Source organism: Limnohabitans sp., from assembly GCF_044373035.1.
Taxonomy (GTDB): domain Bacteria; phylum Pseudomonadota; class Gammaproteobacteria; order Burkholderiales; family Burkholderiaceae_C; genus Limnohabitans_A.
Map to the genome: position 1 here is coordinate 1 of NZ_JBILQU010000012.1, position 44,706 is coordinate 44,706.

A 44,706-nucleotide genomic window follows, 5' to 3' on the forward strand; every position below is an offset into this window, starting at 1 on the left:
CTATTGCGGCACCACCATGTCCAATGGGGTGGCGGGCATGACGGCCAAGCAGGCCCTGGCCTTGTCGCGCCAGCCGCCGCCCGGGCGGGCGTTCCGCATCTGGCATGTGCGGCGTGACCCTGAAATGCTGCTGGGCATTTTTGCCCGCGATGTGCTGCGCTTGCCGATCAAACTGGTCTTCACCTCGGCTGCACAGCATTTGCATGGGCGGTTTCCCCGCTGGTTGATTTCCAAAATGGATGCGGTCATCTCGACCACGCCGCTGGCGGCCTCGTTTGTGCCCAACACCACGGCCGTGGTGCCCCACGGCATTGACCTGTCGCGTTTTGCGCCGTCGCCTGACAAGCTCAAGGCCTGGGCCGATTCAGGGCTGCCCGGCAGCTACGGCATTGGTGTGTTTGGCCGCGTTCGGCCCGACAAAGGCAGCGATGTGTTTGTGGATGCCATGATCGAGGCGCTGCCGCATCTGCCGGGTGCCACAGCCGTGATCGCCGGGCTGGCCCTGCCGCAGCACCAGGCCTATCAACAAGCCCTGATCGACAAGATTGCTCAGGCGGGACTGTCTGAGCGCATCGTGTTTTTGGGCGAAGTGCCCGCTGGCGAGGTGCACCGGTGGTACCAGCGTTGCCTGCTTTGCGTGGCTTGCCCGCGTTACGAACCCTTTGGCCTGACCCCTTTTGAGGCGGCAGCCACCGGCTGTGCGCTGGTGTGTTCGCGCACCGGGGCGTTTGACCAACTGGTGCTGCCCGGCGTCACGGGCGAGCTGGTCGATACCGGCGATGCGCCCGGTCTGGCCCAAGCCGTGCAACACGTGTTGGCCGATTTGCCCACTGCCGTGCAGATGGGCCATGCCGCACGCGAGCGGGTGTCGCAGGTGTTCTCGTTGGCCAAGGAGGCCGAGGGCATTGGCCGGGTCTACCAGCAGTTGTTTGACCAGGCCCCCCGGTCTTGATGGGGATGGACTTGTCCTGGACAGAACGCCTGGCGCTGTGGGCCTACGGCGTCATGATGTGTGCCTTGCAGCCCTTGCTGCGCCGCAAACTTCGCCGCCGGGGCCTGCAAGAGCCTGGTTATCTGATGCACATGCCCGAGCGCTTTGGCTTGTACGACGGCCTGGCGCCTGAGCCCGGGCGCATCTGGCTGCATGCCGTCTCCTTGGGGGAGACGCGGGCTGCGGCCATCCTGATTGAGGCCTTGCGCACTGTTTGGCCCGACATGCGCTTGCTGTTGACCCACAGCACGGCCACCGGTTGGGCGCAGGGGCAGTCCTTGTTGCGCCCAGGCGATGCACAAGCTTGGCTGCCATGGGACACACCCGAGGCCACCCGGCGTTTTTTGCAGCACCACCGGCCCCGGCTGGGCATCCTGATGGAGACCGAGGTCTGGCCTGTGTTGGTACAAGCTTGCGCGCAGGCACGGGTGCCCTTGGCGCTGGTCAATGCCAGGCTGAACGACAAGTCACTGCGCTCGGGTTTGCGCTGGTCGCTGCTGTCGCGTCCGGCTTACCGGGGCTTGAGCGCGGTGTGGGCACAAAGCCCGGAAGACGCGGCCCGCCTTGGGCAAGTGGGTGCCACGGTGCAGGCGGTGTTGGGCAACCTCAAGTTTGACGTGCAGCCCCAGCCGGATGGGTTGGCATTGGCCCAAGTTTGGCGCCAACAGTGGCATCGCCAGGGTGTGCAGTGTCCGGTGGTCATGCTGGCCAGCACCCGCGAAGGTGAGGAGACCCTGTGGCTGCAGGCCTTGATGGCCAAGGCGGATCGCTTGGCCGCGTTCCGGGCGGCGGGCGTGGTCTGGTTGTTGGTGCCCAGGCACCCTCAGCGCTTTGATGAAGTCCACGATGTGTTGGCTGCGCAGGGTCTGAGTGTTGTTCGTCGCTCGAACTGGGACTTGGGTCAAACGCTGCCTTTTCAAGCCGACAAGGTGCCCGTTTGGCTGGGCGACAGCTTGGGCGAAATGCCGGTGTATTTTCAGAGCGCCGACATGGCCTTGCTGGGCGGCAGTTTCATGCCTTTGGGCGGACAAAATCTGATTGAGGCCTTCGCCTTTGGTTGCCCGGTCATCATGGGCCCGCACACCTTCAACTTTACCGAAGCCGCCCACAACGCAGAACAAGCGGGGGCCTCAGCCCGGGTCAGTGACATGGATGGTGCGTTGGACCAAGTGCTGGCTTGGCTGCGCCAACCCACTGATCTGGCCATCGCCCGCCAAGAAGGGCTGGATTTGGTGGCCCAAAGCCGGGGCGCTGCCAAGCGCTATGCACAGGCCATCGCCGGACTGCTCTGAAGTGCTACCGACCTAGAAAGCCAAGAACTTTGTCGCCCCCGGCGGCAGGGCGATGCCGCTTATTTTTGCAGCAAGCCGCTGACCGCCTGCAAATCGGCGTCTTGCAAAGTGCCGCTGGACTGGCGCAGACGCAACTGGCCCAGCAGCACATCGTGGCGGGCCTTGGCCAGGTCGCGTTTGGTCTGGAACAGCTGGCTTTGGCTGTTGAGCACGTCGATGTTGATGCGCACGCCCACTTGGTAGCCCAGTTTGTTGGCGTCCAGGGCGCTTTGGCTGGAGGCTTCGGCCGCTTGCAAGGCCTTGATCTGGCTCAGGCCTGATTGCACGCCATAAAAGGCGGTGCGGGTGGCTTGGGCCACGTTGCGCTGGGCAGCGTCCAGTTCGTTGCGGGCTTTGTTTTGCAGGGCCACGGTTTCCAGGATTCGGTTTTGGCTGGCTTGGCCGGTGTAAAGCGGCATGTTGAAGGCCACCCCGATCGTGGCGACATTGGTGTTGGGCTGAGTGAGCGCGCCATTGCGGTAGCGCGTCAGGCCATAGCTGGCGTTCAGGTCCACGGTGGGCTTGAGGGCGGCTTTGGCTTTGTCGATTTCCAGTTGAGCCACTTCAAGTGCAATGCGGGCCTGTGTCAGGCTGGTGTTGTTGGTTTCAGATTGGGCCACCCATGAATCGATGGTTCCGCTGTGCAGACGGGCGATGTCGGCCTCGGCTTGCAAGCCCAGGGGCTTGACCTGGGCGGTGCCCACGGTTTGGTCGAGTGCCAGCCGTTTGACCTGCAGGTCGTTGTCGGCGGCGATTTCTTGCGCTGTGACCAGGTCAAAGCGGGCCTGGGCTTCACGCGTGTCGGTGATGGTGGCGGTGCCGACTTCGAAGTTGCGCTTGGCCGCGGCCAGCTGTTCAGACACGGCTGTCTTTTGTGCCTGGACGAAGCTCAGGCTTTCTTGCGCCGTCAGCACGTCAAAGTAGGCTTGGCTGGTGCGAACCATCAGTTCCTGCTCGGCCGCTTTGAGCTGGGCCTGTGCCAAGTCAACTTGTTTCATGCCTTGTGAAAAGCTGGCCAGGTTGGCCGGGCGATAAAGTGGTTGGCTGCCACTGACCGACAGGTTCAAGGTGCCAAACGCTCCACTGCCCATGGCGTTGGATTGGTTGTCCAGATTGCTCTCGGACAGATTGCCCCCTAAACCCGCTGTGGGCCGCAGCAAGGCTCTGGCTTGGTCGGCCTTGGCCAGCGCGGCTTCATACTGCGAGCGCGCGGCCTTGAACGTGGCGTCGTGGCTTTTGGCCGCCTGGTACAGGGTGGCCAGGCTTTGGGCCTGTGCGGTGCCTGCAAAGGCGGTCATCAGGGCCAAAGTCAGGGGCAGGGTGCGCAGTTTCATGGCGTGTCTTTGTAAAAAATGGCGGTACCACAGGGGGCCAAAAGTTGGTTCAATAAACGGGGATGCTGGGGTCCACTTGCGCAGACCAGGCATGAATGCCCCCGGCCACATTGACCACCTCAAAGCCGTGCTGCATCAAGAAGCTGGCCACTTGCATGCTGCGCGAGCCGTGGTGACACAGGCAAGCAATCGGGCGGGTTTTGTCCAATTCGTGCAAGCGTGCCGGGATGGTTTGCATGGGGATGTGCAGCAGGTCCATGCCTTCAGGCTGGGCGCTGGCGGTTTGCACTTCCCAGCCCTCGCGCACATCGAGCAAGACGGGGCGCTGGTCCTGTTGGCTGGCCCAATCAGCGATTTGGGCTGGATAGATTTGCTGCATGGGGCGTCTCAGAATTTAAAGCGCGAAGGCTCGACAAAGCCGGACAGGCGTGGCGCGTTGCAGTCCCATGGCTCGGTGGTGGTCCAGCTGTTGTCGTGGGTGCGGTTGATGAGGGTGGCGCGCATCATCGGTTCGTCGCCCACGATGGCGGCGAGGCGCCCCCCCACAGAGAGTTGCTGCATCAAGGCGGCGGGCACTTCGGCCACGGATCCACTGATCAGGATCACGTCAAACGGACCGTCGGCGGCAGCGCCTTGGCTGCCATCGGCTGTGCGCACCACCACGTTGGTCACACCGGCCCTTTGCAAGTTGGTTTGGGCCTGCGCGGCCAAAGCCGGGTCGATCTCCAGGCTCAGCACGTTGACCGCCTGATGCGCCAGCAAGGCGGCCATGAAGCCCGAACCGGTGCCGATGTCCAGCACCTTGTCGGTTTTTTGCACAGCCAGGTCTTGCAGCAACCGCGCCTGCACGCGCGGGGCGAGCATGACCTGGTGGGGCAGGGTGCCCAACGGTATCTCCATGTCGACGAAAGCCAAAGCCTTGTGCGCCAGGGGCACAAAGTCTTCGCGGCGAACGGTGGACAGCAGCGCCAGCACGTGCGGGTCCAGCACTTCCCAGGGGCGGATTTGCTGCTCAATCATGTTGAAGCGGGCCTGGTTCAGATCCATTTTTTTTACTCCTGCGGGGGTCTTGGTCAAATATCTGTTGATTTTAAGGGGCACGCGTGTCCTGAGCCTGACGGGCCGGGGTCAAGCCTGCCTTGGCACGCAGCCATTGGGCCAGATCGTCCATGTAGCAGTACACAACCGGCACCACCACCAGCGTCAGCAAGGAGGAGGTGATGACCCCGCCGATGACGGCCTGGCCCATGGGCGCGCGTTGCTCGGCGCCTTCGCTCAGCGCAAAGGCCAGCGGCACCATGCCAAAGATCATGGCCAAAGTGGTCATCAAGATGGGGCGCAGCCGCACCTTGGCCGCCAGCAGCAGCGCTTCGCTGCGCTCTAGGCCGTCCTCGCGGGCGCGGATGGCAAAGTCCACCAGCAAGATGGCGTTTTTGGTCACCAGGCCCATGAGCATGATCACGCCGATGAGGGAAAACATCGACAAGGTCGAGCGAAAAGCCATCAAGGCCAGCACCACGCCAATCAAGGTCAGTGGCAAGGAGGTCATCAAAGCCAAGGGCTGCAAGAAGCTTTTGAATTGGCTGGCCAAAATCATGTAAATGAAGATCACCGCCATGGCCAGGGCTGACAAAGCGTAGCTGAAAGACTCGCCCATGTTTTTGGTCGAGCCACCAAAGCTGTAGCGGTAGCCGGGCGGCAGGTTCAGGCTGTCCATGGCTTTGCGTACATCGGCCGAGACCTCGCCTGCGGAGCGTCCGAACACGTTGGCGTTGATGGCCACTTCGCGCATCATGTCGCGGCGGTTGATCTGGTTGGAGCCGGTGGTTTCGCTGACCTTGGCCACCTGGCCCAGGCGCACGATGCGTGGGCTGCCATCGGCAGCGGGTGCCACCATGAAGGGCAATCGTTCCAGGTCTTGCGGGCTGTTGCGGGCCTCGGGTGCCAGGCGCACGTTCACGTCGTAGGTCTGATCGTCGGGGGCACGCCAGTTGCCCACGGTTTGCCCCGCCACCAAAGTGCGCAAAGGCCCCGCCAATTGCGCCGTGCCCAGGCCCAGGTCCGATGCCGCGTCGCGCAGCACCTCGACGCCGATGACGGGCTTGTTGGGTTTCACGCTGGAGTCCAGGTCCACCAAGCCGGGGATGCCCTGCACCTTGGCCAAGGCCAGCAGCGCCAGGCGCTCCAGCTCTTTTTGGTCGGGGCCTTGCAGCGAAAACTCCACTTGCTTGTTGCCGCCAATCGCGTCGAGCAAACCGGCGTGCGTGACCGCGATGCCGGGCACTTGTTTCAGGCGTTCGCGCAGAACGGCCGACATCTGGTCGGCGTTGCGGTTGCGGTTTTTGCGGTCCACCAGTCGGATGTACAGGTTGACGTTGTTCTTGCCCTGCGCATTGGCGGTGTTGATGGTGCTGACGGTGTAGCGCACTTCCGGGAAGTCACGCAGGATGGCCTCGACCTGGCGAGTTTTGGCCTCGGTGGCTTCGAGCGAAGTGCCCACCGGAGTTTCGAACTTGACCGAGGTTTCAGAAAAATCAGCTTTGGGCACGAACTCGGTGCCCAGCAGACGGACCATGAACACGCTGGCTACAAAAATACCCAGCGCCAGAAACACGGTGGACTTTCTGTGCACCAGCGCCCAGCGCAAGATGCCCTGGTAGCCATCGGCCAAGCGTTCGGTGCCTCGGTCAAACCAGCCGGTCACGCGGCCAATGCTTTTGTCGTACCAGTTGACAGGCGTTTGGTTTTTGCCATGCGCGTCGATGGCCGGGTCGTGCCAGATGCTCGAGAGCATGGGGTCGAGCGTGAAGCTCACAAACATCGAAATCATCACGGCCGCCACGATGGTGATGCCGAACTCGTGGAAGAACTTGCCGATGATGCCTTCCATGAAACCGATCGGCAAGAACACCGCCACGATGGACAAGGTGGTGGCCAGCACGGCCAGGCCAATTTCTTGGGTGCCCTCCAAAGAGGCCTTGTAGGCGTTCTTGCCCATTTGCACATGGCGCACAATGTTTTCGCGCACCACGATGGCGTCGTCGATCAGCAGGCCCACGCACAGGCTGAGCGCCATCAGCGTGATCATGTTGATGGTGAAGCCGAACATCTGCATGAACATGAAAGTGCCGATCAGCGAGATCGGCAGCGTCAGCCCCGTGATGACCGTCGAGCGCCAGGAGTTGAGGAATAAAAACACGATCAGCACCGTGAGGATGGCCCCCTCGATCAGGGTCTGGCGCACGTTGTTCACCGACACGCGGATGGGCCGCGAGTTGTCGGTGATGGGTTCAAGCCGCAGGCCCGGCGGCAGCTGGCCTTTCAACTCGGCCACGGCCTTGACCAAGCCATCGACCACCTGGATGGTGTTTTCATCTTGCGACTTTTGCACCGACATCAAGAGCGTGCGCTGGCCGTTGTAGAGCGCCAGGTTTTCCAGCTCTTGTGCGCCGTCTTTCACCGTGGCCACTTGCGACAAGCGTATGGGGGTGCCGTTTTTGCGGGCTACGATGATGCGGCCAAAGTCCTCGGGCCGCTCCATGCGCGAGCTGATCTGCACCATGCGCTCTTGCTCCAGCGAGCGGATCGCGCCCACGGGCAAGTCCTGGTTCTCGTTGCGCACAGCGGCCACCACCTGCTCGGCGGTCACGCCCAAGGCCTCCATGTTGGCCGGGTTCAAATACAGGTTGATTTCGCGTTTGCTGCCGCCCACCAAGGTGACCGAGCCCACACCACGCACGTTTTCCAGACGCTTTTTGAGCACTTGCTCGGACCAATTGGTCAACTCCACTGCGCTGAGTTTGTCACCCTCCGGTATGACGGCCAGCGACCATACGGCGCGGCTCGAGGGATCAAAACGCAGCACCCGGGGTTCTTTGACCTCGGTGCGCAGCAGGGGGCGCAGCGAGGCGACTTTTTCGCGCACATCTTCCGCCGCTTTGCGGCCGTCGATTTGCAGCTGGAACTCCATGATCACCACCGACTGGTTTTCGTAACTGCGCGAGGTCAGGGTGCTGATGCCGGCGATCGAGTTGACGCCTTCTTCGATCTTTTTGGAGACTTCGCTCTCCACAATCTCTGGCGAGGCCCCGGGGTATTCGGTGCTGATGACCACCACCGGAAAGTCGATGTTGGGGAATTGATCGACTTTGAGGCGCTGGAAGGAGAAGATGCCCATCACCACCAAGGCCAACATGACCATGGTGGCAAACACCGGGTTTTGCAAACTGACGCGGGTGAACCACATGCTGTCAACCCTGTTATTTCGCTGCGCTGGCGGCTGTGGCCTGCGCTGCAGCCGGGGTCAAATCTGGCTTGGCCGCAGCCGTGAAGCGGACTTGAACCCCCTCGCGCAAGGCCCCCACGCTGCCCGACAACACTTGCTGGCCTTCGGACACGCCGGCCACGGCCACCAGGTTTTGTCGCTCACCTTCGCTGCGCTCGCCGGTCCGTACCGTGATGTGCGCGACCTTGCCTTCCTGCACCACCTGCACATAGGGCTGCGGTTTGTCGGTGCGCACGCTGCTCACGGGCACGGCCAGCACTTGCAGGCTTTGCGTGCCCAAGCTGCCCTGTGCAAACAAGCCTTGGCGCAAGCCTTCACGGCCTTGGATGCCCAAGTAAACCACGACGCTGCGGCTGCCCGTTTGGGCGCTGGGGTTGATGCGCAAGACTTTGGCCGACACCGGCTGGGCCACGCCTTCCACCTGCAACTGCGCTGTCATGCCCACCCGCACGCGGCTGGCGTCTTCGGCTGTCAGGGCGGCTTCCATCTCCAGTTGCGAGAGGTTGATCACCTCGACCAGCCGGGCCTCGATGGCCACGCGCTCGCCAGGTTGGACCAGGCGCTGCGCCACCACACCCGTCAGGGGCGAGCGCAGCGTGGCGTCGGCCAGTGACTTGTCGGCCAAGTCCAGCGCCGCCAGTGCCGCTGCGTGCGTGGCCTTGGCCCCGTTCAGGCTGGCCTGGGAGTTGAGCAGGGCGGTTTGCGAAATGAAGCCTTGGTTCACCAGGGCCTGGTTGTTGTCAAACTGGCGCTGGGCAATGTCCACTTGGGCTTTGGCCGAATCGGCTTGCTGCTGCGCCTGGCGCACACGCGCTTGGTACTCGTTCGGTTCGATACGGGCGATCACCTGGCCAGCTTGCACCCGGTCACCTTCGCGCACGCTCAGTTCTTGCAGCTCACCGGCCACACGGGCCTTGACCACGGCGCTTTGGGTGGCCTTGAGGGCGCCTGATACGGCGATGCCCAAGCTCAGGGTTTGGGTCTGGGCTGTGAACACGTCGGAGGCGGCCAGCTCGATGCTGGGCACCGCGGCGGCTGTGGGCGCTGTCGGGGCGGTGGCGGTTTGGCGCTGGCTGGCCCAGCGGGCACCGCCTGCAACGAGTGCGGCCACAGCCACGGTCGAGAGGATCCAGCGGGTTGATTTTTTCATGGTGAGACGGGTGTGATCCGGTGAGGATCAGGGTTTTGAAAGGCCTCGGGCCAACAATTGTGCATGCTGTGAAATGAAGGCTTCCGGGTCAATTTGCTCATGGCTGGGGCAGCACGGCCCCATGGAGTGCTTCCACATGACCAAAAACAGCAAAGGGGACATGACCGAGTGCAGTGCCAGTTCTACATGGACGGCGCGGAACTCACCCCGGTCAATGCCACGCTGCAGGGCGCTGCGCACCAAAGCGTGGGCGGGCGTGATGACTTCGGTGCGAAAAAAATCAGCCAGGTCCGGAAAGTTGTTGGCCTCGCTCATCACCAGTTTAGAAATGCCCGAGGCCTTGGTCGCGCCGTAGCGCCGCCACCACTGCAGCATCATCCACTCGATCAATTCGCTGGCGCTGCCTTGAAACTGTGCCACCTCGGCCGCGCCTTGGGCCACGGGGGCGACCACGTTCTCGCGGACCACGGCCTTGAACAGTTCTTCCTTGCTGGGAAAGTACAAAAACAAAGTCCCTTTGGACACGCCAGCCCGCAAGGCGACCTCTTCGACACGGGTGGCGGCAAAGCCTTTTTCCACAAACAAGTCCAGCGCTGCTTCAAGCAATTCGCCCGGGCGGTCTTGTTTGCGTCGTTCGCGTTTGTGGGGGGCGTGGGGGTTGGCGTTGCTCACGGGTGATTTAATGACTGAGTGGTTAGTAATGTACGGTTTGTGCGCGTCTTCGTCAAGGCGCAAGCGCACTTTGGGCCCGCAACAAAAAAAAGGCTGCCCATGCGCAGCCTTTTGCTTGTTGAAAGCCAAGCCTCAGTTTGAGAAAGCAGGAATCCCGGTGATCGCGCGGCCCAAAATCAGGGCGTGCACATCGTGTGTGCCTTCATAGGTGTTGACCACTTCCAGGTTCACCAGGTGGCGGGCCACGCCGTATTCGGCGCTGATGCCGTTGCCGCCCATCATGTCGCGCGCCATGCGGGCGATGTCCAGGGCCTTGCCGCAGCTGTTGCGCTTGAGGATGGAGGTCAGGTCCACCGAGGCGGTGCCTTCGTCCTTCATGCGGCCCAGGCGCAGGCAGCCTTGCAGGCCCAAACTGATTTCGGTCAGCATGTCGGCCAGCTTCTTCTGGATCAGCTGGTTGGCGGCCAAGGGGCGGCCAAACTGTTGGCGGTCCATCACGTACTGGCGGGCGCGGGTGTAACAGTCTTCGGCAGCGCCCAGAGCGCCCCAGGCGATGCCGTAGCGGGCGCTGTTCAGGCAAGTGAACGGGCCTTTCAAGCCGCGCACTTCGGGGAAGGCGTTTTCCTCAGGGCAAAACACTTCGTCCATGACGATTTCGCCGGTGATGGAGGCGCGCAAGCCCACCTTGCCGTGCACGGCGGGGGCGGAGAGGCCTTTCCAGCCCTTTTCCAAAATGAAGCCGCGGATCTGGCCGCCGTCGTCCTTGGCCCAGACGACGAACACATCGGCGATCGGGCTGTTGGTGATCCACATCTTGGCACCGGACAGGCTGTAGCCGCCGGGCACCTTCTTGGCACGGGTGATCATGCTGCCGGGGTCGGAGCCATGGTTGGGTTCGGTCAAGCCAAAGCAGCCGATCCACTCGCCACGGGCCAGCTTGGGCAGGTATTTTTGTTTTTGCGCTTCAGAGCCAAAGTCATGGATGGGCAACATCACCAAAGACGACTGCACGCTCATCATCGAGCGGTAGCCCGAGTCCACACGCTCGACTTCGCGTGCCACCAGGCCGTAGCAGACGTAGTTCAGGCCCGCGCCGCCGTACTGCTCGGGGATGGTGGCACCCAAAAGGCCCAGCTCGCCCATCTCGCGAAAGATGGCCACGTCGGTGGTCTCATTCAAAAAGGCATCGGTCACGCGGGGCAGCAGGCGATCTTGGCAATAGGCGCGGGCGGCTTCTTGCACCTGACGCTCGTCAGCGGTGAGTTGAGCGCTGAGCTGAAAGGGGTCTTCCCAGTTGAAGGTGTTTTTGGTGGCGGCCATGGTGGGTGTCTCCGTGAAAAAAATCTTGAAACCGATTGTCAGGCTGAGATGAATAGTTGTCTAATATTGATTGCCTATTCATCAATACATTATTTTAATTCATGGAATTTCGTCACCTGCGCTATTTCCTCATGCTGGCCGAAGAGCTGCACTTTGGCCGTGCGGCCCAGCGTCTGTCTATCTCGCAGCCGCCGCTCAGCCTGAACATTCAGCAGCTCGAAGCCTCGGTGGGGGCTCAGCTGTTCACCCGCAACAGCCGGGGCGTGCAGCTCACGGCGGCGGGCCAAGCGTTTGTGCCCGCTGCCCGTGCCTTGCTGGCGCAGGCCAGCGCCGCAGCACGAGAGGCGCGCGATGTGGCCGAGGGTCAATCGGGCCAGCTGCACATCGGTTTTGCCGGGACCATGTTGTATTGCGGCCTGCCGCAAATCCTCAGCCGCTTTCAAGTCAGCCACCCGCGTTTGCGTTTGGTGCTGCGCGAGCTGAGCTCGTCCGAGCAGTTGTCAGACTTGCTGCGCGAGCGCCTGGATGTGGGCTTTGTGCACACGCCCCGCGTGCCGCAAGGTTTCGAGCAAATTTTGGTGGCCAGCCAGCCCTTGTTGGCGTGTTTGCCTGCCAGCCACCCGTTGGCGGGGGCGGCCAGCATCGGCCTGGGTGAGCTGGCCGGGCAAGACCTGGTGGTGGTGTCCCGCACGGTGTCGCCCGATTACCACGAGCGCATCCTGATGCTGTGCGAGCAGGCCGGTTGGATGCCTCAGGTGGTGCACGAGTTGCGCCATTGGCTGAGTGTGGTGTCCTTGGTCTCGCAAGGCCTGGGTGTGGCGATGGTGCCGCAGGCCCTGCAGCAGTCGGCGCTGGCAGGTGCGGTGTTTGTGCCGCTGCGTGATGTGGATGTGCGCTACGACACGCGCTGCCTGTGGCGCAGCGACCGAGACCAGACGGCGCTGGGGGATTTTGTGCAGGCGGTGCAGGGCGGGCTGCTGCCCCACGGATAATTCAAACCTCTTCAACAAGGAACCCACATGACCCAAACCCTGATCTTAGGCGGCGGCTGCTTTTGGTGCACCGAGGCGGTGTACGTCAAGGTGCGCGGCGTGACCGATGTGGAGTCGGGTTACTGCAACGGCCAGACTGTCTCGCCCACTTACGAGCAGGTGTGCACCGGGCGCACCGGGCACAACGAGGTGGTCAAGCTTGAATACGACCCCGCGCAGGTCAGCACCCGCGAGTTGCTGGAAATCTTCTTTGTCATCCACGACCCGACCACGCTGAACCGCCAGGGCAACGACGCGGGTACGCAATACCGCAGCGGCATCTACTTCACCACGCCCGAGCAGGCCGAAGAGGCGCGGGAGATGATCGCCGAGTTGACGGCTGCCCGTGCTTTTGGTCAGCCTATCGTGACCGAGGTGCTGGCGCTCGCCAACTACAGCGCGGCCGAGGAATACCACCAAGACTTTTTTGAGCGCAACCCTTACCAGGGCTACTGCATGGCGGTGGCCGCGCCCAAGGTGGCCAAATTCAAGAAAACATTCACCCGGCTGGTGCGCGATTGAGCCGCCCTCCCTCCGCTTAGCAAATACCCAGAAAACCTATGAAGCACATTTCTTTTTTCATCTTCGCCATGAGCTTGTCCTGTGTTGCCCTGGCCCAGCACAGCAAAAAAGAAGTCGAACAGGACATCGCACGCCACCGCGCCATGGCCGAGGCGCACGAAGCGGCGGCCAAATGCCTGGAGTCGGGCAAAAAACCGGAGCAGTGCACCAAAGAGCTGCAAACCGCTTGCCGAGGCTTGGCGCTGGGCAAGTACTGCGGCATGAAGCACGTCCATTGATGCCGGCACCCTGAGTGCCCCATGTGACTCCGGCGAGCCTGGCGAGTGCTGGCCCCCTTCCAGCATCGTCTTTATGAATTTTGACCACCCTGTTTTGTCTTCGCTGCTGCCTGTGGTCTTTTTGATCGGCGTGGGTTTTGTGGCCGGGCGAGTCCGGCTCATGCGGCCCGAGTCGGTGCGCGATTTGTCCAACCTGGTGTTTCTGGTGCTGACGCCAGCGCTGCTGTTTCGCACCATGAGTTCGGTGCACCTGGAGCGCTTGGACATGCGCCCGGTGTTCCAATACTTTTTGGTGGCGGCGGTGCTGTTTTTTGCCATGTTGATCGCCTATGGTCGCGATTCGCGCGCTTCGGTGTTGGCACTGGCTGGCATCTTCAGCAACACCTTGATGATCGGTGTGCCCCTGATCGGCCTGGCCTATGGTGGGGCGGGGCAGGTTTTGTTGTTCACCCTCATCTCCTTGCATGCCCTGGTGCTGCTGACCATGGCCACCGTGGTGCTGGAGTTGCAAATGGCCAGCGAGCAAGCCGCTGCTTCTGGCCAAAAAGGGCAACTGTGGCGCACCGTCGGGCAGGCCATCCGAAGCGCCGTGTTGCACCCTGTGCCGTTGCCCATCATCGTGGGCCTGCTGTATGCGCAAACTGGCTGGGGTCTGCACCCGGTGCTGGACAAACCCTTGCAATTGTTGGGCAGCGCCTTTGGCCCCATCGCGCTGGTGCTGGTGGGCATCACGTTGTCACAAACCCCCGTGGGTAAAAACCTCTCAGCAGTTGTGCGGTTGTCTTTGGTCAAGACCGTTTTGCACCCCGTTCTCATGTTGGCTATGGGTTGGGCTTTGGGCATGCGCGGGTTGGCCTTGTCGGTGATGGTGGTGGCCGCCGCTTTGCCTATTGGAGCCAACGTGTTTTTGTTCTCGCAGCGTTACCACAAGGAAGAAGACACCGTCACCGCTGCCGTGGCCATCTCGACGTTGATGGCCCTGTTGGGCATCTCTCTCGCCATGGCCTTGCTGCCCTTGTTGCCAGCCTGATCCCACCAAGACAGCCAGGCGCATTGCCGTCTGAGGCTGGTTCGTCGTATCCGCTCAGGGCGCCAGCCGCTCGCGCAGCCATTGATCGCCTGCGGGTGTGTAACGCAGCCGGTCATGCAAACGGCTTTTGCGGCCTTGCCAAAACTGCCATTGGTCGGGCACCAGGCGGTAGCCGCCCCAGTGCGGTGGGCGAGGCGGTTGCAGCATGAATTGCGCTGCGTATTTGGCGGCGTTGGTCACCAGGACGGCGCGCCCGTCGATCACCTGGCTTTGTGGTGAAGCCCATGCGCCAATGCGTGAATCGAGTGGGCGGCTGTGGAAATAGGCGTCGCTTTCTTTGTCGCTGACCTTTTCGACACGGCCTTCGATGCGCACCACGCGCTCAAGCTCAACCCAGTGGAACTGCAACGCCGCAAAGGGGTTACCCGCCAGCTCTTGACCTTTTTGGCTGTCGTAATTGGTGTACCAGACGATGCCGCGCGCGTCACAGCCCTTGATCAGCACCACCCGCGTACTGGGGCGCAGGTTGCTGGCCACGGTGGCCAGCGTCATGGCGTTGGGTTCAGGCACTTCGGATGCAATGGCCTCTTGCAGCCATTGCTCAAATTGAGCCAATGGGTTGGCGTGCGAGGCGTTTTCGTTGAGCTCGGCTTTTTCGTAGCTCTTGCGCAGGTCGGCAATGTTCATGGTGCAAGTATAGGGATATGGCCTTTTGAGGCTTTGAGTCTGCTCAATTCAGGGGCCTTTGTGCTGAAGGGATGCCATGCGCTTTGACCGTTACGGGTGGGTCGTCCGCACCACGCCCAACCTCAACGCCCAACGCTCAGTCGGCGTGGCGCAGCAAAGTCGCCAAGGCCCGGTCTTCGATGCCGTGCTCTTGCAGGCTGCGGTAGGTCTGCATCGCATAGTCCAGCGTGGTGCCAAAGCGGCCGCAAGCTTGCTGAAAAATTTGCCGATAGCGCTCGGCTGGCAAATGCCCCGTGTAGCTGGGGCTGCTGCGGGGCAATGTGAAGGCCAAAGCCCGTACCGTGCCTTGTGGGGTGGCACAGGGCAGCCAGCTGGGGGTGTAGACGTCCATGGGCATTTCCCGCTCCCACAGCCGCACCAGCACCGCATCAGCCTGGTCTCGGTCCACCCGGTAGGCCACGCCTTGGCAACTGCCGCCGGGCAACAAGGCAAACACCAGACCTGGGCACTCGGGGCTGCCCCGGTTCAGGCGGCTCCACATTTTCAGGGCGCGGTGCCAGCCCCAGACGCGGCTGAGGTGCTGCTCCTGGGCTTCGAACTCGGGGCGCCACAAGAGCGAGGCGTAGCCAAACACCCACAAATCCTGACCGGCGGTTTGCGCCCGGAAGTGGTCGAGCAAATCGCCCTTGAAGTGCGTAGGTGTCATGTCAGTGGCGGGTGCCCGGGTTGTGTCGGCGTGGGTGTCGGTCATGTGCAACGAGGCCCTATTACAATGTCTGCATTATTTTCGGAGAAAAAACCCATGTCGACCCAAGAAGATGACAACCAACCCGTGGCTTTGGCCGTTGTGGCAGCAGCAGTCTTGCTGGCTGTGGGCCTGGCGGTCGGCTTTGGCATTGCCAAAAGCAAAAAAGCAGCACCTTCAGCGCCAGCGGCAGTGACAGCGCCAGCGGCCGAAGCTTCTGCGCCAGCCGCTGACGCATCAGCGCCTGCAGCGGACGCTTCTGCCGCGCCTGCCGCAGCGCCCGCCGCCGCGAATGCATCCTCTGCCAAGTGAGACGTCACGGGACAGCCAAAAACCCGCCTCGGCGGGTTTTTTTACGGCGCTCATCTGTCGTCAGCAAGTTGTACCTTGTCTGTAACCTGCCAAACGCGCTGAAGCAGGGGAACGCGGTTACCATCGGTCATGTAATTTAGTTACTACGCCCCATCCGGCGTCAAAACATGAATCTTCACCCGATTTTGGTGGCCGTCACAGCCCGCATCACCGAGCGCAGCAGCGCCACCCGCCAAGCCTATTTGCAGCAAGTCGAGGCTGCAGCCAGCCAAGACCCCGGCGCCCAGCGCCTGGGCTGCGCCAACGTTGCCCACGCCTTTGCCGCCATGCCGGAGGGCGACAAGAGCCGCGCCACGGCGCTCGACAAGATCAAAGTCGTGGCCCCGCGTGCCCCCAACATCGGCATCGTCAACGCCTACAACGACCTGCTCTCGGCCCATGCGCCGCTGCAGCACTACCCCGATCTCATCAAGGACGAAGCGCGCAAGCTGGGTGCCACAGCCCAGGTGGCTGGGGGCGTGCCCGCCATGTGCGATGGCGTCACGCAGGGCACGCCCGGCATGGAGTTGAGCTTGTTCAGCCGCGACGTGATCGCCATGGCCACGGCGGTGTCGCTCAGCCACGATGTGTTTGACGCCGCGCTGATGCTGGGTGTGTGCGACAAGATCGTGCCGGGTCTGTTGATCGGGGCCTTGCATTTTGGCCATTTGCCCACGGTGTTTGTGCCCGCAGGCCCCATGACCAGCGGCTTGTCGAACAACGAAAAATCCAAAGTGCGCGAACAAGCCGCATTGGGCTTGGTGGGCCGCCCCGAGCTGCTCGAAGCCGAATCGAAGGCCTACCACGGCGAAGGCACTTGTACTTTTTACGGCACGGCCAACAGCAACCAGATGCTGCTCGAAGCCATGGGCCTGCAGGTGCCCGGCACGGCCTTCATCAACCCGGGTGAGGGCATGCGCGCTGAGTTGACCCGCGAAGCGGCACGGACGGTGCTGTCCCTGGTCAAGGACCAAAACTTCACCCCCATTGGCCGCTTGGTCGACGAGCGCTGCATCGTCAACGCCATGGTCGCCTTGCTGGCCACGGGCGGCTCGACCAACCACCTGATCCACTGGGTGGCGGTGGCGCGTGCGGCGGGCATCGTGATCGATTGGGACGACTTTTCTGCCCTGTCGGACGTGGTGCCGCTGCTGAGCCGCGTGTACCCCAACGGCAGCGCCGACGTGAACCAGTTCCAGGCCGCAGGCGGGCCCGGTTACGTGATTCGCGAGTTGCTCGATGCGGGCCTGATGCACGCCGATGTGCTCACGGTGCGCGCTGGCGGCCTGCGTGAATTCACCCGCATCCCGTCTGCCCAAAATGGTCAACTGGTTTGGAACGAGATCGGGGCCAGCCAAGACGAGACCGTGGTGCGCCCGGCTTCCAGACCGTTCAGCGCAACGGGTGGCCTCAAGCTGTTGCAAGGCAATCTGGGCCGCAGCGTGATCAAAATCTCGGCTGTACCGGAGGCCTTTCACACCATTGAAGCGCCGGCTCGCGTCTTCTGCTCGCAAGATGAGCTGCATGCCGCGTTCAAGACGGGTGAGCTGGACCGCGATGTCGTGTGTGTTGTCCGCTGGCAAGGCCCGCAAGCCAACGGCATGCCCGAGCTGCACAAGCTCACGCCGCCGCTGGCCGTGCTGCAAGGCAAAGGCTTCAAGGTGGCTTTGGTCACCGATGGCCGCATGAGCGGTGCCTCGGGCAAAGTGCCGGCTGCCATCCATGTGTCCCCCGAAGCGGCTGCCGGTGGTCCACTGGCCAAGGTGCAAGACGGCGATCTGATCCGTTTGGACGGCATAGCGGGCACCTTGCAAGTGCTGGTGACTGAAACCGAGTGGGCCGCCCGTCCGCTGGCCGCCATGCCCGCCGAGCTGCGCGCCGCCAACGGCGTGGGCATGGGCCGCGACTTGTTTGCCAACCTGCGCCGCAACGCGCTCAAAGCCGAAGAAGGAGCCTGCACATGGCTGTGAATCTGAAGGGTCGATTGACCGCCCTGCAAGTCATGCAGGACGCCCCCGTGATCCCGGTGATCGTGCTGACCGACGTGGCCCATGCCGTGCCCATGGCCCGCGCCCTGGTGGCGGGCGGCATCCGCATGCTCGAAGTCACGCTGCGCACCCCGCAGGCGCTGGCTTGCATGGAAGCCATTGCCAAAGAAGTGCCCGGAGCCGTGGTCGGTGCGGGCACGGTGCGCAGCGCCGCCGATGCGGCCGCAGCGGCCAAAGCGGGTGCTCGTTTTGCGGTGAGCCCCGGTTACACCAAAACGGTGGGCCAGGCCTGCCGCGACCATGGTTTGTCATTGCTGCCCGGAGTGGCCACTGGCAGCGAAATCATGATGGCGCAAGAAGACGGTTACACCGAACTCAAGTTCTTCCCCGCCATGCAAGCGGGTGGCCCCGCCATGCTCAAGGCCTGGAGCGGTCCGTTCTTTGATGTGAAGTTTTGCCCTACGGGTGGCGTGACCGCAGCCAATGCGCAAGACTTTTTGAGTCTGCCCAATGTGGCTTGTGTGGGCGGCTCATGGCTGGTGCCCGCTGACGCGCTGGCCCAAGGCGATTGGGCACGCATTGAAGCGCTGGCGCGCGCGGCCAGTCAGATTCAGCGCAAGCCCTGACCCGCTGCGTACTCGGCCCGTTGGATCAGCTCGACCTTGTAACCATCCGGGTCGGTCACAAAGGCGATCACGGTGCTGCCGCCTTTGACGGGGCCGGCTTCGCGTGTGACCTTGCCGCCAGCCGCTTTGATTTTTTCGCAAGCGGCATAGGCATCGGGCACGCCCAGGGCGATGTGGCCATAGGCCGTGCCCATCTCGTAGCTTTCTGTGCCCCAGTTGTAGGTCAATTCCAGCTCGGCATGGTCGGGGTTATTGCCGTAACCCACGAAAGCCAGCGAGTATTTGTACTCGGGGTTTTCTGAGGTGCGCAGCAGCTTCATGCCCATCACGTGGGTATAGAAGTCGATGGAGCGCTGAAGGTTGCCCACGCGCAGCATGGTGTGAAGAAGTCTCATGGTCGGAGTCCTGGAGGGTGAATAAAAAAGTTTGCACACCGCATTGTCACCAACGCTGCTGGGCAGGGCAATAAGTGCATGAAAGGGTTTGGACTCATACAGGTACGGTGTAGTTCAGTGCCATGCGCCCGCCGTCCACGGTGACGATCTCGCCCGTGATGTAGCTGGCCGCATCGCTGGCCAAAAACGCCACCACCTTGGCCACTTCGTCGGGTTCGCCCAGGCGTTTCATGGGCGTGCGCATCATGATTTTTTTCTCGGCCGCTTCGCTGGTCAGCACCGCCTGGCGGGCCAGTTCGGTGGCAATCGTGCCGGGTGCCACCGCGTTCACGCGGATGCCGAAGTCGGCCAGGGCCAAAGCCATGGCGCGCGTCAGTTGGTTGATGCCGCCTTTGCTCACGTTGTAGCTGGCGATGTTGGGGATGGCCAGCACCGCGTTGACCGAGCTCATGTTGACGATTGAGCCGCCCCCGGTGCTTTTCATGGCACGGGCTGCGGCCTGGCCCATCAGGAACGAGCCCTTGATGTTCACGTTGATCACGGCGTCGAAGTCTTCTTCGGTCACGTCCAGAAAGTCGGCGGCCCGAAAGATGCCCGCGTTGTTGACCAGCACGTCGATGCGGCCAAAGGCCTGCAGGACATGGTCCACCAGGGCGTCCACATCGGCCTTGCGCGAGACGTCGCAGGCCATGAATCCCGCGCTGTGGCCTGCGCTGCGCAATTCGGCCGCCACGGCAGTGCCGCGCTCGCTGTTCACATCGGCCAGCACCACATGGACGCCTTCGGCGGCAAAGCGCCGGGCACAGGCCTCGCCAATGCCGTTGGCCGCGCCGGTGACGATGGCCACGCGGCCTTGCAGGCCAAAGGAAAGGGCATTGGACAGGGTAGGTGGGGTGGGCATGTCTTGGTCTCCTGGCAGCTGGTTTGAATTGGGGTTCATGCTGCCACAGTCTGGTGGGGTGGTCTGTCACATTCAAGCGGGGGGAAGATATTTTGCAGTCCGTGTCACGCTCAGGCGCTGCCAGGCCCTTAGGCAGCGACAATGCAAGCATCGCCCGCTCAGGCATTGTCCAGGACATTCCCCTTCATGACCCCGTCATTCCCCAGTGCTCCCAAGCCTGCTGCCCCCGATTTGTGCGAACCCTGCGCGGGCATTCAGCGCCATTGGCGCAAAGCCCCTGGTCATGCCGAACTGGTGCAAGGCACCCACAGCCGTGAAGACCGTGGCCACGGCCAGGCCAGCTTCACCCGTTACCGCTGCGACCGCTGCGGCGCGGCCTGGGAATACGAAAACAACAAGGCCAACCAGCACGCAGGCTGGGCCTTGCTTGAACACTGAAGCCGCCCCATGAAAGCACCACCGAGGCTGCAAGCCCTGGTCGAAGAGGGCCTGATCGACACCGTGGTGCGTCAGCTCATGAGTGGCAAAGAGGCCATGGTCTTTGTGGTGCGCTGCGGCGAAGAGACCCGCTGCGCCAAGATCTACAAAGAGGCCACCCACCGCAGCTTTCGGCAAGCGGTGGATTACACCGAAAACCGCAAAGTCAAGAACTCGCGCTCGGCCCGCGCCATGGCCAAGGGCAGCAAGTTTGGCCGCCAAGAACAAGAAGCCGCCTGGCAAAGTGCCGAGGTCGATGCGCTCTACCGCTTGGCTGCAGCCGGTGTGCGCGTGCCCCGGCCGTTCAACTTTTTTGACGGCGTACTGCTCATGGAGCTGGTCACCGACGCGCACGGCGACGCTGCGCCGCGCCTGAACGATGTGGCCTTCACGCCCGCGCAAGCGCTGCAACACCACGCCACCCTGATCGGTGAAGTGGTGCGCATGCTGTGTGCGGGCGTGGTGCATGGCGACTTGTCAGAGTTCAACATCTTGCTGGCGCACGTCCCCGGCGAGGGCGATCTGCCCGGCGTGGACGAGCCGGTCATCATCGACTTGCCCCAAGCGGTGGACGCGGCCGGCAACAACCACGCGCAACGCATGCTGCTGCGCGATGTGGGCAACCTGCGCGACTTTTTCGGACAATTTTCCCCTGCACTTTTGAAGACCGACTTCGGCCCTGAAATCTGGAGCCTGTACCAAGCCGGGTTGCTCAGCAACGAGACGCCGCTCACGGGCCATTTTGAACGGTCCACCGCCGATGTGGACATGGCCGCGGTGCTGCGCGAGATCGACGATGCGCGGGACGAAGAAGCCGCCCGCCAACTGCGCATGGCCACGCCGGCGGCTTGAAGGACGCTTCGGGCATGAAAGCGCCCCACGCCGTCTCGCGCCTGCGCGCTGAACGCCTGGCCCGCAGCGCCAAACCCTTCTTGGCGCGTGGCGGTATCAAGGGCGAGCGCTGCACAGGCTGCCGCTTGGTGCCCAGCCACTGCCTGTGCGGTGTGCGACCCGAGGTGGCCACGCAATCGGGCATGTGTTTGCTCATGGCCGACATCGAACCCCTCAAGCCCAGCAACACCGGCTGGTTGATCGCCGATGTGGTGTCAGACACCTTTGCATTTGGTTGGGCCCGCACCGAGGTGGACCCGGCCTTGTTGGCGCTGTTGGTTGATCCGCAGTGGCAAGCTTTTGTGGTGTTTCCGGGCGAATTTGTAAAGCCCGACCGGGTGGTGCAAGCGGTGCAGCCTTTGCCTTGTGGTCAGCGTCCGCTGTTCATTTTGCTGGATGCCACTTGGCCCGAAGCGCGCAAGATGTTCCGCAAAAGTCCCTACCTGAACGCCTTGCCCGTGCTCAGCCTGAATCCCGAACAGGTCTCGCGCTACCAGTTGCGCCGCTCCCAGCGAGATGACCACTTTTGCACCAGCGAAGTGGCCGCCATGTGCCTGGAGCTGGCGGGCGAGGCGCACGCAGCCCACACCCTTGAGGCCTACTTGGACGTTTATACCCACCATTATTTGCAAGCCAAGCACCAGCTGCCGCCGCAGTGGGACGGGCCCGCGCACACTTGCTTGCAGGGATTGAAGCAGGCTTGAATTGGGGTTGAAAAGAGTGGCGCGCTGCCTGCTTGGGCGGCATCCGCTACCATGAGCGCTCAATAAATTTGCCCGGCAACGGGTCTACTTGGAGAAAACAATGTTCAGTCATGTGATGGTGGGTGTGAAAGACTTGGAAGTGTCTAAAAAGTTTTACGACGCCGTGTTGGGCACCTTGGGTTATGGCCCGGGCGTGGCCAACAACAACCGTTATTTCTACCGCAGCCCCACCGGCACTTTTGCCATCACCACGCCCATCAACGGCGAGCCGGCTTGCCACGGCAACGGCAGCACCATTGGCTTCACCGTGAAGTCGGCTGAGCAGGGCGACGCCTTCCACGCGGCCGGTGTGGCCAACGGCGGCACCACTTGCGAAGACCCACCCGGTTTGCGTGAAGGCCCCGCAGGCAAGCTTTACCTGGCCTACCTGCGCGATCCCGACGGCAACAAAATCTGCGCCTTGCACCGTCCCGGTTGATTGTTTGGGTTTTTGAAAAGGATCGGTTGTGTCTGAAGCTGCCCACCCACACGCCGTGCACGTCTCGCGCACCATCGAACGCCTGGTCACCGGCCAGGCCACGTCGGATGGCGCGGGCGTCAAGCTCAGCCGCATCCTCACGCAAGACCTGCAGCACCGGCTCGACCCGTTTTTGATGCTGGACGCCTTTGGCAGCGACAAGCCGGACGACTACATCGCCGGGTTTCCGGACCACCCGCATCGGGGCTTTGAAACCGTGACCTACATGATCGCCGGGCGCATGCTGCACCGCGACAGCGCGGGCAACGAAGGGCTGCTGCAAAACGGCGGCGTGCAATGGATGACCGCAGGCCAAGGAGTGATCCACTCCGAAATCCCGCAGCAAGCCGACGGCGTGATGGAGGGCTTTCAGCTCTGGCTGAACCTGCACAGCTCCGAAAAAATGCAAGCGCCCTGGTACCGCGATTTCCAAAACGCGCAGCTGCCGCAGTTTCAGACACCCGAAGGCGTGGCCGTCACGGTGATCGCAGGCAGCAGCCACGGCGTGCAGGGTGCCGTGACCCGTGAGATCACGCAACCGGTTTATCTGGACGTGCACATGCCGCAGGGCGCACGTTTTGAGCAAACACTGCCCGAAGGCCACAACGCCTTTGTGTACGTGTACCGGGGCGAGGTGCGCATCGCAGGGCAGGCCGTGCCCCTGCAGCGCATGGCCATTTTGAAAAACACACCGCAGGCCGATGGTGTGGTGATCGAAGCCAGTGCCGATACCAAACTCATCCTGGTGGCGGGCCAACCGCTCAAGCAACCCATCGTGCAGTACGGCCCGTTTGTCATGAACACCAAGGAAGAAATTTACCAAGCCTTGGCGGATTTTCGGGATGGGCGGCTGGGGGAGCGGACCTGAATATAAAAGGCATTCAATTTGGCGTCTTTTAAAATGTCATTTGGAATGTCTTTTATGAACAGGAGGCCGTTATGGACACGATTCTCAGCAAGAGCAGCATCAGCGTCACCGAACTCAAACGCCATTACGCCAGCATCTTGGCGCAAGCCGACGATGAACCGGTAGCGGTACTCAACCACAACCGGCCAGAGGCCTACTTGGTGCCTGCGGCGTATTTTGAGCGGTTGCTCAACCAACTCGAAGATTTGCAAGACGCACAGCTGGTTCGACAGCGTGCCAATGGCCCTTTCATCGAGATCAACCCCGATGACCTTTAAGCTGCGATTTCACGAGCTGGCCTGGGCCGAATGGCAAAAGTTGGATGGCAGCGTCAAAGCGCCGATCAAGAAAAAACTACTGGAACGATTGCAAGAGCCTCGGTTGCCATCGGCGGCTTTGTCCAACATGCCCGACTGCTACAAGATCAAGTTGCGACAGGCGGGTTACAGGTTGGTGTACAGGGTGGATGACGATACTGTTTTTGTCACGGACATCGCCGTGGGAAAACGCGATAAAAATTTGGTCTACGACACGGCCATGACCCGGTTGCCTTGATCTTCAAAGACCCAGACCCAGACCCTGTGCCTTTCAACGGCCTCAGGTGGCTTGCCAGGTCCGCACAAATGCCGCTGCCTTTTCGTGCACCAGCTCAGCACTGCGCCCCGGCGCGTACAAAGCCGAACCCAAACCAAAACCGCTCGCGCCTGCGGCGCGGTAAACGGCCATGTTGTCGGGCGTGATGCCGCCCACCGGCATCAAGGCCGCAGCTTTGGGCAGCACGGCGCGCAGGGCTTTGACAGTGGCCGGTGAAATCATCTCGGCCGGGAAGAGCTTGAGCCCATGGGCTCCTGCATCGAGTGCGGCAAAGGCTTCGGTGGGTGTGGCCACGCCGGGCAGCACCACCATGTTCAGGGCCAAGGCCTGCGCGACCACGGCCGGGTTGAAGTTGGGGGCCACAACCAAGCGACCACCTGCCGCGTGAACCTCCTTGACCTGCTGCGCGTTCAGCACGGTGCCTGCGCCGATCAGGGTTTGCGGAAATTGCTGAGACAGTGCGGTGATGCTTTTGAAGGGCTCGGGCGAGTTGAGGGGCACCTCGATGATGGCAAAGCCGCTGCTGACCAGCGCCTCACCCATGGCCGGAGCTTCGGCAGGAGTCAGGCCGCGCAAGATGGCGATCAGGGGCAGTTGGGCCAGGGCTTGGGACAAGATCGAGGCGGGGTTTGAGGATGGTGTCATGGTGGGGTGTTGTGGAATGTTTCAGGGCGTGTGCCACGCTCATCGCCCACGGGGTGGACTCCTACAGGGGGGTGATTTGCGAGGCTCAGCATGTTGATGCCAGTGCGAACAGGCCCGCCCAAGTGGCTTCAGCGCCGTGGCTTTGGCAGGCGATGCCCAGGTGTTGCAGGGCCAGGGTGTAGCGCAGGGTCAGGGCTTCGCTGCCGATCAGGATCACGGGCCTATCCTGCGATGGCGACAGACTTTGGGTGCGCAGCTCTTCACCAATCAACAGGCCCGACAAGTAACTGGGCAATTGGGCCGCGCTGAGGCGCTCAAACAAGCCCAGGGTGCGCACCGCAAACAGGTGGTGCAGCACGCTGCCCGTTTGCTGACTTTGGTCCACGCCTTGCAAAAATGTCGCTTCGTCGAAGGCCCCGTTCAGGTCAAGGGTCTTGCCCAAAATCGAGTGCTGACTCATCAGCGCAAACACCTCGCCGGTCATGAAGGTCTGGAACTGCGTGACGCGGCCACCCTGCACCTGCCCCCATTTGCTGTGCGTGCCGGGCAGCACCAGGGTGGCGCTGTCGCGTCCTGCCAGTTGCAATGCACCAAAAATTTGCACTTCTTCGCCGCGCATCACATCGGGGGTGTTCAGCGTGTCGGCGTTCGTGCAGCTCAGGCCCGGCACCAGGGCGATGCGATCGGGCTGCAGCCACAGCAGGTGCTGGCCCAACTCGGCAAAGCCTGCGGGACAGGGGCAGTAGGGCGCTTCTTGCCAGCCCTGGCGGCTGCCTGCCATGCCCGAGATCAGGCACAGCGCACGTGGCTCTTGCATCCAGTCGCTAAAGAGTTCGAGAAAGACCGCTTCAAACTGGCCGGGGGGCACCGTGAGGATGCCGCGTGGCCAGGCGCGTGACTCCAGCACTTGGCCCGTGGTCCCCAGCCGCGCACCACGCAGCGAAGAGGTGCCCCAGTCGATGGCGATCACGGGCCGTTGGGGAGAAGACGGGTGTGAAGCGGAGGTCTTCATGTGTGTGAGCCTTTATCGAGCAGGTTTAAAACCGCATCGCGCCCAGGCAAAGGGCTCACTGCCCCGATGCCCTGCACCGACAAGGCGGCTGCGGCGTTGGCGTAGGCCGTGGCGTCCCACAGCGTGTGGCCCGAAGACAGTTGCGCCAACAAGTTGCCCGCAAAGCAGTCCCCTGCGCCAGTGGCGTCGCGTGCCTGCACGGCATAACCCGGCACGCTGCGGCGCTGGGTGCCGTCGCTGGCCAACGCGCCATCGGCCCCCAGCTTGAGCACCACCTGCGCTGCGCCGTGGGCATGGCTCCAGTCGATGATGTCTTGCGCTTGCGTGAGGCCCGTGAGGGCGGTCATGTCTTCGAGGCTGGGCAAGAACAGATCGCACAGACTCACCGCATGGCGGATGCAGGCCTGCGCCCGGGCCAGCGGCCACAACGACAAGCGCAAGTTGGAGTCGAGCGCCACCTGTGTGCCGCTGCTTCGGGCGTGCTGCATGGCGGCAAACGCGGTGTCGCAGGCCGAGCTTGAGATCGCCAGCGAGATGCCCGACAGGTGCAGCCAATGGCTGCTGGCGATGGCGTCTTGCCAGTGCGCGAGGTCTGTCGGCTGCATGCGGCTGGCCGCCGACCCCGCACGCGCATAACTGAAGTGGTGGCCTTGAGCGTCGTGGCTCACAAAATACATGCCGGTGGGCGCTTGTGCGTCATGCAGTACCTTGGTGATGTCCACGTTTTCGCGCTGCCACAAGTCCATGAGTCGCTCGCCCCAGCGGTCGGTGCCCAAGCGGCTCAGGTAAGCCACGCGTGCGCCTGCCCGCGCTGCGGCAATGGCGGCGTTGCTGGTGTCACCGCCAAAGCCTTGCAGGTACATGGGCGGCTCGTCGGGGGCTTGGCCCGGGGTTTGGTTGAACTCGACCATGGCTTCGCCCAAGGCCACGATGTCGAGGGTTTTGGAGGGGTGTGTCATGTGAACAAAAGCAAAACAGCTTCAGTGGGCGGTGGGAGAATCGAAGTTGGATTGTCCACGCGGTGAATGGAGCACAGAACCATGGAACACGATTTTGTACTGAACGCTGCTTGCAAAGGCTTCCCCTTGGCGGCCGAGCCTTGCGCGGTGTCGCAGTTGGGCGCGCGCGGCTGGCATTTGCTGGATGACGCGCTGGCCTATCCGGTGGCCGTGTTGCGTCGCCCAGCGCTCGCGCATAACCTGGCCTGGATGCAGGACTTTGTGCAGCGCAAAGGCGTGGCCCTGGCTCCGCACGGCAAGACCACGATGTCGCCCGAGTTGTTTCGCATGCAACTGCAAGCCGGAGCCTGGGGCCTGACCTTTGCCAATGTGCACCAGCTGCGCGTGGGACTGGCAGCGGGGGCGCAGCGCGCCATCATCGCCAACCAGCTGGTGTCCGATGCCGATCTGGACGGGCTGGATTTTTTGTTGCGACAACACCCGCAAGCGCGTGTCTGGTTTTTGGTCGATTCGCTGGCGCAATTGCAGACCTTGACCGACTGGGGCGCACGGCGCGGTCAGCCGCGTTGTTGGGATGTGCTTTTGGAGCTGGGCATCGCGGGCTACCGCACGGGCTGTCGCAGCCACGAACAAGCTTTGGCATTGGCGCAGGCCATGGCCGAGTCGGGCGTGGTGCGTTTGGGCGGTGTGGAGTGCTACGAGGGCGGGCTGGGCCAGTGTGACAGCGCCCATGACATGGAGGCCGTCAGCGCCCTGGTGCGCGGAGTGCAGGCGCTGGTGCAGCAAATCGATGCGCAGCACCTGTGGGGCGATGACGAGGTCTTGTTGTCGGCAGGTGGTTCTGCCGTGTTCGATCTGGTGATCCCGATGCTCAAAACCCAGGTCCAAAGCCGTCCGGTGCAAGGCGTGTTGCGCTCGGGTTGCTATGTGACGCACGACCACTGGAACTACGCCCGTTACCTGAAACTGGTGGAGGCGCGTGAGGGCTTGAGCGAATCGCTGCAGCCCGCGCTGGAGGTGTGGGCCAAGGTGCAGTCGGTGCCCGAGCCGGGGCTGGCGATTTTGAGCGCGGGGCGGCGCGATCTGTCGTTTGACCAGTGCATGCCCATGCCGGTGCGCTGGGCGGCACGCGGTCAACGTGGCGAGGGTGCCATGCAGGCCACGCCCGAGTCCTGGAAAGTCAAGGCGCTCAGCGACCAGCACGCGCACATGGTGTTTGCTGCTGAAGGTGTCTGGCCGCAAGTGGGCGACCGTGTGGCCTTGGGCATTTCTCACCCCTGCACCACCTTCGACAAATGGCGTTGGATGGCTGTCATCGAAGACGACGGGCGCATCAGCGGGGCGATCAGCACGCATTTTTGAGGGGTGAAGCCGTGTGAAAAAGAAAAGGCCGCCACGCAGCAAACGCGTGGCGGCCTTTTTCTAAGCTCACTTCAAACCGTTCAAGGCCTCGGCCGGGTAGCCCGGGCGGGTTTTGCAGTCCTCGATGTACTGCTCGATGATGGCTTCGTAGCTGGCATCGGCCCTGAGGCCCAATGCTTGAGCACGCTCAAAGGTACAGCCTTTGGCCCAGTTGTCCACGATGGCGGCGATGCGTTCGTCTTTTTCAAAATTCACGCGGGCACGCACGGCGGGGCCGGCGACTTTTTCCAGCGCGGCCAGCATGTCGCTGACCTTCACGTTCAGGCCCGGCAGGTTCAGTGCCATGCGGCCACCAAAGGCTTCGCGGCTGGCCTCGAACACGGTGATCAGGCCATGCACGGTGGTGCCCGGCGAAGAGATGGGGTGCGACACATGCGCGTCCACAGGGCAGGTGGTGGCCGTGCCTGCCAGCGGCTCGCGGATGATGCCGCTGAAGAACGAAGACGCGGCACCATTGGGTTTGCCGGGGCGCACGGCCACCGTCATCAGGCGGGCGGCGCGGCCGTCGATGTAGCCCTTGCGGGTGTAGTCGGCCACCATGTACTCGATCATCAGCTTGTGCGTGCCATACGACGTTTGCGGCGTCGGCAAAGTGGTGTCGGCCACCAGCGCAGGCATGGGGTTGGCCGCATCGGGCCCGAACACCGCAACCGAGCTGGCAAACACCAGGCGCGAGGCTTTCCCCGAGGCGCGGATGCTGTCGAGCAGCAAGCGCGAGCTGTCCACGTTGGAGCGCAGGCCCAAGTCAAAGTCGAGTTCGCACTCGCCCGACACGGCTGATGCGAGGTGGAACACGCCATCAAACCCGCTCTTGAACAAATCGCCTTGCGCCAGCATGGGGCCTGCATGGCCTTTCACGCGTGGGTCGGCCAGCAGGTCGGCAGGCGCGGGAAAGAGGTCGGCAATCACCAATTCGCTCACGGTCTGGCCGTTGAGTTGGCCGCGTTTCAAAATCTCGCGGGCCAGACGTGCGCCCAAAAATCCGGCACCGCCGGTGATCAAAATACGCATGGTTTTTCCTTGCAAATCAGTGGTTGTCTTTGGGCACGGCCGAGCCGCGCTGGCCGACCAAAAAGTCCATGTCCGCGCCTTCGTCGGCTTGCAGCACATGGTCAATGTAGAGCTTCCAGTAGCCCGAGTTCATGGCGGGGGCAGGCTTTTCCCACAGGTTCAAGCGACGCGCCAGTTCTTCGTCGCTGATGAGCAGTTGCAGTTTGCGTTCGGGCACGTTGAGCTCGATCATGTCGCCGTTTTGCACAACAGCCAGCGGTCCACCGGCGGCGGCTTCGGGGCTGGTGTGCAGCACCACGGTGCCATACGCTGTGCCGCTCATGCGGGCATCTGAGATACGCACCATGTCGGTGATGCCTTTGCGCAGCACCTTGGGTGGCAGCGGCATGTTGCCCACCTCGGCCATGCCGGGGTAGCCCTTGGGGCCGCAGTTTTTCAAAACCAGAATGCAGCTCTCGTCCACGTCCAGGCTCTCGTCGTCGATGCGTTTATGAAAGTCGTGGCTGTCTTCAAACACCACAGCGCGCCCGGTGTGCACCATCAATGCGGGGGTGGCCGCGCTGGGCTTGATGACCGCGCCGCGTGGCGCCAGGTTGCCGCGCAAGATGGCGATGCCGGCTTTCTCTTTGAAAGGCGCATCGTATTTTTTGATCACGCGGGGGTCGTAGTTGACGGCAGCTTCGTTGTTCTCGCGAACGCTCTTGCCACTCACGGTGATGATGTTGGCATGCAGCAGGCTTTCGATTTCTTTCATGACCACCGGCAAGCCGCCTGCGTAGCAAAAGTCTTCCATCAGGTGCTCACCAGAAGGCTGCATGTTCAGGATGCAGGACATCTCACTGCCCAGTCGCTCAAAGTCGTCGAGCGTGAGTTTCAAACCCAAACGACCGGCGATGGCGATCAGGTGAATGACGGCGTTGGTCGAGCCGCCAATCGCGGCCAGCGTGCGGATGGCGTTTTCAAATGCCTCGCGGGTCAGCACTTTGGTGATGGTCTGGTCGGTGTGCACCATCTCTACAATGCGACGACCCGATTCGCGCGCCAAAACATTGCGTCGCCCATCCACGGCAGGAAAGGTGGCATTGCCCGGCAAGCCGATGCCCAGGGCCTCTACCATGCAGGCCATGGTGCTGGCGGTACCCATGGTCATGCAGTGGCCATGGCTGCGGTGCATGCAGCTTTCTGCATCGAAAAAATCGGCCAGCTTGAGGGTGCCCGCGCGCACTTGCTCGCTCATGCTCCACACGCCGGTGCCCGAACCCAATTCCTGGCCGCGCCACTTGCCGTTGAGCATGGGGCCACCTGACACACCAATGGTGGGCAAGCCCACGCTGGAGGCACCCATCAGCAAGCTGGGGGTGGTTTTGTCGCAACCCATGAGCAACACCACGCCGTCGATCGGGTTGCCGCGAATGCTTTCTTCGACGTCCATGGACGCCAGGTTGCGGTAGAGCATGGCGGTGGGTCGCAGCAGGGTTTCGCCCAGCGACATGACGGGAAATTCAAGCGGGAAGCCGCCCGCCTCGTAAACGCCAATCTTGACCTGCTCGGCCAAGGTGCGAAAGTGGGAGTTGCAGGGGGTCAGTTCGCTGAAGGTGTTGCAGATGCCAATCACCGGACGGCCATCGAACTGGTCGTGCGGCACGCCCTTGCCCTTGACCCAGCTGCGGTAGGCAAAGCCGTCGCGGTCCTGGCGGCCAAACCATTGCTGGCTGCGCAGGTCTTCGGGTTTTTTGCGGGGAGGGCTGCCGTTGTTGTCGCTCATGGGGTGCTTCCGGTGAAGGGTCAAAAAGTCAAATATGCAGAAATATTATCGTATGATGATTAAAAAGCAAGAGGATCTTGTAAAAACAGTGACACGCAGGAAAACCCTATGTGGAAAAATAAAATTACTAGGGTTTACCAGAGTGGTGAAGGGCGTCTCAATCATCATATGATAAGTCCGTTGCCAACATTGCTATGACCAAAAATTTTCACAAACACACCCTCGACTTGTTGGGTCACGCCATCCTGTCAGGCCGTTATACGGTAGGGGCCAGTTTGCCGCCCGAACCGCTGCTTTGCGAAGAGTTTGGCGTCAGCCGCACCGTGGTGCGCGAGGTCATCAAGTCCTTGGTGGCCAAAGGTTTGTTGTTCACTGGTCCCAAAGTTGGTACGCGTGTGCTGCCAGATGCCGACTGGAACTGGTTTGACCCCGATGTCGTTTCCTGGCAAGCCCAATGCGGCTTGACACCTGGTTTTTTAAGAGACTTGCAAGAGCTTCGCCGCGTGGTGGAGCCTGCCGCCGTGCGTTTGGCGGCTGAGCGGGCCACGACTGAAGACATTGCTGTGATTGAAGCTGCTTATTCAGGCATGAAAAATGCAGTGGAAGAGGGGGGTGATTACGTGACGCACGACATGCGTTTTCACCAAGGCTTGCTACAGGCTTCACACAACCGCATGCTGGTGCAAATGAGCAAGGCCCTGAACGCATTGCTGCGGACCAGTTTTGAAATTTCCACCCGCATTAAGGATGGTCCGAAAAATTCGTTGCCGTTGCACCGTGCAGTGCTCAATGCGGTGATTGCCCGCGATCCGGTTAAGGCCGAGCGGGCCATCATGGTCTTGATTGAAGGGGCCAAAGACGACATTGACTTGGTGCTGTCCTCGCGCAAAAAATTACCCACGGTGTCTGGCATGGCTACACCCATCAAGACCCAAGCAAAACGGACACCGGTCAAAACAAAAGGACTCTCCAAAGTCATGAGCAAAATCAAAAATCCAAAATCAGGGGCGGCACTTGCGAAAAATCATTGATCCCTTTTTTAAGCTCCTTGAGTTCCTGGTCGTGGCCTGCCTGGTGGCCATGGTCATCATGGTCTTTGGCAACGTGGTGCTGCGCTACGGTTTCAACTCGGGCATTTCCATCTCGGACGAGATGTCGCGCTACTGCTTCATTTGGCTGACCTACATCGGGGCCATGGTGGCCATGCGCGAGAAGGGCCATTTGGGCGTGGACACGCTGGTGCGGCGCTTGCCCTTGGGCGGCAAAAAACTGTGCTTTTTCTTGAGTGAAGCGATGATGCTCGGCTGCAACATGCTGTTCTTTTGGGGCACTTGGAAAATGCACGATCTGCAAGTGACCAATATTTCGGTGGTGGTGGGCATTTCCATGATCTGGATTTATGGCATTGGGTATGTCACGGCCGCTGTCATGGGCATCATGAACGTGCACCAGTTGTTCCAATTGTTGACTGGACAACTGGCTGAGGCGGATCTGGTGCTGGTGGTCGAGTCGGAAGACAAAGTGGTCCTTGCCGAGATCGAGCCTGAAGTGCGAGGCCGCGCATGACCATCGCTGTTTTTGTCTTCAGCTTGCTGGGGGCCATGGCCCTGGGCATGCCCATTGCCTACGCCTTGCTGGTGTGTGGCTTGAGCCTGATGGCCTACATGGCCAGCAACGGCATGATCAACGCGTTTGACAGCCAAATCTTGGCGCAGCGTTTTGTGGACGGTGCGGACAATTTCCCCTTGCTCGCGGTGCCGTTTTTCTTGTTGGCCGGAGAGTTCATGAATGCGGGCGGATTGAGCCGCCGCATCGTGAATTTGGCCATGGCCTGGGTTGGCCATTTCCGTGGGGGCTTGGGTTACGTCGCCGTCATGGCCGCCGTGATCATGGCTTCGCTCTCGGGTTCAGCCGTGGCCGACACGGCGGCATTGGCGGCCTTGCTGATCCCGATGATGAAGCGGGCGGGCTACAACGTGGGCCGCTCGGCCGGATTGATCGCCTCGGGCGGCATCATCGCGCCGGTGATTCCGCCTTCCATTGGCTTCATCATCTTCGGTGTGGCCGCCAACGTGTCCATCACCAAATTGTTCTTGGCGGGCATCGTGCCGGGCCTTTTGATGGGCGTGGCGATTGGCTTGACGTGGTGGTGGGTGGCCAAGCGCGAAAACGTGCAGCCGGGACCGCGCATGAATCTGTCTGAGAAACTGAAAGCCACGCGTGAAGGCATCCTGGCGCTGGGTTTGCCGGTGTTCATCATCGGCGGTATGAAATTTGGCGTGTTCACCCCCACCGAGGCGGCCGTGGTGGCTGCGGTCTACAGCTTTGTGGTGGGCGCTTTCATTTACCGCGAATTGCAATGGTCCAAGCTCTACAGCCTGATTTTGGCAGCTGGCAAGACCACATCGGTGATCATGTTTTTGGTGGCAGCGGCCATGGTCAGCGCCTGGCTCATCACCGTGGCCAACATCCCGGCCGAAGTGGCCCGCATGATGGAGCCGCTGATGGGCAACAAGACCTTGCTCATGGTGGTGTTGATGCTCTTGGTCATTGTGGTGGGCACGGCGCTGGACTTCACGCCCACGGTGCTGATCCTCACACCTGTTTTGATGCCATTGGTCCTCAAGGCCGGCATTGACCCGGTTTACTTTGGCGTATTGTTCATCATGAACAACGCCATTGGTTTGATCACCCCACCCGTGGGCACCGTGCTCAATGTGGTTTGCGGTGTGGCCAAGATCAACATGGATACCGCGTTCAGGGGTGTCATGCCATTCTTGCTGGCACAGTTGGGTGTGTTGGCCTTGTTGATCGCTTTCCCGGCCATCGTCATCGAGCCGATGAAGTGGATGCTGAGATGATTTCTTAACCCTGTGTGTATTTTTTTAAAAGGAGACAGTCATGTTGAAACGCAGAAATCTGGTAGCCCTGATCGCGGGCACTTTCCTGGTGGCATCGAGCGCCATGGCGCAGTTTGCCGACCGCAACATCAAGTTCACCAATGGTGTGAACGAAGACCACCCGGTGGGCGTGGGCGTCAAGAAAATGCAAGAAATTTTGGCTGCCAAGACCGGCGGCAAGATGAAGATCACCGCCTTCTGGGGCGGTGCTGCGGGCGGCGACTTGCCCGCCACACAGGCTTTGCGTGCGGGCACCCAAGAGATGGTGTGCACCTCCAGCTCGCCGCTTGTGGGCATCATCAAAGAGCTGGGCGTGTTCGATTTGCCCTTCTTGTTTGCCAATGAAAAAGAAGCCGACGCCGTGCTGGATGGCGCAGCTGGCAGGTACTTCAATGCCAAGCTGGAAGCCGCAGGCCTGGTGAATCTGGCGTATTGGGAAAACGGTTTCCGTAATCTCACCAACAGCAAGCGTCCGGTCACCAAGCTGGAAGACTTTGATGGTGTGAAAGTTCGCGTCATGCAGAACAACATCTTCCTGGACACCTTCAAGACTTTGGGCACCAACGCTGTGCCCATGGCTTTTGGTGAGGTGTTCACCGCCTTGGAAACCAAGACCATCGACGGCCAGGAAAACCCCTTTGTGACCATTGAGACCTCCAAGTTCAATGAGGTGCAAAAGTTCCTGAGCGTGACGCGCCACGCTTACACGCCTTTCCTGGTGCTCTACAGCAAGAAACTGTGGGACCAACTCAACCCTCAAGAGCAAGCCGTTTTGCGTGAAGCGGCCATGGAAGGCCAGAAAGTGCAACGCGCTGCCAACCGCGCTTTGAACGAAAAATCTTTGGCCAGCCTGAAGACCAAGGGCATGCAGGTCAACGAGGTGAGCGCAGCCGAGCAAAACCGCATCCGTGCCAAAGTCGCTTCGGTGTACGACAAGCACAAGGACTCGATCGGTGCAGACGCCATCAAGGTGGTGCAAGATGAGCTGAAAAAGTCTCGCGGCGGTTGATCCCCTGCGCTCAGCCTTTTTGCTGAACCCAAAAGCTCCACAGCCGACCGCTGTGGGGCTTTTTTAACGACTGAAATGGGTGCTGCCATGAAAATCACGCAACTCGAAACCATCCGCTTGGGTGAATTTCCCAACATCATCTGGGTGCGCCTGCACACCGACGAGGGCCTGGTGGGCCTGGGCGAAACTTTCATGGGGGCGCAAGCAGTCGAGGCCTATTTGCACGAGTGGGTGGCCCCCAAGTTGGTGGGGCAAGATCCGCTGGCCATCGAGTCGCGCCAGCGCGACATCACGGGCTACTTGGGCTGGCGCGGGTCTGGTGTGGAGACACGCGGCAACTCGGCGGTGGACATTGCGCTGTGGGACATTTTTGGCAAGGCCGCTGGCATGCCGGTCTACACCGCCTTGGGTGGCAAGAGTCGCGACGACATCCGCGTGTACAACACCTGCGCGGGTTACCAGTACATCCGCAGCAACGTCAACCAGACCAGCAGCAACTGGGGGCTGGGCAACAACGCAGGGCCTTACGAAGACCTGCAAGGTTTTTTGCACCGCGCCGACGAGGTGGCCGAGTCGCTTTTGAGCGAAGGCATCACCGGCATGAAGATTTGGCCTTTTGACGTGGCCGCAGAAAAGTCGCACGGCCAGTACATCAGCCCGCAAGACCTGAACACCGCGCTGGAGCCTTTCCGCAAAATCAGGAATGCGGTGGGCGACAAAATGGACATCATGGTCGAGTTCCACAGTCTGTGGCGTTTGCCCATGGCACAAAAGATTTCACGCGCCTTGCAAGAGTTCGACACCTTTTGGCACGAAGACGCGATCCGCATGGACAGCCTCGACTTGCTCAAGCAGTACGCGGTGGACTGCAAAGCCTTGATTTGTGCCAGTGAAACGCTGAGCTACAAATGGGGATTCAAGGACTATTTGCAAACCGGTGTGGCAGGCGTCGCCATGCTCGATTTGAGCTGGTGCGGCGGCCTGACCGAAGCACGCAAGATTGCTGCCATGGCCGATGCCTGGCAACTGCCCGTGGCCCCGCACGACTGCACCGGGCCGGTGGTGTGGGCAGCGTCCACACACTTGTCGCTGCACGCGCCCAATGCGCTCATTCAGGAAAGCGTGCGGGCCTTTTACAGCGGTTGGTACAAGGAGTTGGTGACCGAGTTACCGCAGGTGAAGAACGGCATGATCAGCTTGAACGACAAGCCGGGCTTGGGGCTGGAGTTGCTGCCTGATCTGCACAAGCGGGCTGATGCCGTGGTGCGGGTGAGCTGATGGAAAAAGGGGACCTGCGTGGCCCCCTTTTACATGGGTCTTGAAAAATCAACCGCGTCCGACAAACGGCATATTGGTCGCCATCACGGTGGTGAACAAAATATTGGCCGACAGAGGCAGGCGGGCCATGGTCAGGAAGGTCTCGACCACGGCGCTCATGTCCATGCGCGGCTCGGCTTTGATGCTCAGGTCGGCTTGGTGCACGCCCGAGGCCATTTTGAGGGTCATGTCCGAGGCCACGTTGCCAATGTCGATTTGGCCCACGGCGATGCTGTACGGGCGGCCATCCAATGAGGCCGCCCGGGTCAGGCCCGAGATGGCGTGTTTGGTGGCGGTGTAGGCAATCGAGCCGGGGCGCGGCACATGTGCCGAAATCGAGCCGTTGTTGACGATTCGGCCGCCCTGTGGGCTTTGCTCTTGCATCAGCTTGAAGGCATGCGACAAGGTGTAGAACGCACCGTTCAGGTTGATGTCCACAGCGCGGCGCCATTCGTCGCCCGACAGGTCGCCCGGCAAGGTGTAGGGCAGCGAGATGCCCGCGTTGTTGAACACCAAATCGAGGCGGCCAAAGCGGGTGCGAATTTGGTCGAACAGTACTTTGACTTCGGGTTCTTTGGAGAGGTCGGTTGGGATGGCGTGGGCGTGGCCAGCGTTGGGGCCGGCTTCGGCCACTGCAGCGGCCAGTGCGTCGGCACGGCGACCGACCAGGACCACTTGCCAGCCTTCTTTGAGCAGGGCCAGGGCGCAGGCTTTGCCGATGCCGGAGCTGGCACCGGTGACGAGGGCGATTTTGGACATGGTGAGAACTTTCTAGAGAGGACTGCAAACAGCCAGATTTTCAGGCGTTTTGAAAAGAAATCTGTACCTTGAGCGACTGGCTTTTGTCGGCGGCCAAGTCGAAGGCTTCGATGGCGCGCTCCACGGGCAAGATGCCGGTGATGACCGGTTTGCCGTTGACCAGACCTTCGTTCAAAAAGCGCACAGCGGTGGCAAATTCGGCATGGAAGCGGAAGGTGCCGCGCAGGTCCACTTCTTTGGCCACCAATTGCGTCATGGGCAGGCTGATGTCGCCGCCCATGCCCACGGTGATCAGCACGCCACGCGGCACGATGGTGTCGAGGCCTGCGCGCAGTGCGGCTTCGCTGCCCGAGGCTTCGAACACAGCGTCAAACTGGCCTTTGTCCACTTTGTATTTGTCCAAGGCTGCGGCATCGGTCTTGAGGTTGATGGTCTCGTCCGCGCCCATTTCCTTGGCGCACTTGAGCGGCAAGTCAGCGATGTCGGCGGCCACGATGCGTGCCGCACCGGCGCGGCGCAAAGCGCCAATCAGCAGCGAGCCAATGGGGCCGCAACCTGTGACCAGCACCTGCTTGCCCAGCACGCTGCCAGCGCGCTGGATGGCGTGCAGGCCCACCGACAAAGGTTCGGCCAGTGCGGCTTCGGACAGGCTCAGGTGGTCGGCAATCGGATGGGCCTGGTAGCCCTCGATGATCAGCTGCTCAGAAAACGCGCCCTGGATGTGGGGGAAGGGCATGGCGCTGCCGTAAAAACGCATGTTCAGGCAATGGTTGTGCTGGCCTGCCTGGCAAAAACGGCAATGGCCGCAGGGGCGTGAAGGCGAGATGGCGATGCGTTGGCCTTGCGGCACACCGCTCACACCCGTGCCTACCCCATCGACCACGCCCGAAATTTCGTGGCCCAGCGCAATGGGCTGCCTGATGCGCACCGTTCCAAAACCCCCGTGTTGGTAGTAATGCAAATCAGAGCCGCAAATGCCGCCATAGGCCACATTCACACGCAATTGGTGTTCGCCCAAGGCGGGTAATTCGGTGTTTTCAATGCGCAGGTCTTTGGCCGAATGGCAGACAACGGATTTCATGGTTTTTTCCTTGCAAGTGGTGTTCAAAGGGTTGCGGTCACGCCGCCGTCCACATACAAAATATGGCCGTTCACAAAACGCGAGGCATCCGAGGCCAAAAACACGGCCGCGCCGCCCAGGTCCTCGACATCGCCCCAGCGGCGGCTGGGTGTGCGGCCGACCAGCCAGCTGCTGAAGGCCGGATCATCGACCAGCTTCTGATTCAGTTCCGTCTTGAAGTAGCCCGGTCCAATGCCGTTGACGTTGATGCCAAACTGGCCCCAGTCAATCGCCATGCCTTTGGTGAGCATTTTGACCGCGCCCTTGGTGGCGGTGTAGGGCGCAATGCCGGGGCGACCCAGTTCACTTTGCACCGAGCAGATGTTGATGATCTTGCCCCGTCTACGCGGGATCATCTTTTTGGCCACCGCCTGGCCCACGTAGTACACGCTGTCCAGGTTGGTCTTCATGATGGTGTGCCAGTCGGTGTCCTGGTACTCGTGCAGTGGGCCGCGAATTTGCATGCCCGCGTTGTTGATCAGGATGTCGATCGGGCCTTCAACCTCCATCGTTTCCACGGCCGCGCGCACACTGTCGGCATCGGTCACATCGAACACCGAGGTGCTGACTGACAAGCCTTGCGCTTGCAGGGCATGCGCTGCCGCGTCCACTTTGCTGGCCGAGCGGCCATTCAGGATCACATGGGCACCGGCTTGCGCCAGTGCCTGCGCCAGAGCCAGGCCGATGCCGGCGGAGGAGCCGGTGATCAGGGCGCGACGGCCCTTGAGTTGAAAGCTGTCCAGAACGTTCATGGTGTCGGGAGTCAATGGCGCATCAATCGGTGGGCAGTGCGTATTCTTCGGCACTGAAGACGGTGTGGAACACCGTGCCATCGAACATGGCGATCATGTCTTTGGAAACTTCCTTGCTTTTCATGCGCACTTCAGAGGCCAGGGCGATCTCGATCGCCTCGCGGCTGGGGTAGCGCACGGCCAGCACCATGCCAAAGTGCGGATCGCTGGTGTCGCTTTCAATTTGGCGGAGCACGCGCACTTCTTGGGCCCCTGGAAAGCGGGTCCACAGGGGCACCAGGTTGTCGCGGATGTAGCGGTTGAATGTGTCTTCGAGCCCGGGTTTGACCTGGCCCTGAAAGAATGCGCATCGGATGAACATGGGTGTCCTTGTGTCAAAAACTCAAACAGGGGTGTGCAGCGCCAAGCTGCTGCGGTGGGCTTTCAAGGCAGCCAAAGCCTGCTCCACCAGCAGCTCAACCGGCTCGGTGATGTATAGGGTGATGACATCGGTCTCTTGTGGGCCGGGTGTTTCCAGGGTCTGGAACTGGCTGTCGAGCAACCCGGCCTGCATGTAATGGCCGACGCGTTGGCGCATGCGCTGTGCGATCAGCTCGAAATCGCCCTTGAGGAACACAAAACAGACCTGGCCTGCGCGCGCACGGATGCGGTCGCGGTAGGCGCGGCGCAGCGCCGAGCAAGCCACCACACGGCCGGGGCCTGCGTCGGGGCTGTCCGCCAAGTGGCTGCCAATGCGGTCCAGCCAGGGCCAACGGTCGACGTCTTGAAGGGCAATACCGGACCGCATCTTGGCCACGCTTTCGGGCAGGTGCAGGTCATCGCCATCGACCATGTCCAGGCCCAGGCGGTCAGCCAGGGCTTGCGACACAGTGGATTTGCCACAGCCCGAAACACCCATGACGATGAGCCGCAGTGCGGGCATGCTCAGCGGCCTTGTGAACCAGCGTCCATGCCCATGCATTCGGGCACGGGCGAGCGCAAGGGTTGGCCGTTGATGCCCGCCTGCATGTTGGCAAAGGCCAGGTCCGCCATGGCCTGACGGGTTTCGGTGGTGGCGCTGGCCATGTGCGGGGTCAGCACCACGTTGGGCAAAGACCAAAGGGCCTCGGGCACCTGTGGCTCGTTGGCAAACACGTCCAGGCCCGCACCGGCGATGGTGCCGTTTTGCAGGGCGGCGATCAGGGCCGCCTCGTCCACCACGCTGCCCCGCGCCACGTTGATCAAAAACCCCCGCGGGCCCAGTGCTTGCAGCACTTCGGCGTTGATCAGGTGCAGCGTGCCCGCGCCGCCGGGCGTGATGGCCACCAGAAAATCAACCTCGGCGGCCAGCGCGGCAGCCGTGGGGTAAAAAATGAAGCCAGAGTCCGGTTTTTCGGAGCGGGCGGTGTAGGCGATCGACATGCCAAACGCCTTGGCACGCTGGGCAATGGCTTTGCCAATGCGCCCCAGCCCCACGATGCCCATGCGGGCACCCGAGACCTTGCGGGCCAGCGCAATGGGGCCTGCAGGCCAGCGGCCTGCGCGCACAAATTGGTCGGCCTGCGGGATGGCGCGACCCACCGAAAGCACCAAACCCATGGCCAGATCCGCCACATCGTCGGTCAGCACACCGGGGGTGTGGGTGACGGGAATGCCGTGCGCGATGGCGGCTGGCACGTCCACACCGTCGTAGCCCACGCCAAAAACCGACACCACTTTGGCGTTAGGCAATTGCGCGAGCAGGCTGCTGGGCACGCTGGCCTCGCCCGTGCCCGCCACGCCCACGATGCGGGGTGCCAGGGCGGCAAAGGCGGCCGGGTCGGTCACATGGGTGCGGTCATGCACGGTGTACAGCGACTCGAGTGCGGTTTGATAAAAGGGCTGCAATTTGGCCACGGCCAGGACATCGGGTTTGGAAGACATCAAATTTCCTGATCAATAGGGTAAGTGAGCACTGAGTTAATGCAAAACCATCTGAAAGGCTTGGAAAAATCCAATCATCACACCATTGTAGCCAAAGCGGGTGGTATTTGAATCCTGACTTACCCTTGTAAACGATTGACTGGGCGACAATCACAGCTTCTGTCTTGACCAAAACACACCCATGACCGCTTTGAAAAAAGTTGTACTTTTCACCGACACCGATGGTCGGGCCCGTTTTCGCGACGATTGGCTGGACCTGCCCGAGGGCACTCCCCAGAGCCAGTTGTCACCGCTTATGCCCTCAGGGGGGGTCCAATGGCGGCAAAGCCCGGTGGGCTTTCGAAGCACTTTCCATTGCACTGGCAAACCTCAGTGGTTGTTTGTGCTGGGTGGGCAGATGGAAATTTTTTTGCAGGATGGCAGCTCGCGCATTTTTGGGCCAGGCGAGTTTTTCTACTCGGCCGATACCTTGCCCGAAGGGGCCACATTTGATGCCACGGTGCACGGCCACTGGAGCCGCCAAGTGGGGCCTGATCCGTTGGTGACCGTGTTTGTGCGGGACTGACAACTTGAGGCGCAGGGCATGAACAGCCTGGATCCTGGGAGAGGCTCGGGATTCATCCTGGAATGGCCCAAGGCCCAAAAAAACAGCCCGCATCCGCGGGCTGTTGCATGAGAGGTTATCGATCAGCGACCAAAACCGCCGCGGTTGCCACCGCCGCCATTGCCGCCACGATTGCCTCCGCCATAGCCACCACCACCACCACCACCACCACCACCACCACCATGGCGGCGGCCCCCGCTGGCCAAGCTGTCGATGCTGGTGCGGGTCGGGTCAGGTTGGCCGCTGGTGCGCACGGGCTTGCGGTTGGGCAAGTCCAGGCGTGCAAACTGCGTGGTCTTCAACGGATCGATGTGGCGTGGCAACTCATCACCATCGTGTTCGTGACGCTCTTGACCACCGCCTTGTCCGCCCCGGTTGGGGCCACGGCCTTCACCACGACCTTCAGGACGTGGGCCGCGTGGTGCGGGACGACCTTGGCCATCGCCACGGTTGTCAAAACGCACGTCGCCGCGCGGCTCCTGGCCGCGTGGACCGTTATCCCTGCCGACATCACGGCGCACGTCGCCCTGGCCTTCAAAACGGGGAGCGCCTTGTGGACCGTTGCGGCGTGAGGGTGCCGGGCCATTGCGCGAAGGGCGAGGCTGACCCTGACCTTCGGCGCGGGGCTGGCGCTGGCCGCCAGAGCTGCCGCCTGGGGCTTTGTTGTCTCGAATGCGTTGCATCATGTCGCTGCGTGCGGCCTTGGCGGCTGCGGCCATCACATCGCGGCTGGGGGGCTTGCCTGCGCCACCCCACAAGGTCTGGCGACCCATGGCGATGGGCTCGGCCACTTCGCCGGGCTCGGGGCCAAAACCTTCAAGCAACTGAACTGGAATCTCTTGCTTGGTGAAGCGTTCGATGTCCATCATGAAGCCTTCTTCGTCCAGGCACACCAGGCTCACCGCCTCACCGCTGGCGCCTGCGCGGCCTGTTCGGCCAATGCGGTGCACGTAGTCTTCAGACACGTTGGGGATTTCGAAGTTGACGACGTGCGGCAAGTCTTCGATGTCAATGCCGCGTGCAGCAATGTCAGTCGCCACCAAAGCGCGGATGTCGCCGCTTTTGAAGCCCGCCAGCGCTTGCGTGCGGGCAGTTTGGCTTTTGTTGCCGTGCAGGGCCATGGCCTTCACACCGTTTTTGGTCAAGAAGTCGGCCACATTGTTCGCGCCAAACTTGGTGCGCGTGAACACCAGCACCTGGCTCCAGTCGTGCTTTTGGATGATGTGCAGCAGCACGTCTTTTTTCTTGCTGCGGCCCACGGGGTGGATCACTTGCGAGATGCGCTGCACCGTGGTGTTGCTGGGCGTGACCTGGATGCTCTGGGGGTTCTTGAGCAAGTTGGCTGCCAGTTCGCGGATCTCGTCGCTGAAGGTGGCCGAGAACAGCAGGCTTTGCTTGTCTTTGGGCACCAGGGCCAGCACTTTTTTCACGTCATGGATGAAGCCCATGTCCAACATGCGGTCGGCTTCGTCGAGCACCAGAATTTCGATGCTGGACAAGTCCAGGAAGCCCTGGCCTTGCAGGTCGAGCAAACGGCCGGGTGTGGCCACCAAAATGTCCACGCCGCGCTTGATCTTGCTGATTTGCGGGTTCATGCCCACGCCACCAAAAATCACGGTGGAGTCGAGTTGCAAGTATTTGCCATAGTCGCGCACCGACTCTTCGACCTGGGCGGCCAATTCGCGGGTGGGTGTCAGCACCAAAGCGCGGATGGCTTTGCCGCCAAAGCGGTTTTTGCCCGGCTCACTCAGGCTCAACTTGTGCAGCATGGGCAGGGTGAAGGCGGCGGTTTTGCCGGTGCCGGTTTGGGCACCCGCCAACAAGTCTTGTCCAGCCAGAACGGCAGGAATGGCTTGGGCCTGGATGGGGGTGGGGGTGTCGTAGCCGAGCTCGCGCACAGCTTGCATGAGGGCCGGAGCCAGATTCAATTCTTCAAAGTTCATTTTTACAGAGCGCCATGTCCGGCGCGGGTATCGGCTCATTCAACTGCTGTTGGCAGTTGCCAGTGTGGGCCGATAAGTCTTAAGGAGGGCATGGAAACCACAGGCGCTTGTTTTGAGCGTTGCCTGGGTCAGGCCCCAGCAGGAGTGCTGATGCTGGGGCAACTGGAGGCCTCAGCGGGAGTGATTGTGACACAAAGCGGGCGGGGCGCTGAAAGCACCCCATCCCTGCAGTGGCTCAAGGACGGGGCCGAGGCTCAGTTGAAGCCTGCGATGGCTTTGACTTCGAGGTATTCCTCCAGGCCAAAGCGGCCCCATTCGCGGCCGTTGCCCGACTGCTTGTAGCCGCCAAAGGGGGCGGTGCGTTCGTTGGGCACACCATTGAGGTTGATGTTGCCCGCCCGCAGCCGACGGGCCACAGCCCGCACACGGTCCTTGTTGCCACCCGACACATAGCCCGCCAAGCCATAAGGCGTGTCGTTGGCCATGCGAACAGCGTCTTCATCGTCGGCGTATCCGATGATGACCAACACCGGGCCGAAGACCTCTTCGCGGGCAATGGTCATGTCGTTGCGCACATTGCCAAAGATGGTGGGGCGCACCAGGTAGCCTGCGCTGTGGCCTTCAGGGCGGCCGGGGCCGCCAGCGACCAGCGTGGCACCTTCCTCTATGCCCTTGGCAATCAGGCCCTGAATCTTGTGCCACTGGGTCTCGTTGACCACGGGGCCCATCTGCGTGTCATCGGCGCGCGGGTCACCGGCCTTTGTCTTGTCGGCCACAGCCTTGGCAATCGCCATGACTTCGTCCATGCGCGACTGCGGCACCAGCATGCGGGTGGGTGCATTGCACGACTGGCCCGCGTTCAAGAACACATGGGCCACGCCGCCGCTCACGGCTTTTTGAAAGTCCGCGTCGTCCAGGATGATGTTGGGCGATTTGCCGCCCAGCTCTTGGCTCACGCGCTTGACGGTGGGGGCCGAGCGTTGGGCCACGTCGATGCCTGCGCGGGTCGAGCCGGTGAAGGACATCATGTCGATGCCCGGGTGCTCGCTCATGGCCGCACCCACATCCGGGCCCATGCCATTGATCAGGTTGAACACCCCGGCGGGCACGCCTGCCTCATGCAGGATTTCGGCAAAGATCAGCGCGCAGCTGGGCGTGTATTCTGAAGGCTTGAGCACCATGGTGCAGCCTGCGGCCAAAGCCGGGGCCACCTTGCAGGCGATTTGGTTTAACGGCCAGTTCCAGGGCGTGATCATGCCCACCACACCAATGGGCTCGCGCACCACTTCGGCGTTGCCAATGGTTTCTTCAAAGGCGTAGTCCTTGAGCACGCCCAGCGTGGCCACGATGTGCCCCAGACCTGCGCCGACCTGCATCTTTTCGGCAAACGCCAAAGGCGCACCCATCTCGTCAGAAACCGCCGCGCCCAAGTCTTTGGCGCGGGTTTTGTAGACCTCGATGATGCGGGTCAACAGCGCAATGCGTTCTTCTCGGGTGGTCTGGCTGAAGGACTCAAAAGCACGCCGTGCGGCGGCCACAGCCTTGTTCACGTCGTCGGCGTTGCCCAAGGCAATATCGTGCAAAGGCTTTTCGTTGGCGGGGTTGATCACGGTGCGGGTCTTGGCCTGCGAGGGCTCGACCCATGCGCCGTCGATGTAGAACTTCAGATGTTGGACCATGGTGTGTTGAAAATGGATTGAAACAAAATCTGTTTTACAGGGGAATGCGTTTTTTGGCACTACACCTTGGCGACACGCCATGGGTTGAAACCCCACTGTCGCTGGCTGCTTGGGTGCCCTAAACTGGTGCGCACACATTTTTTTGAGAGAGCCTTATCTATGAACACCCGATCGTTGCGC

At 61.6% G+C, this 44,706-nt stretch carries 47 protein-coding genes; 23 read left to right on the forward strand and 24 right to left on the reverse strand.

Going from position 1 to position 44,706, the window contains the following annotated elements:
* Both ACIQ47_RS03485 and ACIQ47_RS03490 read left to right on the forward strand, forming a co-directional pair.
* A partial coding sequence (locus tag ACIQ47_RS03485) for a glycosyltransferase family 4 protein (RefSeq protein WP_396436859.1) occupies positions 1-952 on the forward strand: 952 nt, incomplete at its 5' end.
* Between the two features lie 5 nt (positions 953-957).
* Positions 958-2,283, forward strand: a complete 1,326-nt coding sequence (locus ACIQ47_RS03490; RefSeq protein WP_396436860.1) for a 3-deoxy-D-manno-octulosonic acid transferase — start codon at positions 958-960, stop codon at positions 2,281-2,283.
* A gap of 59 nt (positions 2,284-2,342) precedes the next feature.
* Here the strand turns inward: ACIQ47_RS03490 and ACIQ47_RS03495 are convergent, their stop codons facing one another.
* The 7 genes from ACIQ47_RS03495 to ACIQ47_RS03525 form a co-directional block, all read right to left on the reverse strand.
* On the reverse strand, positions 2,343-3,656 hold the full coding sequence (locus tag ACIQ47_RS03495) for a TolC family outer membrane protein (protein ID WP_396436861.1): 1,314 nt from the start codon (positions 3,654-3,656) through the stop codon (positions 2,343-2,345).
* 49 nt (positions 3,657-3,705) lie between these two features.
* On the reverse strand, positions 3,706-4,035 hold the full coding sequence (locus ACIQ47_RS03500) for a rhodanese-like domain-containing protein (protein ID WP_396436862.1): 330 nt from the start codon (positions 4,033-4,035) through the stop codon (positions 3,706-3,708).
* Positions 4,036-4,043: 8 nt separating this feature from the next.
* Complete coding sequence (locus ACIQ47_RS03505; protein ID WP_396436863.1) at positions 4,044-4,703, reverse strand: protein-L-isoaspartate O-methyltransferase; 660 nt, start codon at positions 4,701-4,703, stop codon at positions 4,044-4,046.
* Positions 4,704-4,746: 43 nt separating this feature from the next.
* Positions 4,747-7,902, reverse strand: a complete 3,156-nt coding sequence (locus tag ACIQ47_RS03510; RefSeq protein ID WP_396436864.1) for an efflux RND transporter permease subunit — start codon at positions 7,900-7,902, stop codon at positions 4,747-4,749.
* 13 nt (positions 7,903-7,915) lie between these two features.
* Positions 7,916-9,091: an efflux RND transporter periplasmic adaptor subunit gene (locus ACIQ47_RS03515; protein ID WP_296292407.1), complete on the reverse strand. Its 1,176-nt coding sequence runs from the start codon at positions 9,089-9,091 to the stop codon at positions 7,916-7,918.
* A 27-nt stretch (positions 9,092-9,118) separates the two neighbouring features.
* Positions 9,119-9,763 (reverse strand): TetR family transcriptional regulator, encoded by a 645-nt coding sequence (locus ACIQ47_RS03520; RefSeq protein WP_396436865.1) that lies wholly within the window; start codon positions 9,761-9,763, stop codon positions 9,119-9,121.
* Positions 9,764-9,895: 132 nt separating this feature from the next.
* On the reverse strand, positions 9,896-11,083 hold the full coding sequence (locus tag ACIQ47_RS03525) for an acyl-CoA dehydrogenase (protein ID WP_396436866.1): 1,188 nt from the start codon (positions 11,081-11,083) through the stop codon (positions 9,896-9,898).
* A gap of 101 nt (positions 11,084-11,184) precedes the next feature.
* On the opposite strand from ACIQ47_RS03525, the gene ACIQ47_RS03530 reads away from it, so the two are divergent.
* The 4 genes from ACIQ47_RS03530 to ACIQ47_RS03545 all read left to right on the forward strand — a co-directional run bounded on the left by ACIQ47_RS03530 (position 11,185) and on the right by ACIQ47_RS03545 (position 13,944).
* Positions 11,185-12,075, forward strand: coding sequence for a LysR family transcriptional regulator (locus ACIQ47_RS03530; protein ID WP_396436867.1), 891 nt, complete (start codon positions 11,185-11,187; stop codon positions 12,073-12,075).
* Between the two features lie 27 nt (positions 12,076-12,102).
* Positions 12,103-12,636, forward strand: coding sequence for a peptide-methionine (S)-S-oxide reductase MsrA (gene msrA, locus ACIQ47_RS03535; RefSeq protein WP_396436868.1), 534 nt, complete (start codon positions 12,103-12,105; stop codon positions 12,634-12,636).
* Positions 12,637-12,704: 68 nt separating this feature from the next.
* On the forward strand, positions 12,705-12,914 hold the full coding sequence (locus ACIQ47_RS03540) for a hypothetical protein (protein WP_396436903.1): 210 nt from the start codon (positions 12,705-12,707) through the stop codon (positions 12,912-12,914).
* 73 nt (positions 12,915-12,987) lie between these two features.
* On the forward strand, positions 12,988-13,944 hold the full coding sequence (locus tag ACIQ47_RS03545; protein ID WP_396436869.1) for an AEC family transporter: 957 nt from the start codon (positions 12,988-12,990) through the stop codon (positions 13,942-13,944).
* Positions 13,945-13,998: 54 nt separating this feature from the next.
* Here the strand turns inward: ACIQ47_RS03545 and pdxH are convergent, their stop codons facing one another.
* Complete coding sequence (gene pdxH, locus ACIQ47_RS03550; protein ID WP_396436870.1) at positions 13,999-14,631, reverse strand: pyridoxamine 5'-phosphate oxidase; 633 nt, start codon at positions 14,629-14,631, stop codon at positions 13,999-14,001.
* Between the two features lie 136 nt (positions 14,632-14,767).
* Positions 14,768-15,382: a gamma-glutamylcyclotransferase gene (locus tag ACIQ47_RS03555; RefSeq protein WP_396436871.1), complete on the reverse strand. Its 615-nt coding sequence runs from the start codon at positions 15,380-15,382 to the stop codon at positions 14,768-14,770.
* 51 nt (positions 15,383-15,433) lie between these two features.
* Between ACIQ47_RS03555 and ACIQ47_RS03560 the strand changes: the two genes are divergently transcribed.
* The 3 genes from ACIQ47_RS03560 (at position 15,434) to eda (ending at position 18,341) form a co-directional block, all read left to right on the forward strand.
* On the forward strand, positions 15,434-15,688 hold the full coding sequence (locus ACIQ47_RS03560; protein WP_396436872.1) for a hypothetical protein: 255 nt from the start codon (positions 15,434-15,436) through the stop codon (positions 15,686-15,688).
* Between the two features lie 167 nt (positions 15,689-15,855).
* Complete coding sequence (edd, locus tag ACIQ47_RS03565; RefSeq protein WP_396436873.1) at positions 15,856-17,697, forward strand: phosphogluconate dehydratase; 1,842 nt, start codon at positions 15,856-15,858, stop codon at positions 17,695-17,697.
* Positions 17,688-18,341 carry a bifunctional 4-hydroxy-2-oxoglutarate aldolase/2-dehydro-3-deoxy-phosphogluconate aldolase gene (gene eda, locus ACIQ47_RS03570; protein WP_396436874.1) on the forward strand — a complete coding sequence of 218 codons (654 nt, stop codon included), beginning with the start codon at positions 17,688-17,690 and terminating at the stop codon, positions 18,339-18,341. Before edd ends, eda begins: the two co-directional genes overlap by 10 nt.
* Here the strand turns inward: eda and gloA are convergent.
* Both gloA and ACIQ47_RS03580 read right to left on the reverse strand, forming a co-directional pair.
* The gene (gene gloA / locus ACIQ47_RS03575; RefSeq protein WP_396436875.1) at positions 18,326-18,736 is read right to left on the reverse strand and encodes a lactoylglutathione lyase; all 411 of its coding nucleotides are present in this window, start codon (positions 18,734-18,736) and stop codon (positions 18,326-18,328) included. The two genes, eda and gloA, sit on opposite strands and share 16 nt — an antisense overlap.
* Before the next feature lie 94 nt (positions 18,737-18,830).
* Positions 18,831-19,637, reverse strand: coding sequence for an SDR family NAD(P)-dependent oxidoreductase (locus ACIQ47_RS03580; protein ID WP_396436876.1), 807 nt, complete (start codon positions 19,635-19,637; stop codon positions 18,831-18,833).
* Between the two features lie 186 nt (positions 19,638-19,823).
* Here ACIQ47_RS03580 and ACIQ47_RS03585 point away from each other — a divergent pair, with 186 nt between their 5' ends.
* The 7 genes from ACIQ47_RS03585 (at position 19,824) to ACIQ47_RS03615 (ending at position 23,688) form a co-directional block, all read left to right on the forward strand.
* Positions 19,824-20,075, forward strand: a complete 252-nt coding sequence (locus tag ACIQ47_RS03585; RefSeq protein WP_396436877.1) for a hypothetical protein — start codon at positions 19,824-19,826, stop codon at positions 20,073-20,075.
* A gap of 9 nt (positions 20,076-20,084) precedes the next feature.
* Positions 20,085-20,966 (forward strand): PA4780 family RIO1-like protein kinase, encoded by an 882-nt coding sequence (locus ACIQ47_RS03590; protein ID WP_396436878.1) that lies wholly within the window; start codon positions 20,085-20,087, stop codon positions 20,964-20,966.
* Between the two features lie 14 nt (positions 20,967-20,980).
* The gene (locus ACIQ47_RS03595; RefSeq protein ID WP_396436879.1) at positions 20,981-21,709 is read left to right on the forward strand and encodes a tRNA-uridine aminocarboxypropyltransferase; all 729 of its coding nucleotides are present in this window, start codon (positions 20,981-20,983) and stop codon (positions 21,707-21,709) included.
* 100 nt (positions 21,710-21,809) lie between these two features.
* Complete coding sequence (locus ACIQ47_RS03600) at positions 21,810-22,187, forward strand: VOC family protein (RefSeq protein WP_396436880.1); 378 nt, start codon at positions 21,810-21,812, stop codon at positions 22,185-22,187.
* 28 nt (positions 22,188-22,215) lie between these two features.
* A complete protein-coding gene (locus tag ACIQ47_RS03605) occupies positions 22,216-23,094 on the forward strand; it encodes a pirin family protein (RefSeq protein WP_396436881.1) in 879 nt (292 codons plus the stop codon).
* A gap of 71 nt (positions 23,095-23,165) precedes the next feature.
* Positions 23,166-23,411 carry a type II toxin-antitoxin system Phd/YefM family antitoxin gene (locus ACIQ47_RS03610; protein ID WP_296292391.1) on the forward strand — a complete coding sequence of 82 codons (246 nt, stop codon included), beginning with the start codon at positions 23,166-23,168 and terminating at the stop codon, positions 23,409-23,411.
* A complete protein-coding gene (locus ACIQ47_RS03615; RefSeq protein WP_396436882.1) occupies positions 23,401-23,688 on the forward strand; it encodes a type II toxin-antitoxin system RelE/ParE family toxin in 288 nt (95 codons plus the stop codon). The genes ACIQ47_RS03610 and ACIQ47_RS03615 overlap by 11 nt, the downstream gene beginning before the upstream one ends.
* A gap of 42 nt (positions 23,689-23,730) precedes the next feature.
* Here the strand turns inward: ACIQ47_RS03615 and ACIQ47_RS03620 are convergent, their stop codons facing one another.
* From ACIQ47_RS03620 to ACIQ47_RS03630, 3 genes are all read right to left on the reverse strand, one after another.
* On the reverse strand, positions 23,731-24,372 hold the full coding sequence (locus ACIQ47_RS03620; RefSeq protein WP_396436883.1) for a 2-dehydro-3-deoxy-6-phosphogalactonate aldolase: 642 nt from the start codon (positions 24,370-24,372) through the stop codon (positions 23,731-23,733).
* A gap of 85 nt (positions 24,373-24,457) precedes the next feature.
* Positions 24,458-25,384 (reverse strand): 2-dehydro-3-deoxygalactonokinase, encoded by a 927-nt coding sequence (locus ACIQ47_RS03625; protein ID WP_396436884.1) that lies wholly within the window; start codon positions 25,382-25,384, stop codon positions 24,458-24,460.
* A complete protein-coding gene (locus ACIQ47_RS03630) occupies positions 25,381-26,343 on the reverse strand; it encodes a sugar kinase (protein WP_396436885.1) in 963 nt (320 codons plus the stop codon). The genes ACIQ47_RS03625 and ACIQ47_RS03630 overlap by 4 nt, the downstream gene beginning before the upstream one ends.
* An 81-nt stretch (positions 26,344-26,424) precedes the next feature.
* Here ACIQ47_RS03630 and ACIQ47_RS03635 point away from each other — a divergent pair, with 81 nt between their 5' ends.
* Entirely contained in the window at positions 26,425-27,705 is a 1,281-nt protein-coding gene (locus ACIQ47_RS03635) for an alanine racemase (protein WP_396436886.1), read from the forward strand.
* 66 nt (positions 27,706-27,771) lie between these two features.
* Here ACIQ47_RS03635 and denD read toward each other — a convergent pair whose 3' ends face one another.
* Positions 27,772-28,776: a D-erythronate dehydrogenase gene (gene denD, locus ACIQ47_RS03640; protein WP_396436887.1), complete on the reverse strand. Its 1,005-nt coding sequence runs from the start codon at positions 28,774-28,776 to the stop codon at positions 27,772-27,774.
* 16 nt (positions 28,777-28,792) lie between these two features.
* Positions 28,793-30,541, reverse strand: a complete 1,749-nt coding sequence (locus ACIQ47_RS03645; protein ID WP_396436888.1) for an IlvD/Edd family dehydratase — start codon at positions 30,539-30,541, stop codon at positions 28,793-28,795.
* Between the two features lie 194 nt (positions 30,542-30,735).
* On the opposite strand from ACIQ47_RS03645, the gene ACIQ47_RS03650 reads away from it, so the two are divergent.
* From ACIQ47_RS03650 to ACIQ47_RS03670, 5 genes are all read left to right on the forward strand, one after another.
* Positions 30,736-31,572 (forward strand): FadR/GntR family transcriptional regulator, encoded by an 837-nt coding sequence (locus tag ACIQ47_RS03650; RefSeq protein ID WP_396436889.1) that lies wholly within the window; start codon positions 30,736-30,738, stop codon positions 31,570-31,572.
* Positions 31,556-32,107: a TRAP transporter small permease gene (locus ACIQ47_RS03655; protein WP_396436890.1), complete on the forward strand. Its 552-nt coding sequence runs from the start codon at positions 31,556-31,558 to the stop codon at positions 32,105-32,107. Before ACIQ47_RS03650 ends, ACIQ47_RS03655 begins: the two co-directional genes overlap by 17 nt.
* Complete coding sequence (locus ACIQ47_RS03660; protein WP_396436891.1) at positions 32,104-33,402, forward strand: TRAP transporter large permease subunit; 1,299 nt, start codon at positions 32,104-32,106, stop codon at positions 33,400-33,402. The genes ACIQ47_RS03655 and ACIQ47_RS03660 overlap by 4 nt, the downstream gene beginning before the upstream one ends.
* A gap of 40 nt (positions 33,403-33,442) precedes the next feature.
* Positions 33,443-34,450: a TRAP transporter substrate-binding protein gene (locus tag ACIQ47_RS03665; protein WP_396436892.1), complete on the forward strand. Its 1,008-nt coding sequence runs from the start codon at positions 33,443-33,445 to the stop codon at positions 34,448-34,450.
* Positions 34,451-34,537: 87 nt separating this feature from the next.
* Entirely contained in the window at positions 34,538-35,728 is a 1,191-nt protein-coding gene (locus tag ACIQ47_RS03670; RefSeq protein ID WP_396436893.1) for a mandelate racemase/muconate lactonizing enzyme family protein, read from the forward strand.
* Positions 35,729-35,776: 48 nt separating this feature from the next.
* Here ACIQ47_RS03670 and ACIQ47_RS03675 read toward each other — a convergent pair whose 3' ends face one another.
* The 6 genes from ACIQ47_RS03675 to ACIQ47_RS03700 are packed head-to-tail and all read right to left on the reverse strand — an operon-like array spanning position 35,777 to position 40,300.
* Positions 35,777-36,526 (reverse strand): SDR family oxidoreductase, encoded by a 750-nt coding sequence (locus ACIQ47_RS03675; protein ID WP_396436894.1) that lies wholly within the window; start codon positions 36,524-36,526, stop codon positions 35,777-35,779.
* 40 nt (positions 36,527-36,566) lie between these two features.
* Positions 36,567-37,607, reverse strand: coding sequence for an L-idonate 5-dehydrogenase (locus tag ACIQ47_RS03680; protein WP_396436895.1), 1,041 nt, complete (start codon positions 37,605-37,607; stop codon positions 36,567-36,569).
* Positions 37,608-37,630: 23 nt separating this feature from the next.
* Positions 37,631-38,398 (reverse strand): SDR family oxidoreductase, encoded by a 768-nt coding sequence (locus ACIQ47_RS03685; protein ID WP_396436896.1) that lies wholly within the window; start codon positions 38,396-38,398, stop codon positions 37,631-37,633.
* 22 nt (positions 38,399-38,420) lie between these two features.
* Positions 38,421-38,759: a hypothetical protein gene (locus ACIQ47_RS03690; protein ID WP_396436897.1), complete on the reverse strand. Its 339-nt coding sequence runs from the start codon at positions 38,757-38,759 to the stop codon at positions 38,421-38,423.
* Positions 38,760-38,780: 21 nt separating this feature from the next.
* Positions 38,781-39,320, reverse strand: a complete 540-nt coding sequence (locus ACIQ47_RS03695; RefSeq protein ID WP_396436898.1) for a gluconokinase — start codon at positions 39,318-39,320, stop codon at positions 38,781-38,783.
* Positions 39,321-39,322: 2 nt separating this feature from the next.
* Complete coding sequence (locus ACIQ47_RS03700; protein ID WP_396436899.1) at positions 39,323-40,300, reverse strand: 2-hydroxyacid dehydrogenase; 978 nt, start codon at positions 40,298-40,300, stop codon at positions 39,323-39,325.
* 181 nt (positions 40,301-40,481) lie between these two features.
* Between ACIQ47_RS03700 and ACIQ47_RS03705 the strand changes: the two genes are divergently transcribed.
* Positions 40,482-40,865 carry a hypothetical protein gene (locus ACIQ47_RS03705; protein ID WP_396436900.1) on the forward strand — a complete coding sequence of 128 codons (384 nt, stop codon included), beginning with the start codon at positions 40,482-40,484 and terminating at the stop codon, positions 40,863-40,865.
* A gap of 122 nt (positions 40,866-40,987) precedes the next feature.
* Here the strand turns inward: ACIQ47_RS03705 and ACIQ47_RS03710 are convergent, their stop codons facing one another.
* Entirely contained in the window at positions 40,988-42,847 is a 1,860-nt protein-coding gene (locus ACIQ47_RS03710) for a DEAD/DEAH box helicase (protein WP_396436901.1), read from the reverse strand.
* 254 nt (positions 42,848-43,101) lie between these two features.
* A complete protein-coding gene (locus tag ACIQ47_RS03715; RefSeq protein WP_396436902.1) occupies positions 43,102-44,526 on the reverse strand; it encodes an aldehyde dehydrogenase family protein in 1,425 nt (474 codons plus the stop codon).
* Positions 44,527-44,706 lie beyond the last annotated feature (180 nt).

Coding starts and splice junctions, on each gene's coding strand:
- ACIQ47_RS03490 (WP_396436860.1), top strand. CDS start 958: ATGGACTTGTCCTGGACAGAACGCCTGGCGCTGTGGGCCTACGGCGTC.
- ACIQ47_RS03495 (WP_396436861.1), bottom strand. CDS start 3,656: ATGAAACTGCGCACCCTGCCCCTGACTTTGGCCCTGATGACCGCCTTT.
- ACIQ47_RS03500 (WP_396436862.1), bottom strand. CDS start 4,035: ATGCAGCAAATCTATCCAGCCCAAATCGCTGATTGGGCCAGCCAACAG.
- ACIQ47_RS03505 (WP_396436863.1), bottom strand. CDS start 4,703: ATGGATCTGAACCAGGCCCGCTTCAACATGATTGAGCAGCAAATCCGC.
- ACIQ47_RS03510 (WP_396436864.1), bottom strand. CDS start 7,902: ATGTGGTTCACCCGCGTCAGTTTGCAAAACCCGGTGTTTGCCACCATG.
- ACIQ47_RS03515 (WP_296292407.1), bottom strand. CDS start 9,091: ATGAAAAAATCAACCCGCTGGATCCTCTCGACCGTGGCTGTGGCCGCA.
- ACIQ47_RS03525 (WP_396436866.1), bottom strand. CDS start 11,083: ATGGCCGCCACCAAAAACACCTTCAACTGGGAAGACCCCTTTCAGCTC.
- ACIQ47_RS03530 (WP_396436867.1), top strand. CDS start 11,185: ATGGAATTTCGTCACCTGCGCTATTTCCTCATGCTGGCCGAAGAGCTG.
- msrA (WP_396436868.1), top strand. CDS start 12,103: ATGACCCAAACCCTGATCTTAGGCGGCGGCTGCTTTTGGTGCACCGAG.
- ACIQ47_RS03540 (WP_396436903.1), top strand. CDS start 12,705: ATGAGCTTGTCCTGTGTTGCCCTGGCCCAGCACAGCAAAAAAGAAGTC.
- ACIQ47_RS03545 (WP_396436869.1), top strand. CDS start 12,988: ATGAATTTTGACCACCCTGTTTTGTCTTCGCTGCTGCCTGTGGTCTTT.
- pdxH (WP_396436870.1), bottom strand. CDS start 14,631: ATGAACATTGCCGACCTGCGCAAGAGCTACGAAAAAGCCGAGCTCAAC.
- ACIQ47_RS03555 (WP_396436871.1), bottom strand. CDS start 15,382: ATGACCGACACCCACGCCGACACAACCCGGGCACCCGCCACTGACATG.
- ACIQ47_RS03560 (WP_396436872.1), top strand. CDS start 15,434: ATGTCGACCCAAGAAGATGACAACCAACCCGTGGCTTTGGCCGTTGTG.
- edd (WP_396436873.1), top strand. CDS start 15,856: ATGAATCTTCACCCGATTTTGGTGGCCGTCACAGCCCGCATCACCGAG.
- eda (WP_396436874.1), top strand. CDS start 17,688: ATGGCTGTGAATCTGAAGGGTCGATTGACCGCCCTGCAAGTCATGCAG.
- gloA (WP_396436875.1), bottom strand. CDS start 18,736: ATGAGACTTCTTCACACCATGCTGCGCGTGGGCAACCTTCAGCGCTCC.
- ACIQ47_RS03580 (WP_396436876.1), bottom strand. CDS start 19,637: ATGCCCACCCCACCTACCCTGTCCAATGCCCTTTCCTTTGGCCTGCAA.
- ACIQ47_RS03585 (WP_396436877.1), top strand. CDS start 19,824: ATGACCCCGTCATTCCCCAGTGCTCCCAAGCCTGCTGCCCCCGATTTG.
- ACIQ47_RS03590 (WP_396436878.1), top strand. CDS start 20,085: ATGAAAGCACCACCGAGGCTGCAAGCCCTGGTCGAAGAGGGCCTGATC.
- ACIQ47_RS03595 (WP_396436879.1), top strand. CDS start 20,981: ATGAAAGCGCCCCACGCCGTCTCGCGCCTGCGCGCTGAACGCCTGGCC.
- ACIQ47_RS03600 (WP_396436880.1), top strand. CDS start 21,810: ATGTTCAGTCATGTGATGGTGGGTGTGAAAGACTTGGAAGTGTCTAAA.
- ACIQ47_RS03610 (WP_296292391.1), top strand. CDS start 23,166: ATGGACACGATTCTCAGCAAGAGCAGCATCAGCGTCACCGAACTCAAA.
- ACIQ47_RS03615 (WP_396436882.1), top strand. CDS start 23,401: ATGACCTTTAAGCTGCGATTTCACGAGCTGGCCTGGGCCGAATGGCAA.
- ACIQ47_RS03620 (WP_396436883.1), bottom strand. CDS start 24,372: ATGACACCATCCTCAAACCCCGCCTCGATCTTGTCCCAAGCCCTGGCC.
- ACIQ47_RS03625 (WP_396436884.1), bottom strand. CDS start 25,384: ATGAAGACCTCCGCTTCACACCCGTCTTCTCCCCAACGGCCCGTGATC.
- ACIQ47_RS03630 (WP_396436885.1), bottom strand. CDS start 26,343: ATGACACACCCCTCCAAAACCCTCGACATCGTGGCCTTGGGCGAAGCC.
- ACIQ47_RS03635 (WP_396436886.1), top strand. CDS start 26,425: ATGGAACACGATTTTGTACTGAACGCTGCTTGCAAAGGCTTCCCCTTG.
- denD (WP_396436887.1), bottom strand. CDS start 28,776: ATGCGTATTTTGATCACCGGCGGTGCCGGATTTTTGGGCGCACGTCTG.
- ACIQ47_RS03645 (WP_396436888.1), bottom strand. CDS start 30,541: ATGAGCGACAACAACGGCAGCCCTCCCCGCAAAAAACCCGAAGACCTG.
- ACIQ47_RS03650 (WP_396436889.1), top strand. CDS start 30,736: ATGACCAAAAATTTTCACAAACACACCCTCGACTTGTTGGGTCACGCC.
- ACIQ47_RS03660 (WP_396436891.1), top strand. CDS start 32,104: ATGACCATCGCTGTTTTTGTCTTCAGCTTGCTGGGGGCCATGGCCCTG.
- ACIQ47_RS03665 (WP_396436892.1), top strand. CDS start 33,443: ATGTTGAAACGCAGAAATCTGGTAGCCCTGATCGCGGGCACTTTCCTG.
- ACIQ47_RS03670 (WP_396436893.1), top strand. CDS start 34,538: ATGAAAATCACGCAACTCGAAACCATCCGCTTGGGTGAATTTCCCAAC.
- ACIQ47_RS03675 (WP_396436894.1), bottom strand. CDS start 36,526: ATGTCCAAAATCGCCCTCGTCACCGGTGCCAGCTCCGGCATCGGCAAA.
- ACIQ47_RS03680 (WP_396436895.1), bottom strand. CDS start 37,607: ATGAAATCCGTTGTCTGCCATTCGGCCAAAGACCTGCGCATTGAAAAC.
- ACIQ47_RS03685 (WP_396436896.1), bottom strand. CDS start 38,398: ATGAACGTTCTGGACAGCTTTCAACTCAAGGGCCGTCGCGCCCTGATC.
- ACIQ47_RS03690 (WP_396436897.1), bottom strand. CDS start 38,759: ATGTTCATCCGATGCGCATTCTTTCAGGGCCAGGTCAAACCCGGGCTC.
- ACIQ47_RS03695 (WP_396436898.1), bottom strand. CDS start 39,320: ATGCCCGCACTGCGGCTCATCGTCATGGGTGTTTCGGGCTGTGGCAAA.
- ACIQ47_RS03700 (WP_396436899.1), bottom strand. CDS start 40,300: ATGTCTTCCAAACCCGATGTCCTGGCCGTGGCCAAATTGCAGCCCTTT.
- ACIQ47_RS03705 (WP_396436900.1), top strand. CDS start 40,482: ATGACCGCTTTGAAAAAAGTTGTACTTTTCACCGACACCGATGGTCGG.
- ACIQ47_RS03710 (WP_396436901.1), bottom strand. CDS start 42,847: ATGAACTTTGAAGAATTGAATCTGGCTCCGGCCCTCATGCAAGCTGTG.
- ACIQ47_RS03715 (WP_396436902.1), bottom strand. CDS start 44,526: ATGGTCCAACATCTGAAGTTCTACATCGACGGCGCATGGGTCGAGCCC.